This window comes from Streptomyces sp. NPDC020597, assembly GCF_044335095.1.
Classification (GTDB): domain Bacteria; phylum Actinomycetota; class Actinomycetes; order Streptomycetales; family Streptomycetaceae; genus Streptomyces.
Genome location: NZ_JBIRUL010000010.1, coordinates 169,848 through 226,671 on the forward strand (window position 1 = coordinate 169,848; position 56,824 = coordinate 226,671).

48 protein-coding genes and 2 pseudogenes (2 of these 50 only partly in view) are annotated in these 56,824 nt (G+C 71.9%); 32 read left to right on the forward strand and 18 right to left on the reverse strand.

The annotated features are described in order from the left end of the window. Together ACH4ZA_RS19750 and ACH4ZA_RS19755 are read right to left on the reverse strand one after the other, a co-directional pair. Window positions 1-359 carry the 5' end (the start) of an alpha/beta fold hydrolase gene (locus ACH4ZA_RS19750; protein ID WP_398430632.1) on the reverse strand. The gene continues 1,504 nt to the left of window position 1, outside the view, so only the first 359 of its 1,863 coding nucleotides appear in the window; the start codon lies at window positions 357-359; its stop codon lies off the left edge, out of view. Window positions 360-844: 485 nt separating this feature from the next. Continuing rightward, window positions 845-1,891 (reverse strand): AraC family transcriptional regulator, encoded by a 1,047-nt coding sequence (locus tag ACH4ZA_RS19755; RefSeq protein ID WP_398430633.1) that lies wholly within the window; start codon window positions 1,889-1,891, stop codon window positions 845-847. Between the two features lie 118 nt (window positions 1,892-2,009). On the opposite strand from ACH4ZA_RS19755, the gene ACH4ZA_RS19760 reads away from it, so the two are divergent. The 10 genes from ACH4ZA_RS19760 (at window position 2,010) to ACH4ZA_RS19805 (ending at window position 12,916) form a co-directional block, all read left to right on the forward strand. Beyond that, entirely contained in the window at window positions 2,010-2,945 is a 936-nt protein-coding gene (locus tag ACH4ZA_RS19760) for an AraC family transcriptional regulator (RefSeq protein WP_398430634.1), read from the forward strand. A 173-nt stretch (window positions 2,946-3,118) separates the two neighbouring features. After that, complete coding sequence (locus tag ACH4ZA_RS19765) at window positions 3,119-4,024, forward strand: alpha/beta hydrolase (RefSeq protein WP_398430635.1); 906 nt, start codon at window positions 3,119-3,121, stop codon at window positions 4,022-4,024. 73 nt (window positions 4,025-4,097) lie between these two features. Then, entirely contained in the window at window positions 4,098-4,541 is a 444-nt protein-coding gene (locus tag ACH4ZA_RS19770) for a tautomerase family protein (protein ID WP_398430637.1), read from the forward strand. 577 nt (window positions 4,542-5,118) lie between these two features. Then, the gene (locus tag ACH4ZA_RS19775) at window positions 5,119-6,003 is read left to right on the forward strand and encodes an MBL fold metallo-hydrolase (protein WP_398430638.1); all 885 of its coding nucleotides are present in this window, start codon (window positions 5,119-5,121) and stop codon (window positions 6,001-6,003) included. Further along, the gene (locus ACH4ZA_RS19780) at window positions 6,000-7,544 is read left to right on the forward strand and encodes a class I adenylate-forming enzyme family protein (RefSeq protein WP_398430639.1); all 1,545 of its coding nucleotides are present in this window, start codon (window positions 6,000-6,002) and stop codon (window positions 7,542-7,544) included. The genes ACH4ZA_RS19775 and ACH4ZA_RS19780 overlap by 4 nt, the downstream gene beginning before the upstream one ends. Window positions 7,545-8,047: 503 nt before the next feature. Beyond that, window positions 8,048-9,265 (forward strand): acetyl-CoA C-acetyltransferase, encoded by a 1,218-nt coding sequence (locus ACH4ZA_RS19785; RefSeq protein ID WP_398430641.1) that lies wholly within the window; start codon window positions 8,048-8,050, stop codon window positions 9,263-9,265. An 86-nt stretch (window positions 9,266-9,351) separates the two neighbouring features. After that, complete coding sequence (locus ACH4ZA_RS19790) at window positions 9,352-9,921, forward strand: TetR/AcrR family transcriptional regulator (protein WP_398430642.1); 570 nt, start codon at window positions 9,352-9,354, stop codon at window positions 9,919-9,921. A gap of 542 nt (window positions 9,922-10,463) precedes the next feature. Next, entirely contained in the window at window positions 10,464-11,342 is an 879-nt protein-coding gene (locus tag ACH4ZA_RS19795; RefSeq protein WP_398430644.1) for an alpha/beta fold hydrolase, read from the forward strand. A gap of 758 nt (window positions 11,343-12,100) precedes the next feature. Beyond that, entirely contained in the window at window positions 12,101-12,520 is a 420-nt protein-coding gene (panD, locus tag ACH4ZA_RS19800; protein WP_398430645.1) for an aspartate 1-decarboxylase, read from the forward strand. A 48-nt stretch (window positions 12,521-12,568) separates the two neighbouring features. Then, window positions 12,569-12,916: a GNAT family N-acetyltransferase gene (locus ACH4ZA_RS19805; protein WP_398430647.1), complete on the forward strand. Its 348-nt coding sequence runs from the start codon at window positions 12,569-12,571 to the stop codon at window positions 12,914-12,916. Window positions 12,917-13,544: 628 nt separating this feature from the next. Here the strand turns inward: ACH4ZA_RS19805 and gndA are convergent. Beyond that, on the reverse strand, window positions 13,545-14,984 hold the full coding sequence (gene gndA / locus ACH4ZA_RS19810) for an NADP-dependent phosphogluconate dehydrogenase (protein WP_398430648.1): 1,440 nt from the start codon (window positions 14,982-14,984) through the stop codon (window positions 13,545-13,547). Window positions 14,985-15,234: 250 nt separating this feature from the next. Between gndA and ACH4ZA_RS19815 the strand changes: the two genes are divergently transcribed. Then, on the forward strand, window positions 15,235-16,542 hold the full coding sequence (locus ACH4ZA_RS19815; protein ID WP_398430650.1) for a transglycosylase family protein: 1,308 nt from the start codon (window positions 15,235-15,237) through the stop codon (window positions 16,540-16,542). On the opposite strand, the gene ACH4ZA_RS19820 is transcribed toward ACH4ZA_RS19815, so the two are convergent. Continuing rightward, entirely contained in the window at window positions 16,532-17,809 is a 1,278-nt protein-coding gene (locus tag ACH4ZA_RS19820) for a DMT family transporter (protein WP_398430652.1), read from the reverse strand. The genes ACH4ZA_RS19815 and ACH4ZA_RS19820 overlap by 11 nt on opposite strands. 228 nt (window positions 17,810-18,037) lie before the next feature. On the opposite strand from ACH4ZA_RS19820, the gene ACH4ZA_RS19825 reads away from it, so the two are divergent. The 5 genes from ACH4ZA_RS19825 to ACH4ZA_RS19845 all read left to right on the forward strand — a co-directional run bounded on the left by ACH4ZA_RS19825 (window position 18,038) and on the right by ACH4ZA_RS19845 (window position 24,416). Beyond that, window positions 18,038-18,898 (forward strand): (2Fe-2S)-binding protein, encoded by an 861-nt coding sequence (locus tag ACH4ZA_RS19825; RefSeq protein ID WP_398430654.1) that lies wholly within the window; start codon window positions 18,038-18,040, stop codon window positions 18,896-18,898. Between the two features lie 38 nt (window positions 18,899-18,936). Next, window positions 18,937-20,088 (forward strand): glycogen synthase, encoded by a 1,152-nt coding sequence (gene glgA, locus ACH4ZA_RS19830; RefSeq protein ID WP_398430656.1) that lies wholly within the window; start codon window positions 18,937-18,939, stop codon window positions 20,086-20,088. 54 nt (window positions 20,089-20,142) lie between these two features. Continuing rightward, window positions 20,143-21,363, forward strand: coding sequence for a glucose-1-phosphate adenylyltransferase (gene glgC, locus ACH4ZA_RS19835; protein WP_398430657.1), 1,221 nt, complete (start codon window positions 20,143-20,145; stop codon window positions 21,361-21,363). A 117-nt stretch (window positions 21,364-21,480) separates the two neighbouring features. Continuing rightward, window positions 21,481-22,803 (forward strand): wax ester/triacylglycerol synthase family O-acyltransferase, encoded by a 1,323-nt coding sequence (locus ACH4ZA_RS19840; RefSeq protein ID WP_398430659.1) that lies wholly within the window; start codon window positions 21,481-21,483, stop codon window positions 22,801-22,803. Window positions 22,804-22,907: 104 nt separating this feature from the next. After that, window positions 22,908-24,416 carry an SDR family NAD(P)-dependent oxidoreductase gene (locus ACH4ZA_RS19845; protein WP_398430661.1) on the forward strand — a complete coding sequence of 503 codons (1,509 nt, stop codon included), beginning with the start codon at window positions 22,908-22,910 and terminating at the stop codon, window positions 24,414-24,416. A gap of 114 nt (window positions 24,417-24,530) precedes the next feature. Here ACH4ZA_RS19845 and ACH4ZA_RS19850 read toward each other — a convergent pair whose 3' ends face one another. Then, window positions 24,531-25,307: an SDR family oxidoreductase gene (locus ACH4ZA_RS19850; RefSeq protein WP_398430663.1), complete on the reverse strand. Its 777-nt coding sequence runs from the start codon at window positions 25,305-25,307 to the stop codon at window positions 24,531-24,533. Between the two features lie 527 nt (window positions 25,308-25,834). Between ACH4ZA_RS19850 and ACH4ZA_RS19855 the strand changes: the two genes are divergently transcribed. Next, window positions 25,835-26,008: a hypothetical protein gene (locus ACH4ZA_RS19855; RefSeq protein WP_398430664.1), complete on the forward strand. Its 174-nt coding sequence runs from the start codon at window positions 25,835-25,837 to the stop codon at window positions 26,006-26,008. A 119-nt stretch (window positions 26,009-26,127) separates the two neighbouring features. Here ACH4ZA_RS19855 and ACH4ZA_RS19860 read toward each other — a convergent pair whose 3' ends face one another. Beyond that, window positions 26,128-27,498 (reverse strand): amidase, encoded by a 1,371-nt coding sequence (locus ACH4ZA_RS19860; protein WP_398430665.1) that lies wholly within the window; start codon window positions 27,496-27,498, stop codon window positions 26,128-26,130. A gap of 126 nt (window positions 27,499-27,624) precedes the next feature. Beyond that, on the reverse strand, window positions 27,625-29,046 hold the full coding sequence (locus ACH4ZA_RS19865) for a lipase maturation factor family protein (RefSeq protein WP_398430667.1): 1,422 nt from the start codon (window positions 29,044-29,046) through the stop codon (window positions 27,625-27,627). Window positions 29,047-29,217: 171 nt separating this feature from the next. On the opposite strand from ACH4ZA_RS19865, the gene ACH4ZA_RS19870 reads away from it, so the two are divergent. The 3 genes from ACH4ZA_RS19870 to ACH4ZA_RS19880 all read left to right on the forward strand — a co-directional run bounded on the left by ACH4ZA_RS19870 (window position 29,218) and on the right by ACH4ZA_RS19880 (window position 32,728). Beyond that, window positions 29,218-29,691: a hypothetical protein gene (locus ACH4ZA_RS19870; RefSeq protein ID WP_398430669.1), complete on the forward strand. Its 474-nt coding sequence runs from the start codon at window positions 29,218-29,220 to the stop codon at window positions 29,689-29,691. 63 nt (window positions 29,692-29,754) lie between these two features. Next, on the forward strand, window positions 29,755-31,842 hold the full coding sequence (locus ACH4ZA_RS19875) for a SpoIIE family protein phosphatase (protein ID WP_398430671.1): 2,088 nt from the start codon (window positions 29,755-29,757) through the stop codon (window positions 31,840-31,842). A gap of 22 nt (window positions 31,843-31,864) precedes the next feature. Then, window positions 31,865-32,728, forward strand: a complete 864-nt coding sequence (locus ACH4ZA_RS19880; RefSeq protein ID WP_398430672.1) for an Fpg/Nei family DNA glycosylase — start codon at window positions 31,865-31,867, stop codon at window positions 32,726-32,728. A gap of 366 nt (window positions 32,729-33,094) precedes the next feature. Here the strand turns inward: ACH4ZA_RS19880 and ACH4ZA_RS19885 are convergent. After that, window positions 33,095-33,283 (reverse strand): annotated as a pseudogene (locus tag ACH4ZA_RS19885) (DUF4184 family protein); the annotation flags it as partial. Window positions 33,284-33,299: 16 nt separating this feature from the next. Continuing rightward, window positions 33,300-33,533 (reverse strand): annotated as a pseudogene (locus ACH4ZA_RS19890) (DUF4184 family protein); the annotation flags it as partial. A 110-nt stretch (window positions 33,534-33,643) separates the two neighbouring features. On the opposite strand from ACH4ZA_RS19890, the gene ACH4ZA_RS19895 reads away from it, so the two are divergent. After that, complete coding sequence (locus ACH4ZA_RS19895) at window positions 33,644-34,705, forward strand: M12 family metallopeptidase (protein ID WP_398430674.1); 1,062 nt, start codon at window positions 33,644-33,646, stop codon at window positions 34,703-34,705. A gap of 55 nt (window positions 34,706-34,760) precedes the next feature. Here the strand turns inward: ACH4ZA_RS19895 and ACH4ZA_RS19900 are convergent, their stop codons facing one another. The 3 genes from ACH4ZA_RS19900 to ACH4ZA_RS19910 form a co-directional block, all read right to left on the reverse strand. Then, the gene (locus ACH4ZA_RS19900; protein ID WP_398430676.1) at window positions 34,761-35,429 is read right to left on the reverse strand and encodes a zf-HC2 domain-containing protein; all 669 of its coding nucleotides are present in this window, start codon (window positions 35,427-35,429) and stop codon (window positions 34,761-34,763) included. 141 nt (window positions 35,430-35,570) lie between these two features. Next, window positions 35,571-36,086, reverse strand: coding sequence for a hypothetical protein (locus ACH4ZA_RS19905; RefSeq protein WP_398430678.1), 516 nt, complete (start codon window positions 36,084-36,086; stop codon window positions 35,571-35,573). Between the two features lie 156 nt (window positions 36,087-36,242). Continuing rightward, the gene (locus ACH4ZA_RS19910; protein ID WP_319169918.1) at window positions 36,243-36,791 is read right to left on the reverse strand and encodes a sigma-70 family RNA polymerase sigma factor; all 549 of its coding nucleotides are present in this window, start codon (window positions 36,789-36,791) and stop codon (window positions 36,243-36,245) included. 222 nt (window positions 36,792-37,013) lie between these two features. Between ACH4ZA_RS19910 and ACH4ZA_RS19915 the strand changes: the two genes are divergently transcribed. After that, the gene (locus tag ACH4ZA_RS19915; protein ID WP_398430681.1) at window positions 37,014-38,165 is read left to right on the forward strand and encodes a CapA family protein; all 1,152 of its coding nucleotides are present in this window, start codon (window positions 37,014-37,016) and stop codon (window positions 38,163-38,165) included. A 60-nt stretch (window positions 38,166-38,225) separates the two neighbouring features. Here ACH4ZA_RS19915 and ACH4ZA_RS19920 read toward each other — a convergent pair whose 3' ends face one another. Then, window positions 38,226-38,699, reverse strand: a complete 474-nt coding sequence (locus ACH4ZA_RS19920) for a universal stress protein (protein WP_398430682.1) — start codon at window positions 38,697-38,699, stop codon at window positions 38,226-38,228. A gap of 87 nt (window positions 38,700-38,786) precedes the next feature. Here ACH4ZA_RS19920 and lysX point away from each other — a divergent pair, with 87 nt between their 5' ends. Both lysX and ACH4ZA_RS19930 read left to right on the forward strand, forming a co-directional pair. Then, on the forward strand, window positions 38,787-42,083 hold the full coding sequence (gene lysX / locus ACH4ZA_RS19925) for a bifunctional lysylphosphatidylglycerol synthetase/lysine--tRNA ligase LysX (RefSeq protein ID WP_398430684.1): 3,297 nt from the start codon (window positions 38,787-38,789) through the stop codon (window positions 42,081-42,083). A 115-nt stretch (window positions 42,084-42,198) separates the two neighbouring features. Then, entirely contained in the window at window positions 42,199-43,038 is an 840-nt protein-coding gene (locus ACH4ZA_RS19930) for a polysaccharide deacetylase family protein (RefSeq protein WP_398430685.1), read from the forward strand. A gap of 29 nt (window positions 43,039-43,067) precedes the next feature. Here ACH4ZA_RS19930 and ACH4ZA_RS19935 read toward each other — a convergent pair whose 3' ends face one another. Continuing rightward, complete coding sequence (locus ACH4ZA_RS19935) at window positions 43,068-43,739, reverse strand: class F sortase (protein ID WP_351688724.1); 672 nt, start codon at window positions 43,737-43,739, stop codon at window positions 43,068-43,070. A 335-nt stretch (window positions 43,740-44,074) separates the two neighbouring features. On the opposite strand from ACH4ZA_RS19935, the gene ACH4ZA_RS19940 reads away from it, so the two are divergent. Further along, window positions 44,075-44,581 carry a hypothetical protein gene (locus ACH4ZA_RS19940; protein WP_351688727.1) on the forward strand — a complete coding sequence of 169 codons (507 nt, stop codon included), beginning with the start codon at window positions 44,075-44,077 and terminating at the stop codon, window positions 44,579-44,581. A gap of 88 nt (window positions 44,582-44,669) precedes the next feature. Here the strand turns inward: ACH4ZA_RS19940 and ACH4ZA_RS19945 are convergent, their stop codons facing one another. The 3 genes from ACH4ZA_RS19945 to ACH4ZA_RS19955 form a co-directional block, all read right to left on the reverse strand. After that, window positions 44,670-45,200: a hypothetical protein gene (locus ACH4ZA_RS19945; protein ID WP_398430686.1), complete on the reverse strand. Its 531-nt coding sequence runs from the start codon at window positions 45,198-45,200 to the stop codon at window positions 44,670-44,672. A 237-nt stretch (window positions 45,201-45,437) separates the two neighbouring features. Beyond that, window positions 45,438-46,202, reverse strand: a complete 765-nt coding sequence (locus ACH4ZA_RS19950) for a hypothetical protein (protein ID WP_398430688.1) — start codon at window positions 46,200-46,202, stop codon at window positions 45,438-45,440. Window positions 46,203-46,223: 21 nt separating this feature from the next. Continuing rightward, complete coding sequence (locus ACH4ZA_RS19955; protein ID WP_398430689.1) at window positions 46,224-46,817, reverse strand: hypothetical protein; 594 nt, start codon at window positions 46,815-46,817, stop codon at window positions 46,224-46,226. Between the two features lie 328 nt (window positions 46,818-47,145). On the opposite strand from ACH4ZA_RS19955, the gene ACH4ZA_RS19960 reads away from it, so the two are divergent. From ACH4ZA_RS19960 to ACH4ZA_RS19970, 3 genes are all read left to right on the forward strand, one after another. Then, window positions 47,146-48,141, forward strand: a complete 996-nt coding sequence (locus tag ACH4ZA_RS19960) for an SCO0930 family lipoprotein (protein ID WP_319282292.1) — start codon at window positions 47,146-47,148, stop codon at window positions 48,139-48,141. Window positions 48,142-48,470: 329 nt separating this feature from the next. Further along, window positions 48,471-49,283, forward strand: a complete 813-nt coding sequence (locus ACH4ZA_RS19965) for an SAM-dependent methyltransferase (protein WP_319282288.1) — start codon at window positions 48,471-48,473, stop codon at window positions 49,281-49,283. Beyond that, the gene (locus ACH4ZA_RS19970; protein ID WP_398430692.1) at window positions 49,280-51,415 is read left to right on the forward strand and encodes a putative bifunctional diguanylate cyclase/phosphodiesterase; all 2,136 of its coding nucleotides are present in this window, start codon (window positions 49,280-49,282) and stop codon (window positions 51,413-51,415) included. Before ACH4ZA_RS19965 ends, ACH4ZA_RS19970 begins: the two co-directional genes overlap by 4 nt. Before the next feature lie 114 nt (window positions 51,416-51,529). On the opposite strand, the gene ACH4ZA_RS19975 is transcribed toward ACH4ZA_RS19970, so the two are convergent. Beyond that, window positions 51,530-52,411: a LysR substrate-binding domain-containing protein gene (locus ACH4ZA_RS19975; RefSeq protein WP_319282282.1), complete on the reverse strand. Its 882-nt coding sequence runs from the start codon at window positions 52,409-52,411 to the stop codon at window positions 51,530-51,532. 131 nt (window positions 52,412-52,542) lie between these two features. On the opposite strand from ACH4ZA_RS19975, the gene ACH4ZA_RS19980 reads away from it, so the two are divergent. The 4 genes from ACH4ZA_RS19980 to ACH4ZA_RS19995 all read left to right on the forward strand — a co-directional run. Then, window positions 52,543-53,214, forward strand: coding sequence for a succinate dehydrogenase (locus ACH4ZA_RS19980; RefSeq protein ID WP_319282294.1), 672 nt, complete (start codon window positions 52,543-52,545; stop codon window positions 53,212-53,214). 2 nt (window positions 53,215-53,216) lie between these two features. Then, on the forward strand, window positions 53,217-55,175 hold the full coding sequence (locus ACH4ZA_RS19985) for a fumarate reductase/succinate dehydrogenase flavoprotein subunit (protein ID WP_319282279.1): 1,959 nt from the start codon (window positions 53,217-53,219) through the stop codon (window positions 55,173-55,175). Continuing rightward, window positions 55,172-55,921, forward strand: a complete 750-nt coding sequence (locus tag ACH4ZA_RS19990) for a succinate dehydrogenase/fumarate reductase iron-sulfur subunit (RefSeq protein ID WP_319282276.1) — start codon at window positions 55,172-55,174, stop codon at window positions 55,919-55,921. Before ACH4ZA_RS19985 ends, ACH4ZA_RS19990 begins: the two co-directional genes overlap by 4 nt. Window positions 55,922-56,322: 401 nt before the next feature. Beyond that, on the forward strand, window positions 56,323-56,824 hold the 5' portion of the coding sequence (locus ACH4ZA_RS19995) for a GNAT family N-acetyltransferase (RefSeq protein WP_398430694.1). The gene runs 281 nt beyond the window's last position; 502 of the gene's 783 nt are visible here — the first part of the coding sequence; the start codon lies at window positions 56,323-56,325; its stop codon lies off the right edge, out of view.

A 56,824-nucleotide genomic window follows, 5' to 3' on the forward strand; every position in this document is an offset into this window, starting at 1 on the left:
GAGGCGTGTCCGTGCTGACGGGCCGCATCCTCGATGGCCTGCCGGTTGAGGGTGTAGACGGTGTCCCACCGCAGTGCGTTGCCGAGAGCGTGCCGGGCTATGTCCCACAAGGTGTTCCCGGAGACGACGGTGTGCGTGCCGGCCATTGCGTGTGCGGCCGGGGGGCCGTCGGTCGTCCCGCCCGGCAGCAGACCCGGCTGCGGGCGGCTCAGGGGAGGGGGGCCGCCCTTCCTCTCTGCGGGCCTCGGGCTGGTGGTGGCCGCGCCGGGCGTGCCGTGGGCCGGGACCGCGGTCAGCATCGTCAGGCCGGCCAGGAACATGGCGGCTGCGGCAGCGGTGCCGCGCTTGCGTATAGACATGTCGTCCTTCCGCACTGGTGCGGATCGCAACGCATCAGCACCGATCGGACTCGTCACCCGTGGGTGGAGGTTGTCAAGACGCCAGCCTGTGCGGGCGACGCATGCCACGCACTCCGGCAGACCCCGAAAGGGTCATGCACCCGCTCCGGGCGGCGACGGCTTCTCGCGAGCCCCCCATGGCCGGCTCTGCCGGCACCGGGCCCGCCAGGCATGCGTGAGCGGCGAGTCCCGGTCCTGCCTCCCTCACGGCGCGTCGCCGCAGGTCAGATCGCTTTCGCCGGGAACGGCGGGGCCACCGCCGGCGAGGGCTGTGGCATCGGCGATGAGGTTCTCGTCTCCCATCCCCTCTGACGCGCGCGGTATCCGACGCCGGCAGCAGTGCCCCGCACCTGCGCCATGCCCGGTCTTCGACGAAGGCGGCCGCGGATTTGAGACCGTGGAGAGACGAGATCTCCCGGGGCCGGCTCGGGGCTCGCGGAGCACGCTCAGTCGATGAGGGCCGACCGACCTCTCGGCTCCTGTGCTTCGCGTCGCAGTCTGGAAGGTGACGTGTCGAACCACCGACGTACCGCACGAGTGAGGCTGGACTGTTCCTGCATCCCCAGGCCGGCCGCGATCTGCGAGAAGGACAGGTCGGTCGTCGTGATCAAGTGCAGGGCCTGACTCCGGCGTACACGATCGACGACGCCGGAGAAGGTCGTGCCCTCCTTGGACAGGGACCGCTGAACTGATCGCGGGTGGAGACTCAGCAGACGCGCGACTTTCGGCAGGTCCGGACCGCTGGATCCGAGCTGTTCGCTGAGAATCGCTGCGACCAGGTCCGACATCGGCACGTGATGGTGGCCGAAGTGCGTTTCGAGATGGTCCATCGCGATGTCGTGAAGCAGGTCGTCGCCGCCGCTGACCGGTGTCGAGAACAGTTGGCTCGGGACGCGCAGGGCCGCGCTCGGACAGTCGAATCTGACCTCGGCCCCGAAGTACGCCCGGTAGGAGCTTTCCTGTGCCAGGCGAGCGTGTGGAAGCAGGACCGAACGAAGTCCGTAGGGTGCGTCGCCGTGGATCAGCGTCAGGACTCGGTGGACGATCCCGATGCCGTAGTCGATCGCCTGTGGTGATGCCTTGATGCCCGTGGTCGTGTAGCGAAGGCCGACCACACCGGGACTTCCCAGCGGATCGTCGGTTTCCTCGAGTGAGAGGGCCGGGCTGTAGACGAACAGGTACCGGCCCGCGCACTCGATGGCCTCGCCGATCGTGCGTGAGTTCTCCATGGCGATCGCCAGCGGTCCCAGCACATGCAGATCCTGCTGCGCCGCCATCCTCAAACCGAGGTCCGGAAGCGCGAATCGGCGGGCCGCTTCCTCGAGAACGCGCTCGACCAGTCGGAGACTGGCGAACGAGGTGCCCTCGGCGATCCTCGCCTCGTCGAAGCCGTATCCCGCGAGGAGTTCCGGGCCCGAGCCGCCGATCTCGGTGACGAGCGCGGAGAGCCCCTGCAGGGCAGAGCACCGGACAGGAAGATCGGTGTCACGCAAGGACAAATCCTTGTCGCCTCAGGGCAAGTACCGGAATGTTTCGACGAAGCAGACTACGAGTCACGACCGAGAGGACAGCTTCTATCGAGCTGGAGCCGAAGTGACTGTCGCCCCACCCATGCTAAGCCCCGCCGGCCTGCTGACACCCGAGGAGTTGGACGTCCGCTGGAGGCTCGCCGTCCGCGACCGCCTGGCCTCCATGGACCTGCGGCTCACCGGGCCGGCCAAGCGCCTCGGATCTGCTGAGGAGCTGGACCTCGGAGACCTGCTCATCACCGACTGGGTGTGCGCGCAGGTCGAAGGGACCCGAGGCAGAAACGCAGTGCGTCAGGACGATGACGCGCTGCTGCTCCTCGCCGCCAACGCCGGCCAACAGATCATCGAGACTGCTGACGAGACCGTCGTCCTGCGACCAGGAACGGTTCTCATCATGAGCACCCGCACCACCGGGCGGTTCGTCGTCCCGGACCACCTGGCCAAACGAACGGTCCGGGTGCCCATGAGCGCCCTGTCCCCGTTCGACGCGGGGGGCGGCGCACCCGGTTGCCTGCTCCTGGACACGGCTCAGAGCCCTTTGGCCAACCTCCTCCACGGCTTCCTCATGAGCCTGGACCGGCGCATCGGGCGGATGTCCGCGGCGGAGGCCGAGGGAGCGCGCAACTCCCTCCTCGTCCTCATCGCCGGCATGATCCGTGCTAGTCGACCCCACATCGGCGACGACGAGTTCCTGCAGTTGTTCCGGCGGCGGCTGGAGGACTGGATCGTCGACCATCTCGCCGGTGGACCGATCAGAGTCGCCGACCTCGCCGCCGCCCACAGCGTTTCTCCGAGGACGATCCACCGGGCCTTCGCGTCGACCGGGGACACCGTCGGGTCGGTCATCCGCATGCACCGCCTGGCAGCGGCCAGAGGCGACCTGGTGAACACGAACCTCTGCATCGCCGCGATCGCGCACCGGTGGGGCTTCTGCGACGCCAGCCACTTCGGACGGGAGTTCCGCCGAGAGTTCTCGCTGTCGCCCGGCGACTACCGGGAAGCCCACGGATGCGCCTGACCGTCTCCTCGTAGGCGGTGACACACCCGTACCACCCCGCGGCGCGATCCTTCTATGAGCCCTCACAGGCATTCGTGGATTCTGGGCCCGACACCGCTACTCGCGAGTTCCGGATCACTCCGGGTGAACCTCCACACGACCGACGGACCATCGCAAGCGAATCGGAAGATCACATGAATCGAGAAGACATCGAGTTCCAGGGCGAGGGCGACGTCACCCTCCGGGGCTGGTTCTATCCGGCCAGGAACACCAGCACACCGGCACCGGTGGTGGTCCTGGCGCACGGGCTGTCATGCGTCAAGGAGATGCACCTCGACGACTATGCCGTGGTCTTCTCCGAAGCCGGCCTCAACGTGCTCGCCTACGATCACCGGAACTTCGGCGACAGTGAGGGGACTCCCCGCCAAGAGGTCGACCCGGTCCTGCAGTACCGGGATTTCCGGAACGCGATCACCTACGCCACCACCCGTCCCGAGGTGGACGCGTCGAAGATCGGCATCTGGGGCTCCAGCTTCTCCGGTGGACACGTCCTCATGGTCGCGGCGATCGACAAGAGGGTGAAGGCCGTCGTCTCCCAGGTGCCGTTCATCACCGGCCCGCGCACCCTGAGCCGGGCGATCCGGCCGGACTTCATCCCGGTCTTCCGTGCGATCCAGGAGGGCGACCGACTCAACCGGTTCACCGGCGGAGAGCCCGCCATGGTCCCGGTCGTCGCGGCCGACCCTACGGCGCAGGCCGTGATGCCCGCGACCGACGCCTACGAGTGGTTCAGCAAGACGTCGGCGGACCGGGCGCCCAACTGGAAGAACGAGCTGACGGCTCGAAGCATGGAAATGGTGACCGAGTACGCCCCAGGAACCTTCATCAGCCGCATCGCGCCGACCCCGCTGCTGATGATCGTGGCCGACAACGACAGGGTGGCCCCCTTCGAGTTGGCCCTCGACGCGTACGAGGAGGCCCGGGAGCCGAAGCAGATCATCGTCAAGCAGGGCGGCCACTTCGACTTCTACAGCGGCCCCGGCTTCGACGAGCTCTCCGCAGCCGCACGGGACCACTTCGTCAAGCACCTTTGGGGCTGAGCCCCCTCCTGAGCCGCATCGCCGAGCCGCAAGCCGCACCTCCCGTCACCGACCCATCCATCAAGGAGCCGCAGTGCCGTACTGGGAGATCTTCACCCCCGAGAACGCCTTCACCCCGCAGGACAAGGAGCAACTGTCCGAGAGGATCACCTCGCTGTACACGGACTACGCCTATGACCTGCCGAAGTTCTATGTCGTCGTCCTGTTCAAGGACATGCCGGCGAACACCATGTACGTCGGTGGCAACGCGAACAACAACTTCGTACGGATCCGCGTGGACCACATCGCCCGGCAGATGGACGACCCCGAGATGCGGTTCCTGTGCATGGAGGTCATCGAGGAGAAGCTGGCGCCGTTCGTGAAGGACCGCGGCTACGACTGGGAGGTCCACATCGACGAGACCGCCATGGATCTGTGGCGCGTCCAGGGCCTCGTTCCGCCTCCGCCGGAGTCCGACATCGAGAAGCTCTGGGCCAAGGAGAACCGGCCCGTCCCCTACGGGCAGCCGGCCGGCTGATCCCCTGACCGAGGTCCCGAGGCACCGTTGGGGTCCTGTCCACCGTGCGGGCCCGGGACCTCATCCATCTCCGGATCCCCGAGGGCGACCTGGGAGCCGGGGAAGGATTCCCCACATCGACCTCCCCACATCGACCTGCCGACAACTGGCGCAGGCCGCTTCAGCAGCGAAAGAGAGGAGGCGCTGCGTGCGGTCGTCGCGGGGCCGAGCACCCTCGCCTACGAATGTGGGGCGGACGACGGGCGCACTGACGCGGATGACGGCGTACGCGGATACCGCGCCCGCCGCTACCGGTCGCGGGGTCCCGCGCGATCTCTGACGAGCCGGACCACCGCGGCGATGATCCCGCTGTCCGGACTTTCCGCTCCCTGCCGAGCGAACGGCGCGTCGTGCCGACCGTCGCGATCACTCCGGCACTCCGCGCTGCCGCGGTGGTGCTCGAGAGCAACGTGGCGCTCGTATACCAGCGCTCGGCGCACTCGTTCTACGAGTCACCGAGCGTGCGTTCATAACGTGACTTCGCCGCCGACGTGCGCAATGCCGCGTCGGCCGACAACACCGCAACCGGAGGCACCTCGTGACCACTGACACCCACTCCTCGCCGGCCCCACCCATCCGCGCCACGGTCTTCGTCGGGCGATGGCCGAATGTCCCGGCCGAGGAGTTTCCCGGCGTACCGAACGGCACCTTCTCGCCCACCACGGCCACGCTCGTGAGCGGTGCCACCGAGGTGGTCCTGATCGACGCGCTCTACCTCAAGGACGACGTCCGCGACCTCGGTGACCTGATCGAGCGCACCGGCAAGAAGCTCACGACGATCTACATCACCCATGATCACGCCGATCACTACCTGGGCTTCGGACCGCTCCTGGAGCGGTTCCCGGAGGCGAAGGCCGTGGCGCTGCCCCACGTGGTCGAGTCCATGAAGCAGACCATGCAGCTTCAGATCGAGCAGTGGGGCATGCTGTTCGGCGACTCCTGCATCATGGCGGGGCCGCTTCCGGAGCCACTCGAAGGCGACACGCTGTACGTCGACGGATCTCCCCTGCACATCATCGAGGTGAAGCAGGCCGACATCCATCCCACGAGCATCGTGCACATCCCCGAGATCGACGTCGTCGTGGCCGGTGACTCCATCTACAACGAGATCCACCCGATGCTCGGCCTGTCGACGCCCGACGAGTGGCAGGACTGGCTCGGGACCGTCGACACCGTGGAGAGCCTCCGCCCGCGCATGATCGTGTCCGGACACCGCAGGCCCGACGGCGACGACTACGCGGTCGAGACGATGATCGCCCAGACCCGCGCCTACATCCAGGACTTCGCGGCTGCCTCCGAGGCCGCGAAGGACGCCGAGGAGCTGGTGGCCACCATGGTGGAGAAGTACCCGCACCACGGCAACGTCTGGACGCTCCGGTTCTCCGCCGGCGAGGCGATCGCGAAGCGCGACGCCGCTGAGTGACCGAGCCCGTCACCCGAAGCCCGCACTGTTGCCTTCGCGTTGAAACGCGCCACACCACGATAGGTGACCTCACCATGGAATTCGCCTCGCTGCCCGACCGTCGCGCCGCATCCACTCCGGACGGGCCCGCGGTTGCCGACGGGCGTCAGTCGCTCACCAATGCCCGGTTCCTGACCCGTGTCCGGGCTGCTGCTCGTCACCTTCAGGACCTTGGGATCGGTACCGGCGATGTCGTGGCGCTCAAGCTGAGGAACCGCGTCGAGTTCGTGTTCCTGCTGTTCGCGGCCTGGCGGCTCGGGGCGACCGTCACCCCGGTCAATCCGAGCCTGACGGAGGGTGAACTCTCAAGGCAGCTCCACGACTCGGGCGCACGCGTGCTGGTCGTCGAGGACGGCACGACCGCTGCAGGCGTCGCCACAGTGGCCGTCGACGACCTGTACGGAGAGGCGGTGGGATCGGGTCCGACGCCGCAGCCGGACTCGACCGCGCCGGCACTCCTGATCTACACCAGCGGAACGACGGGCGTGCCGAAGGGCGTGATGCTCGACCACTCCAACATCGACGCGATGGCGGCGATGGGGTGCCAGGCGGTCGAGACCGGGCCGACCGACCGCTGCCTGCTGATCCTGCCGCTCTTCCACGTCAACGCCATCGTGGTCAGCGTGCTCATGCCGCTGGTCGCAGGCGGCAGTGTCTTCATCACCGACCGGTTCGACCCCAAGACCTTCTTCGATCTCGTCGAGCGGGAGCGACCCACCTACTTCAGCGCCGTGCCCACGATCTACAACATCCTCGAGGCGCTGCCGGCCGACGTCCGACCCGACACGTCCTCGCTGCGATACGGCACGTGCGGCGCAGCACCCGCCTCCGCCGAGTTGCCGATCCGATTCGAGGCTCGGTACGGCTTCCCCGTCATCGAGGGTTACGGGCTGTCCGAAGGAACCTGCTTCTCCACCGTCAACCCCGTCGCGGGTCCGCGCCGCGCAGGCACCGTGGGGGTCGCCGTCCCGGGGCAGGAGCTCCGGATCGTCGACGAGCAGGGCAACGAGCTGGCGACCGGCAGGGATGGTGAGGTCATCGTGCGTGGCCCCAACGTCATGCGTGGTTATCTCGGCCGGCCGGAAGACACGGCGAAGACGATCGTGGACGGATGGCTGTACACGGGCGACGTGGGCCACCTGGACGCGGACGGCTACCTGACCCTGGTCGGGCGATCGAAAGACATGATCATCCGTGGTGGCGAGAACATCTACCCCAAGGAGATCGAGGACGTCCTCACGTCTGACCCGTCTGTCCTCGAGGCCGCCGTCATCGGTGTGCCTGACGACAAGTGGGGAGAGGTGGTGGTCGCCTACGTCCAGCCGCGGCCCGGTGCAACTGTCCACCCCGCGGCTCTGGAAGCGCTGACTGCGCAACACCTCAGCGGCTACAAGCGGCCGACGTCGTTCCTCGTGGTCGACGCCATCCCCAAGAACGCTGTCGGGAAGATCGACAAGCCCTCGTTGCGGGCCGCTCACGCCGCAGCCCTGTCATCCCACTGACCGCCGGTGGTTCCCCGGTCATGGAGGGCCCGCCCTCTTCGAAGGTCGGGTGGCCCGGGGGGCGAGATCCCCTCCCGCCACCCGAACGCACTCTGAGGTGCCGGCCGCAAGGGGCCGGCGTGACGCTTCAGGGGGTGGCGGCGCCGCGACGGGCCCCGGCCTGTCCTTCGCACCGGCGTCGATCCGGGGCCGACAGTGAGCGCGCACCGGAGCGGCGAGCGCCGCCGGGAGGCGTGGGTTCGAACTGCCGGAGCGAGGCAGGCGCCCCCAGGGAGGCTGACAGGCTGATCATCCCCAACTCGACATCTGGGTACTCGACTTCTCCGGGAAACCGGGGCGCTCGTGGGGCCGTCTGGCGCGGACGTACCACGGAGAGGCGCGATCGTCCTATGGAGTACCTGTTCCGGGTGGCTACCTTGCTGACGTAATCCCTGTTCTGCCGGAGCTCGAGAGCCGCTCGCCCGGACAGAACCCATCGCCAGATCTCCGAGAAGAGCACCCAAATGCCCGAAGCCGTGATTGTGTCCTACGCCCGCTCGCCGATCGGTCGGGCGTTCAAGGGGTCGCTGAAGGAGATGCGCAGCGACGATCTCGCCACCCAGGTGATCGCTGCGGCGCTCGCCAAGGTTCCGGGACTCGACCCCGACGAGATCGGAGACCTGATCCTCGGCTGCGGTCTGCCCGGTGGTGAACAAGGCTTCAACTTGGCGCGCAACGTCGCCGTCCAACTGGGCTACGACAACCTGCCGGGCACCACGGTGACCCGCTACTGCTCATCGTCGCTGCAGTCGACGCGGATGGCCTTCCACGCGATCAAGGCAGGCGAGGGTTCGGTCTACATCTCGGCGGGCACAGAGGCCGTGTCCCGGTATGTCAACGGCAACTCGGACTCCTGGCCGGACACGCAGCATCCCGCGTTCGGCGTCGCTCAGGCCCGCTCGGCCGCCAGGCAGGCGAGCCACGAGGCCTGGACCGACCCTCGGGAGTCGGGACTGGTGCCCGACGTGTACATCAGCATGGGTGAAACCGCGGAGAACGTCGCCTCCCTCACGGGCATCGGTCGCGAAGAGCAGGACCGGTGGGCGGTTCGTTCGCAGCACCGAGCCGAGGAGGCCATCGCGCGCGGCCACTTCCGCAAGGAGATCACCCCGATCACCCTGCCCGACGGCTCGATCGTGACCGAGGACGACTGCCCGCGGCCCGGGACGACGCTGGATGCGGTCTCCGCGCTCAAGCCGGTCTTCCGTGAGAAGGGCTCCGTCACCGCCGGCAACTCGTGCCCGCTCAACGACGGAGCGGCGGCCCTCGTCATCATGTCCGACGTCCGGGCGCGTGAACTCGGCCTGCAGCCGCTGGCCCGCATCATCTCCACCGGCGTGACCGGTCTCTCGCCGGAGATCATGGGCCTCGGCCCCATCGAGGCCACCCGTCAGGCACTCGACCACGCAGGCCTGACCATGAGCGACGTCGACCTCGTCGAGATCAACGAAGCGTTCGCCGTGCAGGTGCTCGGCTCTGCACAGGCGCTCCGGATCGACGAGGACAGACTCAACGTTTCGGGCGGGGCCATCGCGTTGGGCCACCCGTATGGGATGACCGGAGCGCGGATCACCGGATCGCTCATCAACAACCTTCAGGCCCATGACAAACAGATCGGCCTGGAGACGATGTGCGTCGGCGGCGGGCAGGGCATGGCCATGCTGATCGAGCGGCTCGCCTAGGGTGCGGCCCGTCGGTCCCGGCGCGCGCAGAAGGAGCTGTAAACCGATCGGTTTTCATCTTGTCCGCGTCGAGTTAACCTCGCGGTATGACCACCGAAGTGAAGCCGAGTACCAGGCAGCGGCTGCTGGAGGCGGCGGCCACGCTCACCTACCGAGACGGTGTCGGCGTCGGCGTCGAGGCGCTGTGCAAGGCGGCGGGGGTGTCGAAGCGTTCCCTGTACCAGCTGTTCGAGAGCAAGGACGAACTGCTGGCGGCGAGCCTGGGTGAGCGCGCCTCTGCCTTCGCGGCCGGGTTCCTGCCGGCGGCGGACGAAGGCCGTTCACCCCGCGAGCGGATCCTGTACGTCTTCGACCAGCTGGAGGAGCAGGCGGGTGCGCCCGACTTCCAAGGGTGTCGGTACCTGGCTGCTCAGGTCGAGCTCAAAGACCGGAGCCATCCTGCGAGCCAGGTGGCCCACCGGGTCAAAGAGGATCTGACCGTCTTCTTCCGTGCCGAGGCCGAACGGGGCGGGGCGAGCCGTCCCGGCCTGCTGGCCCGGCAGCTCAGCCTGGTCTTCGACGGCGCCAGTGCCCGCGCGGGGATCGGAGCCGACAATCTGGCAGGGCTCGTCATGCCCACCGTGACCACCCTGCTCGATGCGGCAGGCATGCACTGACGCATCCCCTCTCGAGCAGGCGCCGTGACCGTGCCCTCCCCGGGGCGATGGCTCCCGCCCCCTGATTCCCCGCAATCGAGGGGAATCCGGCGGCTGCAAGGGTGTTGACGGGCGTGCCGCGCGCCAGGAAGGCCGTCGTCTCGTCGACGTCGGCGCCCAACGGCAGGCGCGATGTTTCCCGGGGCCTCATCCGGTCGGCCCGGGCCACTTGGCCGCATCACCTTTAGCCTCGGCGGCTCGCCACGGCGGCGTAGCCCTGCACCTGCAGCCGGAGCGTTTGGACGTGCCGTAGTGGCCCTTGAGTGCGGAATCGGCGACCGCTGTGCGGATGGCACTCCCGCGTACGCGTCTCTCCTGTGTGCTGACCCCGTTGCTGGGGCTGGCGACCTCAGCCTTGCGCAAGGAAACCGATCGGTTTACGATGATGGAAACCGGTCGGTTTCTCGATGAATCCAAGGGCTGGTCCATGGTCATGCCCCCTTCGGGCGGGCCCTGTCCGAATCACTCGTCCGCAGCAGTTCACGCAAAGGGAAGCCAGCGAGATGCCCAGCTCAGAGCCCCGTCCCACGATTCACATCCCGGGAACCACCAGCCACACCATCGCCCCCCGCGCAGGACACCGCAGCGACGAGGGGACCCTGCGCTACCTCAAGGCGGGCAGCGGCGCCCCCCTGGTCCTGCTGCACACCGTGCGTACCCAGGCCGAGCACTTCCGTCTCCTCATCCCGCTGATCGCGGACCGGTACACCGTGTACGCCCTCGACCTGCCGGGGATGGGCTACTCCGAGATCGTGCCCGGGGCGTCCTACGACGAGCCGGCCATGCGCGCGGGCGTCGAGCGACTCCTCACCGAACTCGACCTGCAGGACGTGACGTTGGTCGGTGAGTCCATGGGGGCGGTGCTCGCCCTGACCGCCGCGGCCGACCTGCCGGAGCGAGTACGGCGCGTGGTCGCGGTCAACACCTACGACTTCCCCGGCGGTATCGCCCGGTCCAGCCTCCTCGCCCGTGTGGTGGTCAGCGGTGTCCTCACTCCGGGGGTGGGCCCGGTGGTCGCCGGGGTGGAGCCCAAGCCCGTCGTCCGCAGGATCCTGCAGGGCGGGCTGGTCGACAGGACCGCGCTGCGGGAGGACTACCTCGACGAACTCCTCCAGGTGGGCAGCCGCCCCGGTTACCCGAGCGTTGCCCGGGGCGTGTACCAGAACATGCCCAGCCTCATCGCCGCTCGTTCGCGCTACCCCGAGGTCAAGGCGCCTGTCCACCTCGTCTACGGGGAGAAGGACTGGTCGCGGCCATCGGACCGGAAAGCCAACAAGGAGATGCTGCCGGCCGCCGATTTCACGCAGGTGCCGGGAGCAGGCCACTTCATCGCCTTGGAACGGCCCGACCTGCTGGCCGACCTGCTGAACGCGGTTGCGTGACTGTCCCGGGAGCGCCGTGGTCACCCCCCCCGTTCGGGTGTAGTGCGTGACGGGGACCGGGTTCGACCGTCAGCCGGTCCGGGTGAAGTATCCACACAAGGAACTTCATCGCGAGACTCCTGGCGGACAGCTGCGACATCTGCGGACGCAAGGGCAACGTGCTGGAGCGGCGCACGATCTCGGCGATCCGGGCCAGCGTCCAGCATTGGTCGGGCCGGCCGGAGGCGGCAGGGCCGGCATGCAACACCGTCTCCAGTACGCGTAGTCGTCCCGAGCCGGGCTTGCAACGGGCACCACCAGGGCTTCTGGAGGCCAGGGCCTGCCGACCACCCGTAGCCAACGCCCGCTGCCAGCGGTTCGCCGATATCCGGGTCACCGAACCGCCGGGCCACCTCCCCGTCACTTGCCCCGGCTTCGAACAGGTCAGCGGCTGCCGGCCGGACCTGCTCACGCCGACTCCGTTCCTCGTCCGTCAACCCACTGGCATCGTCGACCCACTGCCATCGGGATACCTCATCCGCACCTTTAAAGATCTCTGGATGATCAATTCCAAGGGGCAGCGGTCGTACATTGTCAGCGAGCGGAGGGTGTCCTGTCCGGTGGCATCGTCGTGCCAGATCACGGCGGCCAGGGCGAGGATGCGATGCGGATGGAGCGATGTTGCTCACAATCGTCGACTTCGGCGCGTGCCCGTGTAGAGTGCATACCGCCCTTGACCTGCACAAAGCAGGCAGGGAGCCGTCTTCCGGGAGTTGAAAATGCTGCGCACCATGTTCAAGTCCAAGATCCATCGTGCCACCGTCACCCAGGCCGACCTGCACTACGTGGGATCGGTGACCATCGACGCCGACCTGCTGGACGCCGCCGACCTGCTGCCGGGCGAGCTCGTGCACATCGTCGACATCGACAACGGGGCCCGGCTGGAGACGTACGTCATCGAAGGGGAGCGCGGTTCCGGCGTCGTCGGCATCAACGGCGCCGCCGCGCATCTCGTGCACCCCGGCGACCTGGTGATCATCATCAGTTACGCTCAGGTGACCGACGCCGAGGCGCGGGCGCTGGAGCCGCGGATCGTGCATGTGGACCGTGGCAACCGGATCGTCGCCCTGGGCGCCGACCCCTCGGAGCCGGTACCGGGCACGGACCAGGAGCGCAGCCCGCACGCGGTGTCGGCCTGACCGAAGCAGCCGGCGCCGGCCGGCGCAGCGATCGCACCGGGAGTGCCCATGAGCGACATCGAGATCCGTGACGACCGGGCGGCGGGCCGCCTCGAAGCCGTCGGCGACGGTGGTGAAGTCGTGGGCCGTATCGAGTACTTCGTCCTCGAGTCGCCCGCGACCGCGCTGGTGCCGGTGCACACCGTCGTCGAGCCGGCCCACGAGGGCAAGGGCGTCGCGGGGTCGCTGGCGCGCGAGCTGTACGCGCTGGCCGCGCGCGACGGTGTCCCGGTGGCGCCGCTGTGCCCGTACGTCGTGAAGTGGGCGGCACGGCATCCCGAGGAAGCCCCCGCCGCGGACCCCGAGCTGCTGAGCGCCGCGAAGGACTGGCTGCGCGCCCACCCCGGCCGGTTCTGACCTTCGGGCCCCGGGCCCGGGCGTCCTGTGTATGGCCTCCCGGGCGATCTGCAAGCCAAAGGGGCCGATGGCCGGGGGGCGTGCCGTTAGGTGGCCCGGGAGCCCGGCGGGCGGGACAGCGGCCCGTCGGCGGCGCCGTCATCCCGGCGACGGTGGTGCGGGCGGCCGTGGGGCGGGCGGTTCCGGGGCTCGGCCGGTCGCGGCCACGCGGGTGAGTGTGCGGGGCGGCCCCGGGTACGCGGGGGAGTAGTTCCACAGCCAAGCACCCCGCAAGCGGCCGGAGGACACGATGACCGACCCGTACCCCGCCCCCGTCCCGCCCGGGCCGACGCCGGGCCCCGACCCCGTTCCTCCGGAGCCCTTCCCGAGCCCGGAGCCCTTCCCCAGCCCGGTGCCCACGCCCGAGCCGCAGCCCCCCGGCCCGCAGCCGCCCGGCCCGGATCCGGCGCCGCCCCCGCAGCCGGGGCCGCCGGACCCGTCCCCGTCGCCGATCCCGCCGGGGCCGGAGCCCGTCCCCAGCCCGGAACCGGGCCCACCCCTGACCTGACCGGCGCGGTGGCGGTGGGCGGCCCCGGCACCGCTCACCGCCGGCGGGCGCTTACCGGGGCGCGGGTCCCGGGAGCTGCGCCTACGCGTCCACCTCCGAGCGGTCCCCGCCCCACAGCGTGTGGAACGCGCCCTCCCGGTCCACCCTCCGGTACGTGTGCGCCCCGAAGAAGTCCCGCTGCCCCTGTGTGAGCGCCGCAGGCAGCCGCTCCGCCCGCAGGGCGTCGTAGTAGGCCAGTGCCGCCGCGAAGCCGGGTGTCGGAACGCCCTGCAGCGTCGCCGACACCAGCACCTCGCGCCACGCGTCCTGCGCCGCCGCGATCTCGGAGGCGAACGTCGCGTCGGAGAGCAGGCTCGGCAGGTCGGCCCGGGCGTCGTACGCGGCGCGGATCCGGTCCAGGAAGGCGGCGCGGATGATGCAGCCGCCCCGCCAGATCGCGGAGACGGCGCCGAGGTCGACGTCCCAGCCGTACTCCTCGCTACCGGCCGCGATCTCGTGGAAGCCCTGCGTGTACGACACGATCTTGGAGGCGTACAGCGCCTGTTCCACCCGGTCGGCGAAGGCCTGCGCCTCGGCCTCGCCGAGCGCGGCGGCCTTCGGTCCCGCCAGAGTGCGCGAGGCCTCGCGCAGACCCGCGTGTCCCGACAGCGACCGTGCGAAGACCGCCTCCGCGATCCCCGACACCGGAACCCCGAGGTCGAGCGCGATCTGGACGGTCCAGCGGCCGGTGCCCTTCTGCTCGGCCTGGTCCACGACCACGTCCACGAAGGGCCTGCCGGTCGCCGCGTCCACGTGGGACAGCACCTCGGCGGTGATCTCGATCAGGTAGGAGTCGAGGCGGCCCGTGTTCCAGGTGCGGAAGATGTCCGCGATCTGCGCGGGCTCGTACCCGGCGACGTCGCGCAGCAGCTGGTACGCCTCGCCGATGAGCTGCATGTCGGCGTACTCGATGCCGTTGTGCACCATCTTCACGAAGTGGCCAGCGCCGTCGGGTCCCACGTGGGTGACGCAGGGCGCCCCGTCCGCGGCCTTGGCGGAGATCTTCTCCAGCATCGGGCCCAGCGATTCGTACGACTCGGGGGAACCGCCCGGCATGACGCTGGGGCCGTGCAGCGCGCCCTCCTCACCGCCGGAGATGCCGGCTCCGACGAAGTGGAGTCCCTGTTCACGCAGTTCGCGCTCGCGGCGCCGGGTGTCGGCGAAGTGCGCGTTGCCGCCGTCGATGATCATGTCGCCGGGCTCGAGCAGCGGCGCGAACTCCCGGATCACCGCGTCGGTGGGCTCACCCGCCTTGACCATGACGACCAGGCGGCGGGGTCGTTCCAGCGCCGCGACGAAATCCTTGGCGGTCTCGGCCGCCACGAACTCGCCCTCGTGACCGAACTCCTCCACCAGCGCGTGGGTGCGTGCCGCCGTGCGGTTGTGCACCGCGACCGCGTAACCGTTGCGTGCGAAGTTGCGGGCGAGATTGCGGCCCATGACCGCGAGTCCCGTGACGCCGATCTGGGCTGAAGTGCTCATACGGGTGGCTCCTCCGGAGGTGCGCGTCGGTAGCGTGCTGTCATCCTGTCGTCCTCGGGTCCATCTTGACGGGTTTCCCGTGCCGATTCGTCGTGCGACCGGCCCGCGCAGGCCTGCCGGCGGCCCTCCCGGCGGCCCTCCGGCGGCGGCCGTGCTCCCGACGGCGTCGGAGCGGCCGGTTGTCGCCTTGTCATGGCCTGTTCGCAGCCCATACTTTTGCCGCTCCTGACGCAATGTCGAGGGGGACCCCATGGCCGTACGCGGCCGGCACCGCCGGTATCAGCCGAACAGGATCAACCGCGCCTCACTCACCGTCACGGCGGGCGGTGCCGGCATCGCGATACCGCTCATGGGCGCGGCGACCGCGCAGGCGGCCGACGCCGACACCTGGGACAAGGTCGCCGCCTGCGAGTCGACGAACGACTGGGACATCAACTCCGGCAACGGCTACTACGGTGGACTGCAGTTCACGCAGTCCACCTGGGAGGCGTACGGCGGCACGCGGTATGCGCCCCGAGCGGATCTGGCCACCAGGGACCAGCAGATCGCCGTGGCGGAGAAGGTGCTCGACGGGCAGGGGCCCGGTGCGTGGCCGGCGTGCTCGGTGCGGGCCGGCCTGAGCCGCGGCGGCGACGCCCCCGACGTCCACCCGAACGGCTCGGGGAGGACGTCCGCGAAGAGCGGCACGAGCGACAAGGGCGGCACGTCCCGGGCGACCGGGGCGACGAAGTCCGGCACGTCGGGGACGTCCCTGGACGACGTGCGGCCGCAGAGCACGCCGCAGTCCCGTGCGGGCACCGCGGAGATGTACACGGTCGTCCGCGGCGACACCCTGTCCGGCATCGCCGACGACGAGGACGTCCGCGGCGGTTGGCAGGGCCTGTACGCGGCGAACCGGACGGTCATCGGCTCCGACCCCGACCTGATCCTGCCCGGGCAGCGGCTCAGTCTGCGGGCCGGAGCGACGTCCGCCGGCGGCAGCACGTCGGGCACTCACGGCAGACCCAGCGGCCACGGCAAGCCGGGCGCTCACGGCAGACCCAGCGGTCACGGAGAGCAGCACAAGCAGAGCAAACCGGCCAAGAACTCCAAGAACTCCAAGAACTCCAAGGGGTCCAAGGCGGAGAAGGGCGACGGCGGGACGTCGGCCGGGCGCTCCTTCGTGGCTCCCGTCGACGCGGCCACCGGAACGCGATACCACGCGTCCGGTTCGTCCTGGTCGAAGGGCTACCACACCGGGGTCGACTTCCCCGTGGCCACGGGGACGACGGTGAAGGCGGTCGCTGCCGGGGAAGTGGTGAGCGCGGGCTGGGGCGGGTCGTTCGGCTATCAGGTGGTCATCCGGCACGGCGACGGCCGCTACACCCAGTACGCCCACCTGTCGGCCATCTCCGTGCGGGACGGCCAGTCGGTGGGCGCCGGCCAGCGCATCGGCCGGTCCGGCTCCACGGGCAACAGCACGGGCCCGCATCTGCACTTCGAGGTGCGGACGGGGCCCGGCTTCGGATCGGACGTCGACCCCGTGGCGTATCTGAGGGCCGGCGGCGTCAGGATTTGACCCGCACCCGGTGCCGGTCCACCGTGACCGGCACCGGGATGTGCAGCCCCCCGTAGAGCGGGGTGTAGAACGACGGCAGGACGGCGGCCGTCACGGCGTCGGCCGACTGCCCGGCGCGTGCGTCCTCGTGCAGGTCGCCCAGGCCTTCCAGATCGTTCCGGGCGTCGTCGTACCGGCCGTCGCGGAGGCGGTCGTCCGCCCCCCGCGCCTTTCCACCGGCGAGCGAGGCGGGGATCAGGCGGTCCGGGCCGGTCCCGGCCGCGGCACCCGGCTCCACGGCGACGGCGGCAGGCGCCGGGAACGTCACAGCCGCAGCAGGCGCCGGGAGTGCCGGGAACGGTGCGGCCGCGGCAGGCGCCGGGACGGTCGTCGTGACGTCGTCGGGCCGCGTACGCGCGGCCGGCACGCCGGCCGTCGCCGGCTCCGGCTGAGCATGCGTGGTCTGCAGACGCTCCGTCGTGAGCAGGATCAGTCCGCCCGCGGCCACCACGGCGCAGCCCAGGGCGAGCACGGTGCCCGTGGTGCCGTGGCGGAAGGTCTCGCCGAACATCGTGATGCCGACCGCGGCCGCCACCACCGGGTTGATCACGGTCAGCGTGGCCAGCGGTGCGGCGAGGCCCGCGCCCCGGTAGGACGCCTGGGAGAGCAGCATGCCGGCCGTGGCCAGCACCCCGATGACGGCCAGCGAGGGGATGTCGGCCGACGAGACGCCGTCCGTCCAGTCGACCGCGACGGTCTTGGTGAACACCGACGACATGCCGAAGGCGATGCCCGACGCGGTCGCCAGCAGCACGCTGCGGACCACCGGGTGCCGGTGCGCGGCCCGCCCGGCGATCATCAGGGTGACCACCGCGCCGGCGGTGATCACGGCCACCGTGATCCGCTGCGCGGTGGACAGCGACTGTGCGTCGGCCGCCCCGACCAGGGACAGCAGGCCCGCGAGACCGACCGTCGCCATGATCGCGCCCCGCCAGGCCGTCGCCCCGGCCCGGCGGCCGACGAACAGCGCGGCCATGGGCAGCGCGAACACGATCGTCAGCGCGCCCAGCGGCTGGACCAGACTGAGCGGACCGTAGGCGAGCGCCACCACGTGCAGGAGTCCGCCGAGGCCGTTCAGCGCCACCGCGGCCCACCAGCCCGGGCGGCGCAGCGGAGCGTATTCCCCGTCGGGGGAGGACACCGCCACCTGCTCCTGCACGATCGCCCCGCCCGCGTAAGCGACAGCGGAGACGAGCGACAGGACCACGGACAACGCGAGGGCGCTCATGAGCTGCTCCTCTGCGTGAGGCGGGGGCACACGGCCCGGCGCGGCGTACGGTCGGCTCTCATAACCAACACGATGCCTTGTCGATCTGTTCCCGTCGTCGTCCCTGAGCACGCATTGGGTCCTACTGCCGATGGAGTACGAAAGGACCTCCGTCCTCCCTCAGGCGGGTGACGGACCAGGGATCCCCCTGACCCCGGCCCCTGCCCTCCCTTGGTACTACTGGACTTCGTGGACCTCGACCCCGAACTCGCCCTGCTCCGCCCGCTGGGCGGGTTCTTCGCCCTGCGCACGCCACTAGGGAGCCCAGGAGAGCCCGACCCCCGGCTGCCCACCCTCGCGCAGGCCTACGCGCGGACTCCGGCGCCGCCCACGGCGGGCGCCGCCGGGAGCTCCGGAGCGGAACGTCACGAGGACCCGCTGGCCTTTCGTGTCCGAAAAGTGACCCGCGCGCTACGAGCGCCCGAGGAGCGGATCGGCGCGTCCGTGGCCCAGCAGGGGCTGGCGGCCCGGCTGTGGTCGGTCGCCGTGGGCTGCACCGTCCTGTACGGGTGCGTCCCCGACCTCGCCCCCGGGCTGCTGCGCTGGGACCCGGACGCGGCAGCCCCGGACGACCTGTGGCTGACGCGGGTGCGGGCCCGGCCCGGGGACGCGGCGGGCGTGGCCGAGCCGGCGACGGGCGCGGGCGAGTCCGTGGCGGGCATGGCCGGGTCCGTGGCCGGCGTGGCCGGGTCCGTGGCGGCGGCCGTCCTGGAGGACCACCTCGAACCCCTCTCCGCGGCCCTGCGCGCCCGCTGCCCGGTCGCGCCCGGCCTGCTGCGCGGCAACGCCGCCTCCGCCCTCGCCGCGACGGCGCGTCTGCTGGTCGGGTGGGCGGACGGGCACGGCCGCCCGGACGTCGCCGCACGCACGCGTGATCTCACCGCGGCGCTCCTCGCCCACCCGCTCCTCACGGACACCGGCACGCTGTCCGACGGCGTCTTCCGCCGCCGCAGCTGCTGTCTCTACTACCGGGTCCCCGGCGCAGGCCTCTGCGGCGACTGTTGCTTCACACGATCCCCGCGCTCTTCCCCGCGCGCCCCGTCTGGGTGACCATGAAGGGAGTCGGCCGCTGAGACTGGGGGTTCCGGGTGCGAGTAGGCCTACTGACCCGGGAGTATCCCCCGGACGTGTACGGCGGCGCGGGAGTCCATGTGGAGTTCCTCGCCCGCGAGTTGCGACGGCTGATAGACCTCGACGTGCACTGCTGGGGCGAGGGCCGCACGGACGGGGTGCACCGTCACCGGCCGTGGCCGGTGCTGGACGGCGCCAACGACGCGCTGCGCACCTTCTCGGTCGACCTGGCCATGGCGGCCGCCCTCGAAGGGCGTGAACTCGTCCACTCCCACACCTGGTACGCGAACCTCGCCGGTCATCTCGCCAAGGAGCTGTACGGCGTTCCGCACGTGGTGACCGCGCACTCGCTGGAGCCGCTGCGCCCCTGGAAGGCCGAGCAACTCGGCGGCGGCTACGCCCTGTCGAGCTGGGCCGAGCGGACCGCGGTGGAGGCCGCCGACGCGGTGATCGCCGTCTCCGGCGCGATGCGCGACGACATCCTCGCCTGCTACCCCTCGCTCGCCCCCGAGCGGGTCCACGTCGTGCACAACGGCATCGACACGGCTCTCTACCGGCCCGACCGCGGCACGGACGCGCTCAGCCGGATCGGCCTCGACCCGGACCGGCCGTTCGTGCTGTTCGTCGGCCGGATCACCCGGCAGAAGGGCGTGCCGCATCTGCTGCGCGCCGTACGGGACATCGATCCCGCGGCGCAGGTCGTGCTGTGCGCCGGGGCGCCCGACACCCCCGAGATCGAGCGGGAGTTCCGTGATCTCTTCACCGAGCTGCGCGGCTCCCGGGACGGGGTGCACTGGATACCGAAGATGCTGCCGCGCCCCGAGGTGATCCAACTCCTCACGCACGCGGCTGTCTTCGTCTGCCCTTCGGTGTACGAGCCGCTGGGCATCGTCAACCTGGAGGCGATGGCCTGCGGCACGCCGGTGGTGGCCTCGCGGGTCGGTGGGATCCCGGAGGTCGTCGAGGACGGGGTGACGGGCAGCCTGGTGACCGTCGACGAGGATTTCGAGGCGAACCTCGCGAGCGCGCTGGACAAGATCCTCGGCGACCCGGCGGCCGCGGCGCGGATGGGTGAGGCCGGGCGGGCGCGTGCGGTGGGGGAGTTCGGCTGGGACGCGGTGGCCCGGCGGACCGTCCGGCTGTACCAGGAGATCGTCAAACAGGCGTAGGGAGCCCCGCGCCGGGGCAGCCATGGGTATCCGACCAGGGTGAGGAGAGCGGCCATGCGGCGTGGAGGACCTACGGTGCTCGGGATCGTGCTGGCGGGCGGTGAGGGCAAGCGGCTGATGCCGCTCACCGCCGACCGGGCGAAGCCCGCGGTCACGTTCGGTGGCACCTACCGGCTCGTCGACTTCGTCCTGTCGAATCTCGTCAACGCCGACATCCTGCGCATCTGCGTGCTGACGCAGTACAAGTCGCACTCGCTGGACCGGCACATCACGACGACGTGGCGCATGTCGAGCCTGCTCGGCAACTACGTCACCCCGGTCCCGGCGCAGCAGCGGCTCGGACCGCGGTGGTACCTCGGCAGCGCCGACGCCATCCTGCAGTCGCTGAACCTGATCTACGACGAACGGCCCGAGTACGTGGCCGTGTTCGGCGCCGACCACGTCTACCGCATGGACCCGCGCCAGATGCTCACCCAGCACATCGAGAGCGGCGCGGGTGTCACGGTGGCGGGGATCCGGGTCCCGCGGGGCGAGTCCTCCTCCTTCGGGGTGATCACGCCGGGTTCGGACGGCCAGACGGTCGAGCGCTTCCTGGAGAAGCCGGCCGACCCGCCGGGGCTCGCCGACGACCCGGATTCGGTGTTCGCGTCGATGGGCAACTACATCTTCACCACCAAGGCCCTCATAGAGGCGCTCCAGCGGGACGCCGAGGACGAGTCGTCCGTGCACGACATGGGCGGCTCGATCCTCCCCCAGCTCACCGACCGCGGCGAGGCGGGGCTGTACGACTTCAGCGAGAACCACGTCCCCGGAGAGACCACCCGGGACCAGGGTTATTGGCGGGACGTCGGCACGCTCGACGCGTACTACGACGCCCACATGGACCTGATCGCCGAGCGCCCCGCGTTCAACCTGTACAACCGCAGCTGGCCGATCTACACCCACTCGGGCCAGCTCTCCCCGGCGCGTTTCAACGCGGGAGGCATCGCCGGTGAGTCGATCATCAGTTCGGGGTGTCTGATCCGTGGACAGGTGACCCGGTCGGTGCTGTCGCCGGGGGTGGTGGTGGACCCGGGCGCGGTCGTCCAGGGCTCGATCCTGCACGACAATGTGCACATCGGACGGGGAGCCGTGGTGCGCGGGGCGGTTCTGGACAAGAACGTCGACGTCCCTCCGGGCGCGACCATCGGCGTGAACCCGGAGCGGGACGCGGAGCTGTACACGGTGTCCCCGGGCGGGGTGATCGCCCTGGGCAAGGGCTGCCTGGTGTCATGAACTTAATCCGATGTTAACTGTGCGTAGCCTGATCATGCTTGACCGTAATCGCCTTCGAGGGGTTGACTGGTTCCCACCCGTCCTTCGCTCAACCCGTCCTCGACGCGAGGCAAGTCCGTGACTGCTGATGATCTGCTGGCCCCCCTCGACCTGGCGTTCTGGAACCTCGAGTCGGCCGAGCACCCCATGCACCTGGGCGCCCTCGGTGTCTTCTCGGCGCACTCGCCCGCCGCGGGCGCCCACGCGGCCGACCTGCTCGCGGCCCGGGCGTCCGGCGTCCCCGGGCTGCGGATGCGGATCCGGGACGTGTGGCAGCCGCTCGCCTTCGGGGGAGCGGTGCGCGAGGCCGACCCGGACTTCGACCCCCGCCACCACGTCCGTCTGCACGCCCCCGCGGCCGACTTCCAGACCGTGGCCGGCCGGCTCATGGAACGGCCCCTGGAGCGCGGCCGCCCGCCCTGGGAGGCGCACGTCCTGCCGGGCGAGGACGGCCTCTCCTTCGCCGTGCTCTTCAAGTTCCACCACGCCCTCGCCGACGGTCTGCGCGCCCTGACGCTGGCGGCGGCCGTCCTCGACCCGATGGACCTGCCCGAGCGCCGGCCCCGCCCGGCCGAGCCCGCCCGGCGGCTCGTCCCCGACATGGACCGGCTGCGCGGACTGGTGCGCGGGGCCGTCTCCGACGTGGGCCGCGCCCTCGACATCGGCGCCTCGCTCGCCGTCTCCGGCCTCGGCGTGCGCTCCAGCGCCGCGCTCACCGCCGGGCCCAGCGGCACCCGCCGCACCGCCGGCGTGGTCATCGACCTGGACGACGTGCACCGGATCCGCAAGGCCGCCGGCGGCACCGTCAACGACGTGCTGATCGCGGTGGTCGCCGGAGCCCTGCGCCGCTGGCTCGACGAGCGCGGGGACGGCAGCGCGGGCGTCCGGCCGCGCGCCCTGATCCCCGTCTCCCAGCGCCGCCCGCGCACCGCCCACCCGCAGGGCAACCGGCTCTCCGGTTACGTGGTGCGGCTTCCGGTCGACGACCCGGACCCGCTCGGCAGGCTCGCCCACGTCCGCACCACCATGGACCGCAACAAGGACGCCGGTCCGCACAGGGGCGCGGGCGCCGTGGCCCTGCTCGCCGATCACGTCCCGGCCCTCGGGCACCGGCTCGGCGGGCCGCTGGCCGGCCAGGCCGCCCGGTTCTGGTTCGACATCCTCGTCACCAGCGTCCCGCTGCCCAGCCTCGGCCTGAAACTCGGCGGGAACCCGGTCGACGAGGTGTTCCCCTACGCGCCGCTGGCGCGCGGCCAGGCGCTGGCCGTAGCGGTCTCCACCTACCGCGGCCGCGTCCACTACGGGCTCGTCGCCGACGCCGAGGCCGTCCCCGACCTCGACCGGGTCGCCCATGCGCTGAGCGCCGAGGTGGAGACGCTCATCACGGCCTGCGGCCCTTGACGGGAACGCGTTTGGAGGACGGGCTCGGCGCTCCGTAAAATTCCCCCTTCGTAAGGCGGGCGCGGTCGGAGCGCCGCCCGGGTGAGCAGGGAAGCGGCAGCGCGATGACGGTGACAGAGGACAACTCGGCGGCGATCACCGAGGAGGCCGTGGACACGGTCGTGCACGGACCCGGCATCGACCCCGAGCGGCTCGCCGTCTGCCTCGCCGTTCTGGAGGAGCTCGACAAGCTCGACGTGGACCACCCCGACGCGATCGCCGTGCGCCGGGCCACCGCGGGCGTCTACCGCACGGTCAAGCAGCGCCGCCGCCAGGAGCGCCGGGCCGCCAAGACCGCCCACGACAAGTCGGTCACCGAGGCCACCGCCACCGGTTCCGCCCAGCGCATCGACGACGAGACCGAGGGCATTCTGCCGTCGTCCGTCACCGAGGAGGGCAGGATCGCCGGGATACTGCAGCGACCGCGCTCCTGCTACACCTGCAAGACCCGGTACGTCGAGGTCGACTACTTCTACCACCAGCTCTGTCCCGAGTGCGCCCGCCTGAACCGGGACAAGCGCGACGTGCGAGCCGACCTCACCGGCAAGCGCGCGCTGCTCACCGGCGGCCGCGCCAAGATCGGCATGTACATCGCCCTGCGGCTGCTGCGCGACGGCGCGCACACCACGATCACCACGCGTTTCCCCAAGGACGCCATCCGCCGCTTCAAGGCCATGGACGACTCGGCCGACTGGCTCCACCGTCTGGAGGTCGTCGGCATCGACCTGCGCGACCCGGCGCAGGCCGTGGCCCTGGCGGAGCAGGTCGCCGCCGCGGGTCCGCTCGACATCCTCATCAACAACGCCACTCAGACCGTGCGCCGGCTGCCCTCCGCGTACGCCGCGCTGGTGGGCGGCGAGAGCGCTCCGCTGCCCGCCGGCGAACTGCCCGCGTACCATGTGATCGGCGCGTTCGGCTCCGGGGCCGTCGACGGGCTCGCCGCGCTGCCGGTCGGGGCGAGTGCCCTGGACGCGCAGAAGGTCGCCGACCTCGCCCTGGTCGCGGGCAACGCCAGCGTCGCCCGGCATCTCGACGGCACGGCCATCGACGCGGGCGGTCTGGTCCCCGACGTCGTCGACACCAACACCTGGGTGCAGACCATCGAGCAGATCTCCCCGGTGGAGCTGCTCGAGACCCAGCTGTGCAACTACACGTCGCCGTTCATCCTGATCAGCAAGCTCCGGCCGGCCATGGCCGACGCCGCCGCGAAGGCCGGGAGCGGGCGTGCGTACGTCGTGAACGTCTCCGCGATGGAGGGCGTCTTCGGGCGCGGCTACAAGGGCGCCGGGCACCCGAACACCAACGCCGCCAAGGCCGCGATGAACATGGTGACCCGCACCAGCGCGCAGGAGATGTTCCAGACCGACGGCATCCTCATGACCTCCGTCGACACCGGCTGGATCACCGACGAGCGCCCGCACTACGACAAGCTGCGTCTCGCGGAGGAGGGCTTCCACGCACCGCTCGACCTGGTGGACGGCGCGGCCCGGGTCTACGACCCGGTCGTACGGGGCGAGGCCGGCGAGGACCTGTACGGGGTCTTCCTCAAGGACTACGCGCCGGGCAAGTGGTGACCGGGGGTTCCTGCCGCTGAGCCGGATCCGCAGCCGGAGTCGGAGCTTGAGCCGGATCCGGGGCCGCAGGCGGGTCGCGGGTGATCGTCGGGAGGCGCGCGGCGGGGATGCGCGTCACCCGGCGCCCGGTTCCCGACGTGCGGCGCGTGCCGCCCGCACCCGCGTGCCGCCGTCCACCAGCAGGTCCGCGCCGGTGATCCAGCGGGCCTCGTCCGAGCACAGCCACAGCACCGCACTGGCCACGTCCTGCGGCTCGCCGATGCGCTCGAGCGGGAGCTCCCGTGCGACGGCCCGCTCCCTCGGCTCCCAGACGAACCGTGCCATCTCGGTGCGGACGAGGCCGGGGGAGACGGAGTTCACCCGCACCCCCGGTCCCAGCTCGCCCGCCAGCTGCTGGGTGAGGTGCAGCAGGGCCGCCTTGCTGGTGCCGTAGGCGCCGACGCCCGGCCCCACATGACCCGCGCCCTCCGTGCAGACGCTGACCACGGCCCCGCCGTGCTCACGCATCCAGCGGCGCCACGCGCACTGCACCAGCCGTAGCGGGGCCTCGACGTTCACGGCGAACGCCTCCCGCCAGACGTCCGGGTCGGCGTCCATGAGGGGGCCGTACGGCCGGTTGGTCGCCGCGTTGTTCACCAGGACGTCCAGCCGCCCGAAGGAGCGCAGACACAGATCGGTGAGCTCCTCGGGGTGACCGGGGTCCGCGACGCTGCCGGCCAGCCCCACCCCGCCCAGCTCGGCGGCGGCGCGCCGCACCTCGTCGGGGTCCCGTGCGCTCACGCACACCCGCGCCCCGGCGTCACGGAGCGCCCGGGCCACCGCCCATCCGATGCCCCGCGTGCCCCCGGTGACGAGGGCGGCCCTGCCGCGCAACCCGTACGACGACGTCATCGGCGTACGGTCTCACGGCGGGCTGCCAACCGACAGGCCCAGGACGGGAGTTGTGTACGGCCCGCACGTCCCGCCGCCGGGCGGCAGCCGTCGGGGTCGGACGGCACCGGGCTGGCCGGACGGGGCGGACGGGGCGGGCCGTCCGCCGGAGGGCACGCGCGGCCGGGAGAGGCGTTCGGCGGCATACGCCGTCCGGGTGAAGTCATAAGGCGTTAAAACGGTGAAAAGGGTTCAATTCACTTACGGGAGCCTGCGGGTGACGCGCCATGGTTGTGTCAAATCTTCAGGCCCTATCGAGCGGCATCCCGCTCATTTGGTTAATGTATAGCGGACGGACAGCAGGACGGAGTGCCACCCACACCCACCGTCCGTCTGGGACAAGCCGGTTCACAACGGCCAGCTCTCCTGGGAGTCACCGGCGCCACCGTGTCGCCACCGACTCCAGCCAGACCCTAGGGAGCGTTCAGCGCCGGACCGCAGACTGGCCGGCACGCCCCGAGGGTGACCCGACACATAAGGAGTGCGCGGTGACACCGGAGAAGACGAATCGCGAGCAACGCCCCAAGGAACGCACGGAGCGGGCCGGCCACAGGCCCGGCGAGATCGGCAGCCTCGACGTGTGGGCCCGCTCCGCCCCCATCCGCCTGGCCGGCTACGAGGACGACCTGGCCGAGGACCACATCCTGCCCAGCGTGGACTGAACCCACGGATCGCGCTTCGCGCGGTCACCGCCGCATGGGCGTGCGCACCCACCCGAGCCACGCCCATGCCGCCCCGCATCCGCCCCGGCCGACATGGCCGGGGCCGGCCCGTGTGGGCCTCAGGACGCGCCGTGATCGAGCGGCGCCGTGCGCCGCCAGGGGCGCAGGTTCTCCAGCTGCTCCGCCACGCGCAGCAGCTCCGCCTCCGATCCCGGCCGTCCGACCAGCTGGACGGAGGCGGGCGCACCGGACGGCAGCGTGCCGAACGGGACCGCCATGGCCGGCCAGCCGGTCAGGTTCCACGGCGGGGTCAGCGGCGAGTAGTTCGTGTTCGCCAGGACGTTGCGCAGCCAGCCCCGCTCGTGCCACGGCGCGGCCTTCGGCGACCGCCGCGCCAGCGCCGGCGTGAGCAGCACGTCGTACTCCGCGAAGAACGGCTCCAGCAGGCGTCGCAGATCCTCGCGCGCAGAGCCCTCGCGCACCCCGTTCAGGAAGCGCCGGCCGAGCGTCGCGTGCACCCGCGTGCGGCGCGTCAGCAGACGGGCGTCGAGGGAGGCCGCGTCCACGGCCGTGCCCGCCGTCCAGTGGGCGAGCGAGGTCACGCCCAGCGACAGCGGATAGGGCGGGTCGGCCCGCCGCACGAGGTGCCCCGCCTTCATCAGCACGCCGGCCGCGTCCCGGGCCGCGCCCGCGTAGGGAGCGCTCACCGTGACCCCGGCCAGCGGGCTGCGCACGGACACCGCGATCCGCAGCGCCCCGGACCCGCTGTCCGCCGTGACGCCGGCCGTCGTGACGTCGGCGTCCGCGAGCACGGAGAGCATCAGCCGCACGTCCGCCACCGTGGTCGCCAGCGGGCCGTTCTCCGACATGCCGAACCAGTCGCCGTCCCCGATCCCGGCCGGGACCACCCCGTGACCCGGCTTCACGGTCACCAGGCCGCAGTTGGCCGCCGGGATGCGCAGCGAGCCCATGCCGTCGTTGCCGAGCGCGATCGGCGTCATCCCGGCGGCGACCGCGGCCGCGCTCCCGCCGGAGGAACCGCCCGCCGTGCGGGAGAGGTCCCACGGATTGCGGGCGGTGCCGTGGACGCCTTCCGTGGTGCCGAACACGCACAGTTCCGGCACGTTGGTCAGCCCGACGACCACCGCGCCGGCCGCGCGCAGCCGGGCCACGGTGACATGGTCGGCGGCGGACGGGACGCCGGACGTCGCCGCCGAGCCGACGCGCATGGCCTCGCCCCGCACGCCGAGGTTGTCCTTGACCGCCACCGGCACCCCGGCCAGCGCCAGCTCGCCCAGGTCGGGCCGGGCGGCCACCTCGTCGGCCTCCGCGAGCGCTGCCTCGGCCCGCACCGTGCGGAACGCGCCGACGCGGCCGTCCAGCCGCTCGATCCGCGCGAGATGCTCCGCCACCACCTCCCGGGGCGTGACCTGCTTGTCCCGCACGGCGGCGGCGATCTCGACTGCGGTCCGGTCGACCCAGGCGGCCACGGCAGCTCCTCTGCACTACTCGCGAGTAGGGAGAACTGTGCCCCGGCGGACGCCCCGCGTCGAGAGGCTCGGGGGGGCCTTCGGGCCGCGCGTGCCACCCTCCCGGCCTCCGGGCCGTGCGCGCGTCTACGGCGTTCTAGCCGCGTTCGCGAGCCGGGTCGGCGGGAGGTACTCGCGTACATACGTCCGCTCCCACCACGCGCCCGTCTCCCGCAGCTCGCTCCAGCTCGTGTACCGGTAGCGGAACAGCCGGGCGCGGACGTGGCGCGGGGGCTCGCCGGGAGGGAACGGGGAACGCCGCAGCAGCCTCAGCGTGTCGCGGTCGTTCTCCAGCAGCCGTTCCACCAGCGCGGCGAACCACGTCCCGGCGTAGGCGGGGGAGAGCGCCGCGAACCACATCATCCAGTCCAGGCGCAGGTGGTACGGGGCGAACTGGCGCGGACGGCGCCGTGGATCGCCCGGCTTGCCCCTGAACTCGTACTCCCGCCAGTCGGAGTCCTCGCGGGGCACGGCGTCGAGCGTCCCCTCGACCACCACCTCGTAGCGGATCCGGCTGACGCTGCCGAACGCGCCGTAGGTGTTGACCAGGTGGAGCGGGTCGAAGGACCGGTTCATCACCTGCCGGCGGGAGAGCATGTTGAGCACCGGCCGGTGGCTGAGGAACAGCAGGACGGCGGCGACGGCGAGGACGGTGACCTCGTACCAGAGCGGGGCGTCGGGGCCCGGGCCGTGGCCGGAGGGCAGCGCCAGCGCCGGTACGGCCAGGACCACGGTGATCCAGTTCAGCCAGGCGAAGTTGCCCGACAGCACCAGCCACAGCTGGGTGAGGATCATCAGCGTCGCCGCCGCCGTCGCCACCGGCTGAGGGGCGAACAGCGCGAACGGCACGACGAGTTGGGTGACATGGTTCGCCGCCGCCTCGACACGGTGCAGCGGCTTGGGCAGATGGTGGAAGAACCAGCTCAGCGGGCCGGGCATCGGCTGTGTCTCGTGATGGTGGTAGAGGCAGGTCAGCTTTCGCCAGCAGGCGTCCCCCCGCATTTTGATCAGTCCCGCGCCGAACTCGACCCGGAACAGGATCCACCGGATCAGGAAGAGCACGACGACCGGCGGGGCCACCTCGTCGTTGCCGAGGAACACCGCGAGGAAGCCGGTCTCCAGCAACAGGGACTCCCAGCCGAACCCGTACCAGGTCTGGCCCACGTTGACGATCGACAGATACAGCGCCCACGGCGCCAGCCACAGCGCCATCGCCGCCCAGAGCGGCACCAGACCGTCGACGCCGGCCAGCAGCGCCGCCGACACCGCGCACCCCGTCCACGCGCAGCCCGCGAACAGCCGGTCGGAGTAACGCAGCTGGAACAGGCTGGGCGCCCGCCGAAAGGGCGTGCGCTCGACGAACCGGGGCACCGGCAGCATGCCCCGCTCCCCGAGCAGTGCCCGGAACTGCAGCGCCGCGGCCAGGAATGCGACCACGTACAGGCCGGCCAGGGCGCGCTGGAAGACCAGCCGGCTCAGCCAGTACTCGGGTGCGGTGAACCAGTCCACGGCCGTGCGCTCCTTCGCTCAGGTCCCGCCCGGTCCGGGACAGGGCCTTCTTCCGCCGCGATCGTCACTGTGCGCGCCCGTCCGCTCCGTTTGCGTGACCCGTGCGGGTCAAGCAGACAATAGTGGGCGAACCAGTTCGGTTCGATCCGTTCGGACGATGCGGAGCACGTGGTGCGCGTACCCACAGCCACTCTCCTCACCGCCTGCGCGCTTTCGGCGGCGCTCGTCGTCGTCTGTCGCGGCGGCGAGGCGACGAACCACACGATGCCGGGCTCGGAGACCGTCCTCCCGGCCGCCGACGACCGCCCCCTCTTCGACGGCCCCTTCACCGGCGAGCCGGGGCCCGACGCCGATGCCGACCCCGGCGCCGACGCGGACGGTCCGGGCCCCGACCGCGGACTCGACCCCGGCTCGTACGACCCCGGCTCGTTCGACCCCGACGCGATCGGCCCCGAGACCGTGCCGGAGGTGCCCGACCTGCCCGACGGCGGCGGGCTGATCCCGGACGGACCCGACGAGTCCGACGCCTCCGGCGGCCTCGACGGGCTCGGCGGGCCGGACCCGTCCGGCGGCCTCGATCCGTCCGTCGCCCCCGACCGGTCCGACGCCGTCTTCGGCAGCCCCGTCGACGTCGCCCTCGGCTGACCGTGGCCGCGGGCCCGGCGCTCCCCGGTCGAATAATCGGGCAAATCCTGGCAAGGTGGGCCCATGGCTGATCGGGGAGCGAGGGCCCTGTCACTCCCGGACGACTGGCCCGCCCACCCGGATCCGATCCTGGCGCTCAATCGCATGGGCGGCTTCGACTGGGACCTGGACTCCGGCGTGTTCCAGATGGACGCCCGGGCCCACGAGATCTTCGACCTGCGCCCCGACGAGTACGACGGCGACCCGGCGTCGCTCGCCGTGCGCGTCCCGCCGAACGAGGCCGGCCGCCTGGACGAGCTGGTCTCCCAGGCCATCAAGGACGGCAGCGAGAACTACGGCGCCTACTTCCGCCTCCGGCTGCGCGACGGCACCCTGCGCTGGACCCACACCCAGGGCCACATCCGGCGCGACGGCACCGGCCGGCCGCGCCGGATCGTCGGCATCATCCGCGACGCCACCGAGGAGCTGCACGACCTCGCCGCCCGCCACGAGGCGGCCGCCCTCGACGACGCGCGCCGCGAACAGACCAACGTCGTGCAGCTCACGACGGCGGCCCTCGCGCACGCCCGCACCGTCCAGGACGTCATCGACGTGCTCAAGGACACCCACGGCCTCACCCACCTCGGGGCGACCAGTCTCGTCATGGGACTGGTCGAGGCCGGCCGCATCCGGCTCATCGCCGAGGGGCCGGAGGGCAGCTTCGTGCCCGGCACGCTGGTCACCCGGATAGACGAGCCGTATCCGATGAGCGAGGTCGTGCGGACCCTCACGCCCCGTTTCATCGAGTCGCCCGAGGAGTTCGCCGGCGGCTACCCCGTGCTGTGGCCGCATCTCACCGACCTGAGGATCACCTCGGCGGCCTATCTGCCGCTCATCGTGCAGGCCCGCCCCATCGGCGCGATGGGTCTGCTCTACAGCGACCGGCACGGCTTCACACCCGAGGAGCGCAACATCCTCGTCGCCCTCGGCTCCAGCATCGCGCAGAGCCTGCAGCGGGCCATGTTCTACGAGCAGGAGAAGGACATCGCGCAGGGCCTCCAGCAGGCCATGCTCCCGCGCACCATCCCCAGCGTGCGCGGCGCCGACGTGGCCGTCCGCTACCGCGCCGCCACCATAGGCGGTGCGAACGGCCGGGACATCGGCGGCGACTGGTACGACGTGATCCCGCTGCCCGGCGGCCGGGTCGGCGCGGTCATCGGCGACGTCCAGGGCCACGACACGCACGCGGCCGCCGTCATGGGCCAGCTGCGCATCGTGCTGAGGGCCTACGCGGCCGAGGGGCACACCCCGGCGGCCGTGATGGCCCGGGCCTCCGTCTTCCTGCACGAACTCGACACCGACCGCTTCGCGACCTGCCTGTACGCGGAGGCGGACCTGTCCACCGGGGTCGTCCAGCTGGTCCGCGCCGGTCACATCGAGCCCCTGCTGCGCGGCCCGGACGGGAACTGCCGGCGCGTTCCGGTGCCCGGGGGACTGCCGCTCGGCCTGTCCGCCGAGTTCGGCAGTCTCGGGTATCCGGTCGGCACGGTGGAGCTCGATCCCGGGCACACCCTGCTGATGTGCACCGACGGGCTGGTCGAGCAGCCCGGCGCCGACCTCGACGACGGCATGCGGACCCTCGCCGCCTTCATCGCCGCGGGCCCCGAGGACGTACGCGAACTCGCCGACCGGCTCATCGAGATCGCCGAGGAGCGCGGCGGGGACGACGACGTGGCCCTCCTGCTGCTGCGCCGGCGCGACCCGGACGACCCGCAGTCCGGCAACCGGCTCCAGCAGCACGTGGCGCCCGGCGACCCGGAGGCCCTCACCGAGGCCCGGCACATGATCCGTGCCGCTGTCCGCTCCTGGGGCGCCCGTGAGCGCTCCGACGAGATCGAGCTGGTCGCCGACGAGCTGGTCACCAACGCGCTCATGCACACCGAGGGCGCGGCGATCGTCACGCTGCGCGCGCTGACCGGCGGCGACCGCCGGCTCCGCGTGGAGGTCGAGGACTCCTCCAGCGCGCTGCCCCGCCGCCGGGACGCCGGCGAGTCGGGCGTCTCCGGCCGCGGCCTGCTCCTGGTGGACCTCCTCACCGACGGCTGGGGAGTGGAGGCGCGGGGCGGCGGAAAGTGCGTGTGGTGCGAGTTCCTCGTGCACGAGCACCACTGAGCCCGCGTGGCACTCTGGACGTATGCCGGAACTTCCCGAGGTGGAAGCGCTCAAGGACTTCCTGGCCGAGCATCTGGTCGGCCACGAGATCGTGCGCGTGCTGCCTGTCGCGATCAGTGTGCTGAAGACGTACGACCCGCCCGTCACCGCCCTGGACGGGCAGGAGGTCACCGCCGTGCGCCGGCACGGCAAGTTCCTCGACCTGACGACCGCGGACGGCCTGCACCTCGTCACCCACCTCGCCCGCGCGGGCTGGCTGCACTGGAAGGACCGCCTCCCCGACGGTCAGCCCCGCCCCGGCAAGGGCCCCCTCGCCCTGCGGGTCGCCCTGGAGACCGGCGAGGGCTTCGACCTCACCGAGGCCGGCACCCAGAAGCGGCTCTCCGTGTACGTGGTCCGCGATCCGCGGGAGGTGCCCGGCGTAGCCCGGCTGGGCCCCGACCCGCTCGCCGCCGACTTCGACGAGGCCCGCTTCGCCGCCCTGCTCGCGGGAGAACGCCGTCAGCTCAAGGGCGCCCTGCGCGACCAGAGCCTGATCGCCGGCGTCGGCAACGCGTACAGCGACGAGATCCTGCACGCGGCGAGGATGTCCCCGTTCAAGCTGGCGGCGTCCCTGACGCCGGAGGAGATCCACACCCTCCACGAGGCCCTGCGCACGACGCTGACGGAGGCGGTCGAACGCTCGCGGGGCCTGGCGGCGGGGCGGCTGAAGGCCGAGAAGAAGAGCGGTCTGCGCGTCCACGGCCGGGCCGGCCAACCGTGCCCGGTCTGCGGCGACACCGTCCGGGAGGTCTCCTTCAGCGACTCCTCGCTCCAGTACTGCCCCACCTGCCAGACGGGCGGCCGACCACTGGCGGACCGAAGGATGTCCCGGCTGCTGAAGTAGCGGGCGGGCCCGCCGCGGTCGTCGCCCCGCGTCTGCCCCGTGCGCCCTGCGCCCTGCCGTCATACGGAGCGGGGCCGCGGCTGCGGGGGCGCTTCGGGCCGCGGCGCCCCCGCCGGTCCGGGCGACCGGCGCCGGGTGGCGAGACGGACGGCGGCCGCGCCTACGGTGAGGGCCGCCTCGGCAGCGGCGAGCAGCGGGGTGGCGAGAACGATCGGAATGTCGCCGCTCGGAAGAAGGCCGTCGAGGGCCGTGGCGCGCCGACCGCGGTGACGCACAGGTCGTCCACCGGAGCACCGGCCGGCGCGGGACCAGGGGCGGCGGGCCGGGCCGGCGGTGCAGCAGGCCGTGGCGGCCGACGTGGACCGGGGCCCAGATCCACCCGGCCGGTCCGGCCGGCGACGACACCGTGTGCAGGACGACCCACCAGGGGACGCCGGCCGCCATGGGGTGGCCCAGGGCGGCGAATCCCACCGTGGTGCCCGGCAGTTGATCGTGGGCGAGGTCGTCCCACAGGCGGTGGGTCACCGCGCCGACCCACGCCGATGACACCGTCACGCACCGCGGGCGCGGTGGATCCGGCCACGAGCGCGACCCCGTCGAACCAGCGCGGGCGCGCCGGCTTCAGCGGCATCACCGCCGCCGCGTGGGAGGGGAACGTCAACGGCACCGGCGGCCCACTGCCGCCGTCCTCGCGCCGCGGATCGGCGGATCTGCGGACACCGACTTGCGCGACGGTCGTCGTGGCAAGACGCTGGAATCGTCCACTCGGACGAATCCTCGAGATGAGCACGGTCCGGCAGGTCATGTTCCCCGCGGGAGAGCAGGTGTGCGTCCCCGGCTGTCCGCGCGAGCCGGCGTCGAGGACGAAGCGGCTTCCCGCCCGCGTCTCGGACTGTGCCGAGAAGGAACATCACCATGGACACACGAGTCGAGTACGAGACGAAGATCCCTCGCTACTGCGCCCAACCGGCGCAGACGCAGCCCGTGTTGCGCCCCGACCTCGGCCCCGACCGGGCCGCCGCGATACAGCTGGTCGGGACGAAGTGGGTCAACGGCACCGTCCTGCACTACGCGTTCCTCGACCGAGGCGGGGACATCGGCGGTCCGGAGCAGTTGGAGGAGGTGCGGCACGCCTTCGACAAGTGGAAGTCCCTCGGCATCGGGCTGGAGTTCAGGGAGGTCGACGATCCGGGCGAGGCCGAGATCCGGATCGCGTTCATCGAACGGGAGGGCTCCGCCTCGTTCGTGGGCACGGACGCCCTGACGATCGCCACGACCGAGCACACGATGAGCTTCGGCTGGAAGCTGAACACCCCGTACGGCAGGGCCACGGCGCTGCACGAGATCGGTCACGCGATCGGTTTCGCCCACGAGCACCAGAACCCGTTCGCGGGCATCGACTGGGACGACGAGGCCGTCTACGCGGAACTGGCGGGGCCGCCCAACGAGTGGCCTCGGGAGGTCACGTTCCACAACATCCTGCGCAAGCTCTCGAAGACGCAGGTGACCGGTTCCGCATGGGATCCGGAATCGATCATGGAGTACGGCTTCCCGCCCGGCCTGATCCGCAAGCCGGAGAAGTACGGCCGTGAGGGCATCGAGTCCCCGCTCGACCTCTCCGCCGTGGACAAGGACCATGTGCTGCGCTGGTACCCGGCGCTGGTCGCCAGGCCGACGAGGCTCGAGCCGTTCCAGTCGCACCCGCTCCAGCTGTCCTCGGGCGAGCAGGCCGACTTCGAGATCGTCCCCACCCAGACCCGGAAGTACGAGATCGGCACCTTCGGCCAGGCGGACGCCAGACTGGTCCTCTTCGAGGAACGCGACGGCGAACCGCGCTATCTGACCGCCGAGGACGACAGCGGACAGGACCGCAACAGCCGCATCGAGGTACGGCTCGTCAAGGGCCGCCGCTATGTGGCCAGGGTCCGCCTGTACTCCGCGTGGGGCGGCGGCGGAGCGGCCCTCATGTACTGGTGAGGCGGCCGGGTACCGCTGAGGCGGCGCCGGAGTGACCTGAACTCACTCCGGCCCGTCACCGCGCGGGGAGCGTGACCAGGTGCTCGCCGCCCGCCGTGCGCAGCTCGTAGCGGGCGATCTCGTCGGGGTGCCAGGCCGCCGCGCCCTGCATGGTGTTGGGGCGGGCGTCGTGCAGGGGGACGGTCCAGCTGGTGACGGTCTGCTCGGAGCCGTCGACGCCGACCGCGATCAGGCGGCAGGCACGCGGGCCGGCGCCGTCCTTGACCTCCAGCTGCACATGGCTGCCCCAGGCCTCGTTCTCGGTGGTGACCTGGGCCCACACCCCGGACTTCTCGTCCGTCGCGGTGAGCCGCACGGCGTCCGCGCCGTCGTCGCCCCCGCTGTTGCCGCCCGCCATCATCGCGAGCACGGGACCGGCGAGGGCCACCACGACGGAGGCGGCCACGGCGTAGAGCACGCGCCGGCGCACCGCCCGGTGCCGGGCCGCCACCTCGGCGATCAGCCGGTCGAGGAGCTGCGGGCCGGGCCCGGCGAACGGGTGGACGGCGCGCGGGGTGGCGCGCCGGTAGAGCATCATCTGCCGTGCGGTGGGGCCGAACTCGGTGACCTGTGCCGCACACTGAGGACACTCCATGAGGTGGTCCTCGAAGCGGAAAGCCTCTGCTTCGTCCAGCACGCCGAGCGCGTACGCGCCGACGTCGCGATGCCTTTCCAGGGACCTCATGCCGAAACCTCGTGCCGTTGAGTGCCAGTGGGGTTACTCGTTGCTCCCACCGGTACGCACCTGGCAGACGAATCACTCAAGCCGCGTACCGAATCGTGACCCAGATGTTCGGAGCGGTCCGGCCCGCGGATTGGTGCGAGTCTAGAAAAGATGAATCGCCAGGTGGCCGAGCGGCAGCCCGAGCTGCCAGGCGGGCGTCCAGACCTTGGGTCCCTCGTCCTCGCCGGCGCCTGGGGAGCCGCCCGGCACCGCGTTGAGGTCGGGAGCGAGCAGCTCCGTCTCCTCCAGCCAGCGCCAGGCCGCGGCGGCGAGTTCCAGATCGGGTGCGGGCCCGTCCGTCGCGGACGCCTCGTCCGTCAGTTGTGACATACGTGCGCCGACCCAGTCCTGCCACGGCTGGTCGTACGCCGTGAGCGAAAGCCAGGTCTCCAGCTGGGTCACGACCCGGATGCCGGGCAGTTCGCCGTCGGTGTCGGACAGGAAGATCGTCAGTGCCAGGGCGTCGCGCCCGGCGCGGAACTCGAAGGACGTCGGTGGCATGAGATCGCCGGTCCGCAGCAGTTCGTCGGCGATGTACTCGGCGTACAACCAGGCCATGGGGACGGTCAGTTCGCCGCCGCCGGTGCCGTCCGTGCTCTGGTGCCCTCTGTGCAGCATCCCTTCCTGCCTTCCTCCGGTGCGTGCGCTTCGCCCGTCGCCGGGACGCTGGAGACCCCGCTTCCCGGACCCGCCGGAACACGGATAAGGACACCCGATTACCCCACGGGGGTCCTCGGCAAGGCGCTTTGCGAAGGCTTGACCCGACCGTGGGTTTCAGCGCAGGTCGGCCGCGTATCCCGGAAGCACCCGGCGCAGGGCGCGCAGCGCGTAGTACGCGCGGGACTTCACGGTACCGGGCGGAATGCCGAGCGTTTCGGCGGCCTCCGCCACACTCGCCCCTCGGAAATACACCAGCACCAGGACTTCACGGTGCTCCGGAGTGAGAGTCTTCACAGCCTCGCGCACATCGAGGGTGGCGGCCGCCCGCTCGGCGTGGTCGGCGCAGACCGGCGCGTTCTCCAGCACCGCGTCGCCGACCTCGGCGGGCCGGGCCTGGCGGGCCCGCCGCGCGTCGATCGCGAGGCGCCGGCCGACGGTGAGCAGCCAGGGCCGCACGGAGTCGAAGGCGTCGGCGCGCAGTGCCTCCGGGTGCTGCCAGGCGCGTACGAGCGTCTCCTGGACGAGGTCCTCGGCGCGCTGGCGGTCGCCGTCGCACAGTCGCAGCAGCAGCGCGAAGAGCGGCCGGCCGTGCTCACGCTGGAGCGCGGCGAGCTCGTGTTCGGCGGTCGTCGTCCGGGCGTTGAGGGCGGCGGTGGCGGTCATGGGCGTATGGCATCGCAAGGGGCCGGTTCAAGACAGGGCGCGCACAGGGGCGTGCGGCGGACGGTCGATCGCGTCGACGAACGGTTCGACGAACGGTCCCGGCTACGCCGATCGCGGGCATCGCCCGTGGACGAAGGGAGTGCCGCACCGGTCGGCCGTCTCGTATCGGCTAGTAGTGATACATGCATAAATATGACAATTCGGACGAGCGGGGGTGATCCGGTGATCGCGCGCAGACATCAGGTGGCCCTGGCCCTGACGGTCGTCCTCACCGCGGCCGCCGCCTGCCAGGCACAGGACCACCGGCCGGGAGAACGGGCCGGCCGCCCGGCGCCGGCCGGCGCCCGCGGCTTCACCCTCGTCGCCTCGGGTGACGTCCTTCCCCACACCACCGTCATCGACCGCGCCCGCTTCGACGGCGGCGGCGTCGCCTACGACTTCCGCCCCATGCTCGCGGGGATCGCCCCCGTCGTCTCCCGCGCCGACGTGGCCCTGTGTCACATGGAGACGGTGTACGGCGCGAACGGCGACTACACCGGCTACCCCGTCTTCAAGTCCCCGCCCGAGATCGCCGCCGCCCTCGCCGCCACCGGATACGACGGCTGCTCCACCGCCTCCAACCACAGCCTCGACGACGGCGCCGCAGGCGTGCAGCGCACCCTGGACGCGCTCGACGCCGCCGGCGTGCGGCACGCAGGCACCGCGCGCACCGAGGCCGAGGGCAACTCGGTCACCCTGCTGCGCGCCGGCCCGGCCCTCGTCGCCCACCTCGCCTACACCTACGACACCAACGGCTACCCCCTTCCGCCCGGGCAGCCCTGGACCGTCAACGTCATCGACGAGAACCGCATCCTCGCCGACGCCAAGGTCGCCCGGAAGGCGGGCGCGGACGTGGTGGTCGTCTCCGTCCACTGGGGCACCGAATGGCAGGACGCCCCCGACGACCGTCAACTCGCCCTCGCCCGCACGCTCACCGCCTCCCGCACCGACGGCCGCCCCGACATCGACCTGATTCTCGGGACCCACGCCCATGTCCCCCAGGCCTACGAGAAGGTCAACGGCACCTGGGTCGTCTACGGCATGGGCGACCAGATCGCCGGCGAGATGTTCAACCACCAGGGCGCCCAGGACGCACGCGGCAACCAGTCCACCGTGGCCCGCTTCACCTTCGCCCCGCCCGCCCGGGCCGGGGGCCGCTGGGAGGTGCGCAGGGCCGAGTTCGTGCCGCAGCTGTTCGACGTCGACGCGGGACGGGTCGTCGACCTGAACAAGGCCCTCGCCCAGGGCGCGGGCGTCCAGGGGGTGCGCGACCGGATCAGGGACGTCGTCCTCAGCAGGGGCGCGGCCGAGGACGGACTGGTGATGGGGAAATAGCAGGGGACAGCTGCGGCGGGGCCGGACCACGGGCGGACCCGGCCGGAACCGGCCGGCGGGTCACGGCACCACCGTCACCGGCCAGCGCCCCGCCTTCACCAACCGCACCGCGACCGAACCCACGATCCGGTGCCCGGCCTGCTCGGAGGCGCCCACCACCACCGCGTCCGCCTTCAGCCGGTCCGCCGCCTTCGCCAGGCCGCTGTAGGGGTCGCCGCGGAAGGTGTGGAACTCCCAGCGCACGTCGAATATCCCGCGGGTCCGCTCGGTGGCCTCGCGGATCTGGGCGACCAGGTCCTCGGCGATGGCGTCGGTCGTCTCCGTGACCGGCACGCCCAGCGCGGCGCCCGCCGTCATCACCGGCTGCACGTACACCACGGCCAGCAGCGCGTGCTGGCGACGGGCCAGGCCGCCGGCGTAGGCCGCCGCGCGCAGCGAGGAGTCCGATCCGTCCACGCCGACGAGGACGACCTTGGGTCCGTCGGTGCCTCGCTCGAACTGGTGCGCGGGCTGCTGCGAGTGCTGTTCCGTCACGGCCCGAGGCTATCGGAAGCCCCAGGTCGCGCCGGTGCCGGGCCCGCCCGACGGGCGGCCCGGCCCAGGAGTTCCTACAGTCGGAACATGAGTGCCACCGTGGAGCGCACCGCGGCCGACCGCACCACGGGCCCGGCCCGGCGGCCGGCGGGACGAGTCCTCACCCGGGTCCCCGAAGCGTTCGCGGCCTTCCTCGGCGCCCTCGGCCTGCTGTGCGTCCTGCTGGCGCTGATCCCCCCGCTGCGCCGACTGCTGCGCCCGGTCGTCCGCTTCCTGGACCTGCTCATCGTCCCGGTCAGCGCCAACCTGGCCTACGCCGTCTTCCTCTTCCTGCTGGCCGCCGCGACCGCCGCCCGGAAGAAGGTCGCCTGGTGGCTGGTCGTCGTCTACCTCGGCCTGCTCGTCCTCACCGACGTCCTCGGCGTGGCCGTCGGCCTGTACGCCCAGTCGGTCCCGTCCCTGGTGGTCTGCGCGCTCGCACTGACCCTGCTGGTCCTCGCCCGGCGCGAGTTCTACGCCGCCTCCCGCCGGGCGGCGCTGCGGCGCGCGCTCGCCGTGCTGTTCGTGGGGCTCGGCCTCGCGGTCCTCGCGGGCTGGGGGCTGGTGGAGGCGTTCCCCGGCACCCTCCCCGCCGGCCAGCGCCTGGCCTGGGCCGCCAACCGCGTCCTGGGCGGGCTGGTCTCCGCAGGCTCCTTCGACGGCCGCCCGCCCCGCGCCCTGTTCTTCCTGCTCGGCCTCTTCGGCGCCCTCGCCCTGCTCAACGCCGCCGCCGTCCTGTTCCGCTCCCAGCGGATGGAAGCGGCCCTGCACGACGACGAGGAGACCCGTATCCGCGCCCTGCTGAAGGCGTACGGCGAACAGGACTCGCTGGGCTACTTCGCCACCCGCCGCGACAAGGCCGTCGTCTTCTCGCCCAGCGGCAAGGCGGCCGTCACCTACCGGGTCGAGGCCGGTGTCTGCCTCGCCAGCGGCGACCCGGTCGGCGACCGCGAGGCCTGGCCGCACGCCATCGCGGCCTGGCTGGACGCGGCCCGCCTGCACGCCTGGGCCCCCGCCGTCATGGGCGCGTCGGAGGACGGCGCCAAGGCCTTCGCGCGCGCCGGGCTCGGGGCGCTGCAACTCGGCGACGAGGCCATCCTGCACGTCGGCTCCTTCGACCTCGGCGGCCGCGAGATGCGGGTCACCCGGCAGGCCGTCAACCGGGTCCGCCGCACCGGCGCCACCTGCCGCGTGCGCCGCCACTCGGCCCTCACCGACCAGGAGATGGAGGACGTGGTGGACCGCGCCGACGCCTGGCGCGACACCGAGACCGAACGCGGCTTTTCGATGGCCCTGGACCGCCTCGGCGACCTCGCCGACGCCGACTGCCTCCTCGTCGAGGCCCTGGACGGCGACGGACGCCTCCTGGCGCTGCTCTCCTTCGTCCCCTGGGGCGCCGACGGCATCTCGCTGGACCTGATGCGCCGCGACCGCTCGGCCCCCAACGGCGTCATGGAGTTCATGGTCGCCGACCTGTGCGCCGCCGCCCCCAAGCTCGGCGTGCGCCGGATCTCGCTGAACTTCGCCGTCTTCCGCTCGGCCTTCGAGGAGGGCGCGCGCATCGGCGCCGGACCGGTCCTTCGGCTGTGGCGCCGGCTGCTGCTGTTCTTCTCCAAGTGGTGGCAGCTGGAGGCGCTCTACCGCTCCAACGCCAAGTACCGGCCCGAGTGGTACCCCCGCTTCCTGTGCTACGGCGACGCCGGCTCCCTGGCCCGGGTGGGCCTGGCCTCCGGCATCGCCGAGGGCTTCGTGTCCGTGCCCTCCCTGCGCAAGCTCTGGGGCAAGCGGCACCAGAAGGGCGGGCCCCGCCCCGCCACGACCGAGGGCCTGCCGTCGCTGGCGGCGCTCGGCCTCGACGGAGGGGACGAGGCCGGGGTGAGCGGTCCGGACGCGGGCCTGCCCGACCAGGTCCGCGTCCGGCGCCGCACCCTCGACCGGCTGCGTGCCCGGGGCGTCGACCCCTACCCGGTCGGCGTCCCGGCGCGCACGCACACGCTCGCCGAGGTCCGCGCCCTCGCGGGCGGCGGCGGGACGGTCACCGTCGCCGGCCGCATCATGCGCCTGCGCGACTTCGGCGGCATCGTCTTCGTGACCCTGCGCGACTGGTCGGGCGACCACCAGCTCGCCCTCACCCGCGACGCCCTCGGCTCCGGGGGCTTCCTGGACTCCTTCCGGGCCGACACCGACCTCGGCGACCACCTGTGCGTCACCGGCACGGCAGGCCTCAGCGACAAGGGCGAGCCGACCGTCTTCGTGACGGCCTGGCAGCTCACCGCCAAATGCCTGCGCCCCCTGCCCGACAAGCGCCGCGGCCTGACCGACCCCGAGGCCAAGGTCCGCATGCGCCATCTGGACCTGGTGGCCGGCCCCGCCGCCCGCGACGTCGTCCGCGCCCGGTCGACCGCCGTCCAGGCCCTGCGCCAGGGGCTGCTGCGGCGCGGCTACCTCGAGGTCGAGACGCCCATGCTCCAGCAGATCCACGGCGGCGCCAACGCCCGGCCCTTCACCACCCACATCAACGCCTACGACCTCGACCTGTACCTGCGCATCGCCCCCGAGCTGTACCTGAAGCGGTTGTGCGTCGGCGGCCTGGAGAAGGTCTTCGAGATGGGCCGCACCTTCCGCAACGAAGGCGTCTCCTACAAGCACAACCCCGAGTTCACGATGCTCGAGGCCTACCAGGCGTACGCCGACTACGACGAGATGCTCCATCTGGCCCGCGAGCTGATCCAGGGCGCGGCCACGGCCGCCCTCGGCTCACCGGTCGTCCGCAAGGACGGGCGTGAGCACGACATCTCGGGGGAGTGGCCGGTGAGAACGGTCCACGGCGCGATCTCCGAGGCGCTCGGCGAGGAGATCGACGCCGACACGGAGCTGGCGGACCTGCTGCGGCACTGCGACCGCGCCGGCGTCCCGTACACGCCGGACGACGGCCCCGGCGACGTCGTCCTGGAGATGTACGAGCGGCTCGTCGAGGAGAGGACCCTGCTGCCGACCTTCTACAAGGACTTTCCCACCGACGTCTCCCCGCTCACCCGGCAGCACCGTCGTGACCCGCGTCTCGCGGAACGCTGGGACCTCGTCGCCTTCGGCACCGAACTCGGCACGGCGTACTCGGAGTTGACCGATCCCGTCGAGCAGCGCCGGCGGCTGACCGAGCAGTCCCTGCTGGCCGCGGGCGGCGACCCCGAGGCGATGGAGCTCGACGAGGACTTCCTCGACGCCCTCGAGTACGCCATGCCGCCGACCGGCGGGCTGGGCATCGGCGTCGACCGCCTCGTCATGTTCCTCACCGGGCTCACCATCCGCGAGACCCTGCCGTTCCCGCTCGTGCGGCACCGCTGAACGGCCGCGGCGCGCAGCGCGGCACCGGCAGGCGCTGCGCCGGGCGGGTGGAATCATGCCGCCGGTCCGGTGTCGGCAGGGTGCGCCGGGGGCCCGTCGGGCGACTGATGACTGCATGAAGAAGGAGCAGTTGTTCACGCGGCGCCGGGCGTTGCTCGCGGGCGTCGCCGCCGTCGGAGCCGTCGGCACGGCCGGAGTGTTCAGGTGGGGCGACAAGGGCGGGCCGGTCGGGGCCGCCGTCCCCGCCGCCGGCGCTCCGGCGCGCAGCCTCCCGCTGAAGCCCTCCGCCTACCGTCTGCAGCCGCTGACCGGCTACGGCCCCCCGCGCGCCGCGCCCGCCCGCACCCCCGTGCGCCACGAACCCCTGCTGCGGATGACCGGCCGCGGCCGCACCATGGTGCTGACCTTCGACGACGGACCCGACCCCCGCTACACCCCCGGCATCCTCGACACGCTGGCCGAGTACGACGTGCGCGCGACGTTCTTCGTGTGCGGCGAGATGGCCGTCGGCAACCAGGACCTGCTGGCGCGGATGGCCGACGAGGGCCATGTCGTCGGCAACCACACCTGGTCCCACCCCCTGCTCACCAGGCTGACCCGTGGTCAGATCCACTCCGAGATGTCCCGCACCAGTGACGTCATCGAGGAGGGCTGCGGTGAGCGGCCCCGCTGGTTCCGCGCCCCCTACGGCGCGTGGAACCGCGCGGCCTTCCAGTTCGGCGCCGAACTGGGCATGGAACCGCTCGCCTGGACGGTCGACACCCTCGACTGGACCACCCCCGGCGCCGGCGTGATCGTCGACCGGGTCGAGAAGGGCGCCGCCCCCGGCGTGGTGGTGCTCTCGCACGACGCCGGGGGCGACCGCAGCCAGAGCGTGCGGGCGCTGCGCGGCTATCTGCCGCGGCTGCTGGACTCCGGCTATCACCTGACGCTGCCGCACGCCCAGCGCGCCTGACGCGGGCCCGCCCGCCCGGCCGCGTCCGCTCAGCGGACCTCGACCAGGCGGGCGAAGGCGACGACGTTGCCGTCGTATCCGTTCGCCTTGGAGAAACCGCCGCCGCAGGTGATGACCCGCAGTTCCGGCGACCCCTTGGAGGCGTAGACGCGGTCGCCGGGGAAGTTGTTCTTGGCGAACACCTCGATGCCGTAGATCTCGAACACGGCCGTCTTCCCGTCCTTGCGCGACACCTCGACGCGGTTGCCCTTCTTCAGCGCACCGAGGCCGTAGAACACGGCGGGACCGAGCTTGTTGTCGACATGGCCGACGACGACCGCCGTCCCCTTCTCGCCCGGTGAGACGCCACCGGTGAACCAGCCCGCGAGGTTCGGGTCCTCCGGCGGCGGTGCCCCCACCCAGCCGTCCGTGTCGAGGCCGACCGCCATGACGGGCGCGTCGACCCGGATGGCGGGGATCCGCACCCGGTCCGGCTCGGCGTAGGGCAGGGCGGCCGCGGTCCGTCCGAAGACGTCGCCGGCGGTGCGGCCGTCCGCGGCCGCCGCCGCGGCCGGCTGCGGCGGGCCGATGTCGAACTCTCCCGACCCGTTCCGGATGAGCGCGAGACCGGTCAGCAGAACAAGCGCTATCACGCCCCAGGGTGCACGCTTCCTCCGCCGCTCCTCCTCTTCCGCCGCCTCGGACAGCTCGTACGCAGACATTCGCCATCCCCTTTCGACACGGCCGTCGCCGCGTCCTTATCGCGCATACGGGAAACGCTAAGCGCCGCGACGTGAACCGGCGACGGGGCAACGGCGAACGGGTGGCCCCGGCTTCGCCCGGTGCGCCATCCGAGTTGACGACGGCAGATATTTTCTGACGGTCCGTGACCTGCGGCGATATCCGATTGTGTGCATATAGCCCGGCGTGTCCTCTCACCAGGACGGACCATTCCCGAAATGCGGGCGCTCGCACGGCATCCGAGGGTCGACCCGGGAGGTGCTTTCTCGCCGACATGCCGGGGACGGGACCCGGGGCGCCTTCCGCGGAGGATCACATGCGTACCACTCGTGCTCTGGCGGCCTCGGCGGTCACCGCCGCCGCGGCCGCCGCCCTCACCCTCACCGCCCCCGCCGCTGTCGCCCGGGACGGCATGGGCGCCAACCCCAGCAACATCGTCGTCCTGCCCGCCGTCATCGCCCGCGGCGGCCAGCTCACGATCACCGTCGACGGCTGCCCCGCCGGCGGCGCCGTCACCTCGGCGGCGTTCCCGCAGGCCCAGCTGACGCCGATCAACGGCGCCAACCAGACGGCCAGGGGCACCGCCACCGTCAACGACACCGCCCGCCCCGGCGCCTACGACGTCACCGTCAACTGCTCCGGCCGTACCCTGACCCGCCCGGCCGCCTTCACCGTCATCGGCGGTGTCCGCGGCGGCCTCGGCGGCAGCAGCACCAGCGGCGCCACCCCGACCGACGTCGCGATCGGCGGCGGGCTCGTCGCCGCCGCGGTGGTCGGCGGCGGGCTGTTCTGGATGCGGCGCCGCGCCGAGCGCCGCATCTGACGTCCGCCGCCGCGCGGACCGCGCGTGACACCGGACTTCGCCCCGGACCCGCTGGGTTCCGGGGCGAAGCCCCGTGCGCGACGGGCCGTCAGCCGCCGTCCTCGACCGTGCGGCGTCGTGCGACGCGGTAGGCGGCAGCGACCGAACCCGCGACGAGCGCCGCGCCCAGCCCGATCTCCTGGAGGTCGAACCCGGCGGAAGCGCCGCCCTCACCGGCGTGCACACCCCCGGGCGGCCGGGGGTGCACGGGATCCGGACGGACGGCGGCGATCGTCAGTTCCTTGACGGCGCTCACGCCACCGCAGGCGAACGTCACCCGGTACGAGACGCCCGGCTCGGCGTCCCGGTCGACCTGCGCCACCGCCGACGTGGAGCCCTTCGGGATGACGACGGCGTCGAACACCCCCGACGTGACGGTCACGGAGCTCCGGCAGCCGCTGGTCGCCCGATCGACCTGGAGGACGACCTCGCCGCCCGCGGCGACCGTCGAGGGCAGCACCCGGTAGCCGTTGGACATGACGTAGTGGTTGTCGTCGTCGCTCGCCGCGGCGGCCGGTGCGAAGCAGGTCAGGGCGGTGACGCCCAGCAGGGCCGCCGAAGCGACGCGTATCGCGGGCATGGTGGATCCTCCGGTCCCGAGGAGCAGCCGCGGACCTGTTCCGCTCTATCCAGCCATGCGCCTCGATGACCGAAACGCTAGGAACGCGGGTGCGCTCCCGCGATCGGTGTCGTGCGAATGGGGCACGGGTGTGGGCCGCTCGGGCGACGCCGTTCCTGCACCCGGGGGATGGCGGCGGCGTGGCGGCCGTTCCCCGGTGCGCGGACGTGCGAGTGAACCGACATCGTTCCGGGAGCCTCAGCCGCCGATTCCCGGGAACAGGCGGAGGAACGGTTCCGCCGACGCGCTGACACCCCGGCTGTACGGCGCGTCGAAGTCCCAGATGAGGAAGAGCAGGAAGGCGATGAGCGCGGAGAACAGCCCGGCCAGGACCAGTTCGCGGGTGGTGCGCCGGATCTGCAGCGCGAACACCATGCCGATGGTGATGACGGCCCCCGCCAGCAGCCCGAACCACACCACGCCGGGCATGGTCGCCCCCGTCGACTCGGCGCGGGCGTTGCGCGCCTGGTCGGCCGCGGCCAGCTGGTCCAGCAGCGGCTGGTAGGCCTGCGCCTGGAAGTCGGAGGCCGGCCGGTAGTCGGTGACGTCCACCCGGACCCGGTGGAGGAGTTCGTCGCCGTGCCCGTTCACCTCGGCGCCGTCGGCCATCTCCTTCCACTCCGTGGTGACGACGTGTCCGACATAGGCGTTGACATCCGCTCGAATTCGGTCGCGCACGTCCGCCGGGTACACGCGCACCCGCTCGGAGATCTCGTGCAGCGCCTGCGCCTCGGCCTGCACATGGTCCTGGGCGACGCTGCGCGCCTCCCAGACGCCGGCGATGGCCAGACCGAGGACGATGGCGTACACCACGCCGATCCACATCGTCATGTACTCGATGACGTCCGGGGTCTCCGAGGGGTCCTCGTCCTCCGGCGCCCTGCGGTGCCGTACGAGGGTGATGACGACCACCACCGCGCAGGCGGCGAGCATCGCGAGGGTGAGAACAAGCCATTCCGGCAAGGAAAGCCTCCAGGATCGGCGTCAGCGCGGTCGCAGCGCGGCGACGGCGACCAGCGCGGGCACGGTGACGAGCAGGACGTAGGTGACCGGCGACTGTCCCCCGCGGGCGGGCCGCTGACGCGCCGTCGCGTGGTAGGGCGGATAGGTCACCGGAGCCGCCGAGGGGCGCGGCGCGGGCGGCGGCTCGGGGGCGGGGGCCGGCGCGGGCGGGGGCGCGGGGGCCGGCCGTGGGGGAGGCGTGACGCGGCGCGGCGGCGCGGGCGGCTGCGGGCGCGGCTTCGGCGCCGGCGGGCGGGGCGCAGGGGGCGGCGGCTTCGGGGCCGGCGCCGGGGGGCGGGGCGGGGCGGGCGTGGGGGTGGGGGTCGGCGTCGGTTCGGGCGGTTGCGGCTGCGGAGGCTCGGGCGGCGGCGTGGGCTGCGGGCAGACGGGGGACTCCTGCCACCCGTAACTCCCCGCGACGGCCACCGCCTCAGTGCCGTCCGGGCCCGTCGAGGCGTATGCGCAGGCGTCCGCCGTCGCCACGCCGGCCGGGACGGCCGCGAGGATCCAGACCGCGCTCACCAGGGCCAGGCCTCGTGTGACGAGGGCGGTTCGGGTCGCTTCGGGTCCATGCACGACGAAGATCATGCGGCCTCACGCAGCGGCCGCAGTCCCCGCCCGGCGGGGATTGCCCCGAACGGGGGAACCGCGGTTCCCCGGGTTTGCCGGGTGGTGCGCGCGCTTATGCGGCCGGTCGTTCAGCTGTGCGATCGGCGGGCTCCGTGCAGGCGCACCCCCCGGTCCGGGAGCCTTCTCGGGCGTCCGGGGCCGGTGCGCGTCACAGGGCGCGGAAAGAAATTTGTGCCGCGGTTGAACACAACGGACCTTCGCATGCGTACCCAGTGTCGTGCGGTGGCGCAGCAGGGCGCCGCAACATCTTGGGACGATCGGGGAGTTGTTGACGATGAAGACCACCTGGCGGAGCGCCTCACTCGCGGCTGGCACCGTGGCCGTACTGGCGCTGACGACGGCGTGCGGATCGGAAAGCGGCACGTCAGCGTCGAGCCAGAACGTCGGGGCCACGGCTCCGGCCGGTGGCATCGGGGGCGTCGGCAGCGGTTACGGTCAGGTCGGCGCCAGTGCGAGCCCCGCCCCCGGCGGCGTCGGTGCGGGCACCGGAGCGCAGGGCGGATCGACGGGCGAACTGGCCGTCGCCGCGAACCCGGAACTGGGCAAGATCCTCACCGACGGCGCCGGCAAGACCCTCTACCGCTTCGACGCGGACACCGCGGAACCCCCGAAGTCGAACTGTGACGGCGACTGCGCGGCCGCCTGGCCGCCGGTGTCCGCCGACGACGCGACCGCAGGCGACGGCATCGACAAGTCGCTGCTCGGTGAGATCACCCGCTCCGACGGCAGCAAGCAGCTCACCGTGGCGGGCTGGCCCGCCTACTACTACGCCAAGGACGCCAACGCCGGCGACACCACCGGCCAGGGCGTCGGCAACAAGTGGTTCGCGCTGACCCCCGAGGGCAAGAAGGCCAAGGGCGGCGGCGGGGGCGGCGCCGGCAGCGGTGGCGGGGACGCCGCTCTGGCCGGGCTGTCCGTCCGCAAGGACCCGAACCTCGGCAACATCGTCGTCGACAAGAACGGCATGACCGTCTACCGGTTCCTGAAGGACAAGGCGTGGCCCAAGCCGGTGTCGAACTGCAACGGCCCGTGCCTGGAGAAGTGGCCGGCGGTGGCGCCGGTGGACGCGAACGACACCAAGGGCGTCCAGAAGAAGGGCCTGATGAGCTTCACCCGGGGTGACGGCGTCAAGCAGCAGACGGTCAACTGCTCGCCGATCTACACCTTCTCCGGTGACAAGTCTCCCGGCGACATCAACGGCCAGGGCGTGGGCGGCACGTGGTACGCCGTCGCGCCCGACGGAAAGCTGGTCGGAGCGCCGGGGCAGTAGGAACGCCTCCCCAGGGCCGGTTCCCGCAGCTGTCCCCTCGCGCACGACCCGTTGGTCCGCCCCCTCCGCGCCGCACGGAGGGGGCGGACCGCTGTGCTTGTCGGGCCCCCTCCTCCTGTGCGTAGAATTCGGCCGCCCTCCGGGCCGCTCCGGGAACCCTCCGGAGCGGCCCGGACACTTGTCGTAGCCCCGCGTGGGGCGTCGGTCCGGCACGTGCCGGAGGCAGTGACCGGGAACGGACGGTCAATTTCCGTTTCCCCTCGCCCGTTTGGCGGGCGATCAGTAGCCTCAGCCTCGAACACCGGATCGCCTACGCCTTGGAGAGATAGATGGAGCGTCCCGCCTGGGCCCCTCGGAGCATCGACATCTCGGTGCCGAGCGTCTCGCGGATCTACGACTACTACCTGGGCGGATCGCACAACTTCGAGGTGGACCGGGAAGCGGCCCGCAGGGCGATGGAGTTCATCCCCGGACTGCCGAAGATCAGCCAGGCGAACCGGGCGTTCATGCGCCGCGCCGTGCGGTACGCGGTCGCCGAGGGCGTCACCCAGTTCCTCGACATCGGCTCCGGAATCCCCACGTTCGGCAACGCGCACGAGATCGCCCGGGCGGCGAGCCCCGGCGCGCGCGTGGTCTACGTCGATCACGACCCGGTCGCCGTGGCGCACAGCCAGGCGGTGCTGACCGACTGCGACGGAGTGGACGTCGTGGCCGCCGACCTGCGCAAGCCGCAGGAGATCCTGACCAGCCCGCAGGTGGAGCAACTGCTGGACCTGGAGCGGCCGGTGGCCCTCCTGCTGGTCGCCGTGCTCCACTTCGTCGAGGACGCCGACGACCCGCACGCGGCGGTGGCCGAACTCGGCGCCGCACTCGCGCCCGGCAGTCTGCTGGTGCTCACGCATGCCTCGTACGAGGGAATCCCGCAGCTGTCGCGGCGGGCCGAGGGCGCAGTCGACGTGTACAAGGACATTCGCAATCCGCTGGTCATGCGCTCACATGACGAGATCGGGCGGTTCTTCGAGGGGTACGACATGGTGGAGCCGGGACTGGTGCCGATGCCGCACTGGCGGCCGGAGACGGCGCCGGAGGAGGAGGACCCGTGGGCCTTCTCCGGTTTCGCCGGCGTGGGGCGCACGGCGTGAGTGCGGAGCCGGACGGGCCGGAGGACAGACTGCGGCGGTTCGTGACGATCTGGAGCCGGGCCGTGTACCCGGTGACCTCGACGTCATTGACCCGCCCCGAACTCGAGGAGCGGCTTCTGCCGCTGGCGCGGCGGTTGCGTGAGGCGCTGCTGGAGCGGATCCTCGACGCCGACACCGCCAAGGCGGTCGGCGCGGCCCTGGTCGACGTGCACTGCACCGACCCCGAGGCGCTCAGCCGCACACTCGACTGCGTCGACGCCTACCTGGTGCTCTACTGCGGCGAGGACGACCCCCAGGAGGACCTGCGCACCCGCGCCTCGCGTCTGCAGCACGCCATGGCCGCCGGCTACGCGGCGGCGCTGCGCGACCGCACCCTCGCCGAGCAGGAGGCCATCGCCCAGGCCGCGTTGCGCGCCCAGGGCGTCGTCGCGCAGGCGCTGCACGCCAGCGAGGCGCGCTTCCGCGCGGTCTTCGAGGGAGCCGCGATAGGCATCAGCATCGCCGACCTGGAGGGCAACGTCCTCCAGGTCAACGGGGCGTTGCTGCGCATGTTCGGCGGTTCGGAGCAGTCGCTGCTCGGCCGCAAGGTCCAGGACCTCACCCACCCCGAGGACGCTCCGCAGACCTGGCGGCTCTACGACGAGCTCGTCCGCGGCGAACGGGAGCACTACCACACGGAGAAGGCGTTCAGCCGCCCCGACGGAACGGTCCTGTGGACCAATCTGACGGTCTCGCTGCTGCGGGACGCGGACGGGGTCCCGCAGTACCAGCTGGCCCTGATGGAGGACACCACCGAGCGCCGGCTGCTCAATCTGCGGCTGCGCTACGAGGCCACCCACGACGCGCTCACCGGCCTGCCCAACCGCACCCTGTTCTTCGAACGGCTGGAGAAGGTGCTGGCGGCCGGCGAGGGCCGTCGGTTCGGACTGTGCTATCTCGACCTCGACGGCTTCAAGACCATCAACGACAGCCTGGGACACGCCGCCGGCGACCGGCTGCTGGTGGAGGTCGCCGACCGGCTGCAGTCCTGCGCGACCGCGCCCGGCGAGATGGTCGCGCGCCTCGGCGGCGACGAGTTCGTGGCGCTGACCACCGGCCCCGACACCCGCCACGAGGTCGACGAGCTCGCCTCGCGCATCATGAACGCGCTGATCGCGCCCGTGAGCATCGACGGCCGCGAGCTGACCGTGCGCGGCAGCATCGGCATCGTCGAGGGGCCGGCCGGGGAGCGCAGCGCGGCGGAGGTGCTGCGCAGCGCCGACATCACCATGTACCGGGCCAAGTCGGCGGGCGGCAACCGCTTCGAGGTCGCCGACCCGGAGGCCGACGCGCGCGCCATCACCCGGCACGGCCTGACCACGGCGCTCCCGGCGGCCCTGGAGCGCGGCGAGTTCTTCATCGAGTACCAGCCGCTGGTCCACCTCGGCGACGGCAGCGTGCGCGGCGCGGAGGCGCTGGTGCGCTGGCTGCATCCGCAGCACGGCGTGCTCGGACCCGACCGGTTCATCCCGCTCGCCGAGCACACCGGGCTGATCGTGCCGCTGGGCCGCTGGGTGCTGGAGGAGTCGGTGCGGCAGGCCGGCGAGTGGCGTGAACGCAACGAGGACACCGGCCCGCTGCGCATCAACGTCAACCTGTCCCCGTGCCAGCTCACCCACCCCGGCCTGGTGCAGGACACCGTCGACATCCTGGAGCGGGCGGGAGTGGACCCGGCCGCGCTGTGCCTGGAGGTGACGGAGTCGGCGTTGATCGGCGCCGACGACGCCCTGCTCAAGCCGCTGCGCCGGCTCGCCGAGATGGGCGTGGACATCGCGCTCGACGACTTCGGCACGGGCTACTCCAACCTCGCCAACCTGCGCCGGCTCCCGGTGAGCGTGCTCAAACTGGACCGCTCCTTCACCCAGGGCATGCAGCAGTTCCCGGCGGACCCCGTCGACCTCAAGATCGTCGAGGGGATCGTTTCGCTCGCGCACAGTCTGGACCTCGCGGTCACCGTGGAGGGCGTGGAGACCGGCGCCCAGGCCGAGCAGCTGCGGATACTCGGCTGCGACACGGCCCAGGGCTGGTACTACGCCCGCCCCGGCCCCCCGGACCGCCTGCACGACCTGGCCATGGTGGACGCCACGGGCTGACCCCGGGCCGGAGCGCTCCGGCCGGGCTCGTGGGGGCGCTCCGGGTGGGAGAGCGGGGGGCGCAGCACGCCCGCGGGCCGCGCACGGCGCCCGACCGGCAGCGCGCGGGCCGGCTCACCGCTCCAGCAGCATGCGCTGCAGCTCCCGCGCCGCCCGGGGCGGCGCCACGTCGCTGCGGTGGGCCAGGGCGATCGTGCGGTGCAGGCCCGGCCGGGCGAGCGGGGTGACCCGCAGGCCCCGGCCGGAGCGGGCGGCCACCATACGGGGGACCACGGCCACTCCGAGGCCGGCCCGCACGAACCCGAGCACCGCGTCCATCTCGCCGCCCTCCACCGCGAAGTCGGGTTCGAAGCCCTCAGCACGGCACGCGGCCACCGTGAGCTCCCTCAGGTCGTAGCCGTGCCGGAACATCACCATGCGCTCGCCCTCAAGGTCGGCGATCCGCACGGTGCGCCCCTGTCCCGGCCGGGGCGCCTCCGGTGAGGACACCACCACCAGGTCCTCGCGCAGCAGCTCCACCGTGGTCAGCGCCGGGGACGGGCTGGGCAGGGGCAGGACGACGAGGGCGAGGTCCAGGGCGCCGCGCGCCAGTTCGCGGACGAGGTCGTGCGAACCGCCCTCCTCGATCAGCAGCCGGATGCCCGGATAGCGGTCGTGGAAGGCGCGCAGCACGTCCGGCAGCAGGCCCGTGCAGACACTGGGCGTCGCCCCGAGCCGCACCCGCCCGCCGCGCATCTGCACCAGCTCCTGCACCTCGTACCGGGCGGTCTCGGTGTCCGCGAGGATCCGCCGGGCCAGCGGCAGCAGCGCCTCGCCCGCGTCCGTGAGCGTGATGTTGCCGCGCGCCCGCAGGAACAGATCCGCCCCCAACTCCCGCTCCAGCGCCTTGATCTGCTGCGACAGCGACGGCTGCGCCACGTGCACGAGCTCGGCGGCACGGGTGAAGTGCCGGGTCTCGGCGACCGCCACGAAGTACTGGAGCTGCTGGAACTGCATGCCTCCAGCGTACGTCGACGATAGGTGGAGCCTATGGAATCAAGGTGGACCATGTCTTGGACCGATCGGCAGGCGCGGCCGTAGCGTCTGCAGACATGGCTCTGGCAACGCGGACGGACCGACGGTCGTCCATGGCGCGCACCGTGTGGGACTCCTCCGTCGGCAAGAAGACCGTGATGGCCGTCAGCGGCATGATCATGCTGCTGTACCTGGTCGCCCATGTGATCGGCAACCTCAAGATCTTCTTCGGTCCGACGGAGTTCAACCACTACGCCCACTGGCTGCGCACGGTCGGCGAACCGTTCATGCACTACGAGTGGACGCTCTGGCTCGTCCGCGTCGTGCTCGTCGTCGCCGTGGTCGCCCACGCCGTCTGCGCCTACCAGCTCAGCCGCCGCGACCTCAAGGCGCGTCCCGCCAAGTACGTGCACAGGAAACCGCGGGCGAGCTACGCCACCCGCACCATGCGCTGGGGCGGCGTCATCCTCGCCCTCTTCATCGTGTGGCACGTCCTCGACCTGACCACCGGCACCGTGCACAGCGGCGGCTTCCAGGAGGGCCACCCGTACCAGAACGTCGTGGACACCTTCTCCACCTGGTACGGCAACGCCGTCTACATCGTCGCGATGCTCGCCGTCGGCCTGCACGTACGGCACGGCTTCTGGAGCGCGGCCCAGACCCTCGGCGCCGGCAGCCGCACCCGCGACCGCGCCCTCAAGATCTTCGCCGACGTCCTCGCACTGCTGCTCACGGCCGGCTTCCTCGCCGTGCCCGTGGGCGTCATGACCGGAGTGGTGAGCTGAACATGAGTCCCTTCTCCTCCTACGCGCACTACAGGACCGGTGAGCCGGTCGTCGACGCCAAGGCCCCGTCCGGCCCCGTGGCCGAGCGCTGGGACAAGCGCCGCTTCGAGGCCGGGCTGGTCAATCCCGCCAACCGGCGCAAGCACACCGTGATCGTCGTCGGCACCGGCCTCGCCGGCGCCTCCGCCGGCGCCACGCTCGCCGAACAGGGCTACCACGTCGTCCAGTTCTGCTACCAGGACTCCCCGCGCCGCGCCCACTCCATCGCCGCCCAGGGCGGCATCAACGCGGCGAAGAACTACCGCAACGACGGCGACTCCGTGCACCGGCTCTTCTACGACACCGTCAAGGGCGGCGATTTCCGGGCCCGGGAGTCCAACGTGCACCGGCTCGCACAGATCTCCGTCGAGATCATCGACCAGTGCGTCGCACAGGGCGTGCCCTTCGCCCGCGAGTACGGCGGCCTGCTCGACACCCGCTCGTTCGGCGGCGTGCAGGTCTCGCGCACCTTCTACGCCCGCGGCCAGACGGGCCAGCAACTGCTCCTCGGCGCCTACCAGGCGCTCAGCCGGCAGATCGCCGCCGGCGGCGTCGAGATGCACCCGCGGACCGAGATGCTCGACCTGATCGTCGTCGACGGACGGGCCCGCGGCATCGTGGCCCGTGACCTGATCACCGGGCGGATCGACACCCACGTCGCGGACGCCGTCGTCCTGGCCAGCGGCGGTTACGGAAACGTCTTCTACCTGTCGACCAACGCCATGAACTCCAACGCCACCGCGATCTGGCGGGCGCACCGGCGCGGCGCCTACTTCGCCAACCCCTGTTTCACGCAGATCCACCCCACCTGTATCCCGCGCACCGGGGACCACCAGTCGAAACTGACGCTGATGAGCGAGTCGCTGCGCAACGACGGCCGGATCTGGGTGCCGAAGGCCAAGGGCGACGACCGTCCGCCGAACCGGATCCCCGAGGACGAGCGCGACTACTACCTGGAGCGCGTCTACCCCTCCTTCGGCAACCTGGTCCCGCGCGACATCGCCTCGCGCGCCGCCAAGAACGTCTGCGACGAAGGCCGGGGCGTCGGACCGGGCGGGCAGGGCGTGTACCTGGACTTCGCCGACGCGATCGCGCGCATGGGCCGCGCGGCCGTCGAGGCCCGGTACGGCAACCTCTTCGACATGTACCGGCGGATCACCGACGAGGACCCCTACGAGGTCCCGATGCGGATCTACCCGGCCGTGCACTACACGATGGGCGGACTGTGGGTCGACTACGACCTGCAGACCACCGTCCCCGGCCTGTTCGCGATCGGCGAGGCCAACTTCTCCGACCACGGCGCGAACCGCCTCGGCGCGAGCGCCCTCATGCAGGGCCTCGCCGACGGCTACTTCGTCCTCCCCGCGACCGTCAACGACTACCTCGCCCGCCACGCGCGCCGGAGCGAGGTGAGCGACGAGCACCCCGCCGTCCAGGAGGCGCTGGCCGAGACGCAGGACCGTCTGAACCTGCTGCTGTCGGTGGACGGCGACCGCACCCCGGACTCCTTCCACCGCGAACTCGGCGAACTGATGTGGGAGTTCTGCGGCATGGCCCGCACGGACGCCGGTCTGCGCAAGGCGCTCGCGCGGATCCCGCAGATCCGCGAGGAGTTCTGGCGCCGCATCAAGGTCCCCGGCGTCGGCGCCGAGTTCAACCAGTCCCTGGAGAAGGCCAACCGGATCGTCGACTACCTCGAACTGGCCGAGCTGATGTGCCTCGACGCCCTGCACCGCGCCGAGTCCTGCGGCGGCCACTTCCGCGAGGAGTCCCAGACGCCGGACGGCGAAGCCGCCCGCCGCGACGACGAGTTCGCCTACGCGGCCGCCTGGGAGTTCACGGGCACGGGTCACGCGCCCACCCTGCACCGGGAAGACCTGGTCTTCGAGTACGTCCACCCCACCCAGCGGAGCTACGCATGAGGCTCACCCTGCGCGTCTGGCGGCAGCGCGACACCGACTCCGACGGCGCCATGTCCACGTACGAGGTGGACGGCATCTCGCCCGACATGTCCTTCCTGGAGATGCTCGACACCCTCAACGAGGAGCTCATCCTGCGCGGCGACGACCCGGTCGCCTTCGACCACGACTGCCGCGAGGGCATCTGCGGCGCGTGCTCGCTCGTCATCAACGGCGATGCGCACGGACCGGAGCGCACCACCACCTGCCAGCTGCACATGCGGTCCTTCCGGGACGGCGACACCATCGACGTGGAGCCGTGGCGGGCCGCCGCCTTCCCGGTCGTCAAGGACCTGGTCGTCGACCGCAGCGCCCTCGACCGGATCATCCAGGCCGGCGGATACGTCACCGCGCCCACCGGCGCCGCACCCGAGGCCCACGCCACGCCGGTGCCCAAGCCGGACGCCGACTTCGCCTTCGAACACGCGGAGTGCATCGGCTGCGGGGCGTGCGTGGCCGCCTGCCCCAACGGGGCGGCGATGCTGTTCACGTCCGCCAAGGTCAACCACCTCAACGTGCTGCCGCAGGGCGCACCCGAGCGGGAGACGCGGGTGCTGGACATGGTGGCGCAGATGGACGAGGAGGGCTTCGGCGGCTGCACCCTCGCCGGGGAGTGCGCCACGGCCTGCCCCAAGGGCATTCCGCTGATGTCCATCACCGGCATGAACAGGGAATGGCTGCGGGCGACCCGGAAGTCCGCCAAGCGGTAGCGCCGGGCATGTGAAGCGTTCGCCGAGGGTGCGGACGGGCGGGGCCGGGAGTGGTGCTCCCCGGCCCCGTCTCGCGTCCGCGGGCACGGGCGGGGCGCGGCCCCGGACCGGGGAACCGACCGGTCAACCGCCAGGCGAACCGGCAGGCGACGGGACGGTGAACGGGCCGGTGAACGGGCCGGTGAACGGGACGGTGGGGCGACGCGCGCCTTCCGACCCGGTCCCGACCGGCGCCCGCCACCCCGTCCCCGGCGTCGGCCCGAGCCGTTCAGCAAGCGCACATCAGCTCTCCTTGCGCCGGTCACGCCGAGGTCGGCCGGGAGCGGAAGAACAGGGGCGGCAGCACCCACGCCAGGGGGCTGCAGCCGCTGCGCCCACCCGGCCCGCGACAGGAGAGAGCCATGACCGGCGTTTCCACGCTCGACCGCCCCCAGCAGTCCACGGCACCCGCCCGCTACACCGTCACCCTGGCCCGCGACGAGGACGACGTGCGGGCCGCGCAGCGGCTGCGGCACGACGTGTTCGCCGGCGAGCTCGGCGCCACGCTGGCGTCCGCCGAGCCGGGCCTCGACGTCGACCCGTTCGACGCCCGCTGCGACCACCTGCTGGTGCGCGACACGCACACCGGCCAGGTCGTCGGGACCTACCGGCTGCTGCCGCCGGAGCGCGCCGCGGCCACCGGACGCCTCTACTCGGACGGCGAGTTCGACCTCGGCGCGCTCGACGCGATCCGGCCCGGCCTGGTCGAGGTCGGCCGCTCCTGCGTGCACCCCGACCACCGCGACGGGGCCGTCATCGGCCTCATCTGGGCCGGCATCGCCCGGTACATGGTGGACCGCGGCCACGCGTGGCTGGCCGGCTGCTGCTCCGTCCCGCTGGCCGACGGCGGCGCGCTGGCGGCCG

Excerpts from the sequence above, each read along its gene's own strand:
- ACH4ZA_RS19985 (WP_319282279.1), top strand. The coding sequence starts at position 53,217 with ATGAGTCCCTTCTCCTCCTACGCGCACTACAGGACCGGTGAGCCGGTC.
- ACH4ZA_RS19980 (WP_319282294.1), top strand. The coding sequence starts at position 52,543 with ATGGCGCGCACCGTGTGGGACTCCTCCGTCGGCAAGAAGACCGTGATG.
- panD (WP_398430645.1), top strand. The coding sequence starts at position 12,101 with ATGCTGCGCACCATGTTCAAGTCCAAGATCCATCGTGCCACCGTCACC.
- lysX (WP_398430684.1), top strand. The coding sequence starts at position 38,787 with ATGAGTGCCACCGTGGAGCGCACCGCGGCCGACCGCACCACGGGCCCG.
- ACH4ZA_RS19795 (WP_398430644.1), top strand. The coding sequence starts at position 10,464 with ATGCCCAGCTCAGAGCCCCGTCCCACGATTCACATCCCGGGAACCACC.
- ACH4ZA_RS19820 (WP_398430652.1), bottom strand. The coding sequence starts at position 17,809 with ATGAGCGCCCTCGCGTTGTCCGTGGTCCTGTCGCTCGTCTCCGCTGTC.
- ACH4ZA_RS19765 (WP_398430635.1), top strand. The coding sequence starts at position 3,119 with ATGAATCGAGAAGACATCGAGTTCCAGGGCGAGGGCGACGTCACCCTC.
- ACH4ZA_RS19790 (WP_398430642.1), top strand. The coding sequence starts at position 9,352 with ATGACCACCGAAGTGAAGCCGAGTACCAGGCAGCGGCTGCTGGAGGCG.
- ACH4ZA_RS19930 (WP_398430685.1), top strand. The coding sequence starts at position 42,199 with ATGAAGAAGGAGCAGTTGTTCACGCGGCGCCGGGCGTTGCTCGCGGGC.
- ACH4ZA_RS19850 (WP_398430663.1), bottom strand. The coding sequence starts at position 25,307 with ATGACGTCGTCGTACGGGTTGCGCGGCAGGGCCGCCCTCGTCACCGGG.
- ACH4ZA_RS19845 (WP_398430661.1), top strand. The coding sequence starts at position 22,908 with ATGACGGTGACAGAGGACAACTCGGCGGCGATCACCGAGGAGGCCGTG.
- ACH4ZA_RS19760 (WP_398430634.1), top strand. The coding sequence starts at position 2,010 with ATGCTAAGCCCCGCCGGCCTGCTGACACCCGAGGAGTTGGACGTCCGC.
- ACH4ZA_RS19935 (WP_351688724.1), bottom strand. The coding sequence starts at position 43,739 with ATGTCTGCGTACGAGCTGTCCGAGGCGGCGGAAGAGGAGGAGCGGCGG.
- glgC (WP_398430657.1), top strand. The coding sequence starts at position 20,143 with ATGCGGCGTGGAGGACCTACGGTGCTCGGGATCGTGCTGGCGGGCGGT.
- ACH4ZA_RS19960 (WP_319282292.1), top strand. The coding sequence starts at position 47,146 with ATGAAGACCACCTGGCGGAGCGCCTCACTCGCGGCTGGCACCGTGGCC.
- gndA (WP_398430648.1), bottom strand. The coding sequence starts at position 14,984 with ATGAGCACTTCAGCCCAGATCGGCGTCACGGGACTCGCGGTCATGGGC.
- ACH4ZA_RS19785 (WP_398430641.1), top strand. The coding sequence starts at position 8,048 with ATGCCCGAAGCCGTGATTGTGTCCTACGCCCGCTCGCCGATCGGTCGG.
- ACH4ZA_RS19910 (WP_319169918.1), bottom strand. The coding sequence starts at position 36,791 with ATGACCGCCACCGCCGCCCTCAACGCCCGGACGACGACCGCCGAACAC.
- ACH4ZA_RS19945 (WP_398430686.1), bottom strand. The coding sequence starts at position 45,200 with ATGCCCGCGATACGCGTCGCTTCGGCGGCCCTGCTGGGCGTCACCGCC.
- ACH4ZA_RS19805 (WP_398430647.1), top strand. The coding sequence starts at position 12,569 with ATGAGCGACATCGAGATCCGTGACGACCGGGCGGCGGGCCGCCTCGAA.
- ACH4ZA_RS19895 (WP_398430674.1), top strand. The coding sequence starts at position 33,644 with ATGGACACACGAGTCGAGTACGAGACGAAGATCCCTCGCTACTGCGCC.
- ACH4ZA_RS19900 (WP_398430676.1), bottom strand. The coding sequence starts at position 35,429 with ATGAGGTCCCTGGAAAGGCATCGCGACGTCGGCGCGTACGCGCTCGGC.
- ACH4ZA_RS19875 (WP_398430671.1), top strand. The coding sequence starts at position 29,755 with ATGGCTGATCGGGGAGCGAGGGCCCTGTCACTCCCGGACGACTGGCCC.
- ACH4ZA_RS19880 (WP_398430672.1), top strand. The coding sequence starts at position 31,865 with ATGCCGGAACTTCCCGAGGTGGAAGCGCTCAAGGACTTCCTGGCCGAG.
- ACH4ZA_RS19905 (WP_398430678.1), bottom strand. The coding sequence starts at position 36,086 with ATGCTGCACAGAGGGCACCAGAGCACGGACGGCACCGGCGGCGGCGAA.
- ACH4ZA_RS19940 (WP_351688727.1), top strand. The coding sequence starts at position 44,075 with ATGCGTACCACTCGTGCTCTGGCGGCCTCGGCGGTCACCGCCGCCGCG.
- ACH4ZA_RS19990 (WP_319282276.1), top strand. The coding sequence starts at position 55,172 with ATGAGGCTCACCCTGCGCGTCTGGCGGCAGCGCGACACCGACTCCGAC.
- ACH4ZA_RS19975 (WP_319282282.1), bottom strand. The coding sequence starts at position 52,411 with ATGCAGTTCCAGCAGCTCCAGTACTTCGTGGCGGTCGCCGAGACCCGG.
- ACH4ZA_RS19815 (WP_398430650.1), top strand. The coding sequence starts at position 15,235 with ATGGCCGTACGCGGCCGGCACCGCCGGTATCAGCCGAACAGGATCAAC.
- ACH4ZA_RS19965 (WP_319282288.1), top strand. The coding sequence starts at position 48,471 with ATGGAGCGTCCCGCCTGGGCCCCTCGGAGCATCGACATCTCGGTGCCG.